The sequence below is a fragment of the Hydrogenophaga sp. genome (genome assembly GCF_030656115.1).
Classification (GTDB): Bacteria; Pseudomonadota; Gammaproteobacteria; order Burkholderiales; family Burkholderiaceae_C; genus Hydrogenophaga.
The window spans coordinates 1-56,672 of sequence record NZ_JAUSOO010000105.1; the positions used below are offsets into that span (position 1 = coordinate 1).

Genomic DNA, 56,672 nt, shown 5'->3' on the forward strand with positions numbered 1-56,672 from the left:
GCACTTCATGCAGCAGTGGTTCAGCCTGTCGGACCCGGCCATGAAAGAAGCCTTTTTCGACACACCGCTGTACCGCGAATTTGCCCAGTTGAGCGCCTTTGCTCGCCTGCCTGATGAGAGCACCATTCTTCGGTTCCGTCACAGGCTGGAGAAACACAAACTGGCCGACCAGATCCTGAGCACCGTCAATGAACTGCTGGAGCGGCGCGGCTTGCTGCTCAAAGTGGGCACCGCCGTGGATGCCACCCTCATCCCAGCACCCAGCTCCACCAAGAACAAGACACGAGCGAGAGACCCCCGAGATGCATTCGAGCCAAAAGGGCAACGAATGGCACTTTGGCATGAAGGCCCACATTGGCGTGGATGCCGATTCAGGCCTGGTGCACACCGTGCGAGGCACCTCGGGCAATGTCGCCGATGTCACCGAGGGCAACCGTTTGCTGCACGGACAGGAGACAGACGTGTTCGGTGACGCAGGCTACCAAGGCGCAGACAAGCGACCGGATGCCAAGGCCAGCCACCAATGGCATGTGGCCATGCGCCCAGGCAAGCGCAAGAAATTGGACAAAGAGAACAACCCGGCCGATGCGCTGATCGACCAAGTCGAGAAGATCAAGGCCGGTATTCGCGCCAAGGTGGAGCACCCGTTTCGGGTGATCAAGCGTCAGTTCGGATTTGCGAAGGTGCGCTACCGGGGGCTGAAGAAGAACACCTTGCAGCTCAAGACGCTGTTTGCGCTGTCCAATCTGTGGATGGTTCGTCACAAATTGATGGGCGCTCAGGCATGAGTGCGCCTGAAAGCCTGCAGAGGCTTCGCCAAAACGGGTCAAAAGCCCGCAAGCGGCCCCAAATGGGGCCAATCGAGTGTGAATTCAGGCTCGAACTGGGTCAGATCGAACGAAATATCACGAAGCGAAAAACCGGCAGGTGCGTATCACGCTTGGTGGTGGGTTTTTCTGAGCATCCTTAGATTTTTGAACGATGTTGTTTTCTGTGGTTTACAGGTTAGTGGCCGTTTTGATTCAGGAAATCCAGTGAACTCGCAAGGTGGCAGCATGACGCTGGAGCGAGGCATGAAAGTTCACGCCATTGTGGTGACGTTCAACCCCGAGAGGGATGTGTTGCGGCATGAGTTAGAGCTGCTAGCGCCACAGGTCAGCAAAATCTGGCTAGTAGACAACGCTTCGTCTCAATCTTTGGGTTCTTGGGTGGATGGTCTGGGTTTGCATGACAAGCTTCAATGGATCCAGATGCTGGGCAACCTGGGTCTGGGAGCTGCACAAAATGCTGGCATGGAACTGGCCCGGGCAGCAGGCGCAAGCCATGTGTTGCTCCTCGACCAAGACAGCCAGCCCTCGCCCGACATGGTGGACCGTTTGTTGGCCGCGTCCACCCAACTGCAGGCCGCAGGTGTGCCGGTTGCGGCTTTGGCGCCTGTATATGCCGATTCCGCCACAGGGCCTGCATCTGGTTTTGTGCGCCTGGGTTTGCTTGACTTTAAAAAACAAACGGTATTACCAGGCCAGGATGTAGTCGAGGCTGACTTTGTCATTTCCTCGGGCTCTTTGATTCCGGTAAACATGCTCGATGTTATTGGCCTAATGGATGAGAGTTTATTCATTGACCATGTAGATACCGAGTGGTGTATGCGTGCGCAATCCAAGGGCTACAAGTTGTTTGGCGTTTCTGCGGCGCGCATGGTTCATACGCTGGGCGACAAGCGCACTCGCATCTGGTTTTTACGCTGGCGCAATGTGCCGTACCACTCGCCTTTTCGTTATTACTACATATTTAGAAACGGCTTGCTTTTGCAGCGACGGCCTTACATTCCGACCAAGTGGCGGATTGGGGAAGCTTTCCGTGCAATAAGAATGCTAGTTTTTTATAGCATTTGGGGCGCAGGGCGCTTCGCTCGGCTGAAGATGATGATATTAGGGATAATTGATGGTATACGCGGAATTTCGGGTCGACTTTAAAGCGTTCAATTCCAATTTAGATTTGGCCAAAAAAAGCTGCGATTAACAGAGACAGGTTGGAAAATTTTGTTTGACGCCTGATAGCACTTTTCTTCAAAATTACCACCCTTTGTATTGAATACTTACCCAGCCGAATAGCCAACATCCTATCGATTGTTAATACAGCTGACTTATCAACAAATTGAAGAATATCTTGGAGTGCGTTCAAATTAATGGTGAGTCTTTTTTGGTAACGCCCAAAAATAGATTGCTTGTAGCCAATTATTAGCGATCGCAGTCCCGCATTAGAACCCAGCACGTTGTCTCTGTGCTGCCGGTAAAATTGATTAGGCATGCTATCAAACCACACTTGCCCTCCAGTCGCAGTAGTAACAAGGTAGGCAGTCCAGTCGTGCCACACACTGTGTTCCGGAGCCACTTTCTTCAACACCAAGAGTACTGAGCTGCTCATGACCATGGTGTTTCCGCTAGCAATGTTTTGCACCAATGCGTTCCCAAAACTGGGGGGACGCTTGATACTGGGACTAAGGCCGATGGGTTTAAGCTTCTCATTGACAAACTGGGTGCGACCGCAATACAGGCGCACAGGCTTGTCGATGTTATTGGCATGCCAAGCTACGGCCCGTTCCAATTTGTCTTCAAACCACACATCATCTTGATCACAAAAAGCAAACAGATCAGAAGGATCTTTGACCTGAGCATGTTGTATGAGGTGAAAGAAATTGCGCGTGGATGAACCTTGGCAGGGACCGGTCAACACAGTTACCTGTTGGCCAACTTGCTCGGCAAATTGAGCGACGATGTCGAGCGTGTTGTCGGTTGAGCCGTCATCGCTCACGGTAAGCGTCCAATTTGCGTGCGACTGGCGGGCTATGGAGTTTAACTGCTCAGCCAAAAAGCGACCGCCGTTATAGGTGGCAAGCAGTATGTGGACGATCGGTTGGGGCATAAAATAATTCGGTTAGTTTTCTACAGGGGTTTGCGTGCCTTCTTTTTTTTCGGTTTGTGTTGTAGTGCCTACGCGCAACCCTGGGGTGCGGTGGATTCAGTGGCTGGAAGCGTTGTGGATTCAACAGCCCGCTGTACCCAGTTTGGTGGTGGACTCCTGCTCCGACGACGGTACAAACTTTACCAGCATGCCCGCTGGCTCGCGCAGTATTCAAATACCTGTTGCCACGTTCAACCACGGTGGCACCCGAAACCTCTCGCTTCAACGTCTGCCGACAGCCACCGACGTGGTGGTATTCATGACGCAAGACGCTCTGCTGGCCGATGTAACCGCGCTGCAAAAGCTGGTGTCGGCGTTTGACGACCCCACGGTAGCCTGTGCGTTTGGGCGGCAACTGCCCCATGCAGATGCCTCTGCGCTGGCCGCACACGCCCGGCTGTTCAACTACCCTGAGGCGTCGCGGGTGGTCAGCCTCGCTGACAAAGATCGATTGGGGTTGAAGACCTGTTTCATGTCCAATTCGTTTGCGGCCTACCGTGTGACAGACCTGCTCGCGGTAGGCGGGTTTCCTTCGAATGTTATTTTGGGTGAGGACATGGCGGTTGCTGCGCGCTTGCTGCTCGCAGGCAAGCGGGTTGCCTACCAGGCTGGGGCCTGCGCCTACCACTCTCACAACTACACGCCCCTTGAGGACTTTCGCCGTTACTTCGACACCGGGGTTTTTCATGCCCGGGAACAATGGCTTTTGGATGCGTTTGGTGGTGCCAGTGGTGAAGGGCTGCGCTTCGTCAAGTCGGAACTGCGGTATCTGCTGAAGAATGCTCCCTGGCTGATTCCGAGCGCTTTGCTGCGCACGGTGCTGAAGCTGCTGGGCTACCGGCTGGGCCGGGCTGAGGTCAGGCTACCATTGGCACTTAAAAGGCGACTCAGCATGTTTAGGGGATTTTGGGGCTGACGAATCCAATCAAAAATACCGTATTCAGGGTGGATAGAGTGAATAAAGATAAAACATCGGCAACGTTACTTGACCGGTGGTTGGAGTTTCCACAGTCCGTGTTGTCAGTTCGACTAACGAAGCTGGCACTGCTGCTTTCCGATGCGTCGGCACTTGTACTCAGTGGTTTGCTGGCTACGTCTCTGTCCATGGCGTTTGATCCCAGTGCACCTGCCAACTACGCTGAATGGATGGCGACACAATCGCTGCCGCGTTACTTGGGCTGGGTGCTGGTTGTCGTAGTGGGTTTGGTGCTGTTCTTGGGACGGTACCAGCATTACAGCGAGCGCAAGCCTTTTTGGCGAGAGTTGGGGGAGGTGTTTCACAACATCTTCTGGCTGGCGGTGCTCGACATGGCGCTGATGTCCATGGCGCGGTGGAACGCGTCGCGATTGTGGTGGCTTTTGGTGTGGCTGCTCGCGATGGCGCTGGTTCCGCTGATGCGCTCAGCGGTCATCCGGTTGCTGCTTCGGCTGAACTTGTGGCAGCGTCCCACCGTACTCATTGGCGCAGGGCCCAACGCCGTTGAGGCTTTGTTGGCTCTGCGCAGTGAGCCCTTGATGGGTTTTGAAGTAGTGGGCTGTTTGGCGGTGCATTCTGACGAGTCCGCCACTGCCGTTGACGACGCAGATTTACCTCCTTTGCTGACAAAAGAACAGTTACAACGCCTCAGCTTGCACGCAGGATTGCAAGTAGTCATTGCACTGGAGCACCACGAGTCCGTCGAACGCGAAAAATGGATGCGTCAGTTGGCCCAATGGAAGGTGCAGGACGTGAGCGTGATTCCGGCTTTGCGCGGTATTCCGTTGTACGGGACCGATATTTCTTACTTTTTCTCGCATGAGGTTGCACTACTCAGCGTCAGCAACAACCTGCGACATTGGCCCGCACGGCTTTCAAAGCGCGCGTTTGACATCGTGGCTTCTTTGGTGTTGTTGGTGCTGCTGTCTACCCTGATGCTTTACTTCGTTTGGCGCATCCGCCAAGACGGGGGACCCGCTATTTTTTCGCACCAACGGGTGGGGCGCAACGGGAAAATGTTTCCCTGCTACAAATTCCGGTCCATGGTGGTTAACGCCCAAGAACAACTGAAGCTATTGCTGGCTGCGAATCCCCAACTCCGCGCTCAATGGGAGCAAGACCACAAGCTCAAGAATGACCCTCGCATCAGCGCTGTGGGACGTTACTTGCGTGAAACGAGTCTGGATGAGCTGCCCCAGTTGTTTAATGTATTGAGAGGAGAGATGAGCTTGGTGGGACCGCGCCCGATCGTCACGGCTGAGCTTGAAAGATACGGAGAAGACGTCGAGTACTTTTTGATGGTTCGCCCGGGCATTACCGGGCTTTGGCAGGTGAGCGGCCGCAACGACGTGGGCTACGACACCCGCGTGTACCTGGACACTTGGTACGTGAAGAACTGGTCGCTCTGGTACGACATTGCGATTTTGTGCAAAACGGTTCGTGTGGTGTTTAAGCGCGACGGCGCTTACTAACACGCCGACAAACTCGCAGCGGGACTTGCACCCGCAGGAGTGCGCCCATGCTGGGCGCACCAAAAAAAAGCCACCTTGCGGTGGCTTTGTAAAGTCCTTAGGAGGACGTCGTTGGGAGACCAGTTTCAAACGTTTTTAACAACGTATCTTGTTTGCAGATCCAGTTTTGGTGATGTTGTGACAGCAACAGTGCAGATTTTGCGCTGTCACATGCGTTTGAGCTATCCCCTGTTTGGGGGATTTTTTACCTATTTCTGATTAAAAAACCCAAACACAACGACCGGTGTCGTTGGGCTGACAAGCATGACAGAAGGCTGACGTCTGCGGCGTCGATCCACCGTGCACCGTCGGTGTTCAGAGCGGCAGTTCCACCACAAAACGGGCGCCGCCGCCGTCCCGGGCTTCGCAGCGAACGTGGCCACCGTGGCGTTGCGCGATGGTTTTGACCAGTGACAGGCCCAGACCCACACCGCCTTCGCGTTCGCTGGCGCCCGGCAGACGGTAAAACGGCTCAAAAATGCGCTCGCGCTGGTCGGGTGGCACACCCGGCCCACGGTCTTCGACGCAGATCAGCAGCACGCGTTGGACTTCGTTGCCTGCGGGCTTTTTCCCCTGAGCCACCGGACCGGGCGTTTGCAGGGCCATGGTCAGGCGCACGTCGGGGGCGGCGCCGGCTTCGGGGGCGTGGGGCTGCGTGGGTTTGCCGTAACGGCGGGCGTTCTCCAGCAGGTTGCGCAGCAGCCGGCGCAGCAGCCGCGCATGCCCTTGCAAAAGCACGGGCGAGACGCCGGGGGCGATGTCGAGGTCGGCGCCGGTGCGGGCGCACTCTTCGGCGGCCAGCCCCACCAGGTCCACCTCTTCGGTCGGCCCCAGGGCCGAGGCGTCGTTGGCATCGCGGGCATCGAGGCGGCTGGCGAGCAAGATTTCGTCGATCAGCTGGTCCAGTTCTTCGATGCTGCGCGCCATTTCCTGGCGCTGCGGTGCGCTGGCGCTGTCGCGGCCCAACAGCTCCAGGCCCATGCGGATGCGGGCCAGCGGCGAGCGCAGTTCGTGCGAGGCGTTGGCCAGCAGCGCCTTGTGCGATTGCAGCAGGGTTTGCACGCGCTCGGCGGCGGCGTTGAAGCGGGTGGCCAGAAAGGCGATTTCGTCTTGCCCTTGCACCGGCAGGCGGGTGGACAGGTCGCCATTGCCCCAGCGCTCCACGCCTTTTTGCAGGGCTTCGAGCCGCTTGGTGAGGCGCCGCACGATGGGGTAGGCGCCCAGCGCCACCGCCAGTGCCACCAGCCCCAGCAACCACGCAAAACCCGGCGCCGACTGCAACCAGGCCTGGGTGCGGCGCGCGGGCAGCGGGCCACCGGGCGGGCGGTTGGCGCGGGGCAGTTGCACGTACAACGTTTGCCCGTCTTTCATCGTGACCTGAAACTCAAGGCCTTCACCGGGCACGCGCACCGCGCGGGCAGGCGCCTGGCCGACGATGTCGCCCGCGCTGTTGCGCAGCACAATCTCGCGCTCGGCCCGGTTGGCGTTTTGTTCGCGCTCATGGTCCAGCGCCACCTGCCAGAGCCAGCCCACCACCAGGGTGAGCACGGCCACCGCCGCCACCACGGCGAGCCAGATGCGCAGGTAGAGTTTTTGGCCGATCAGGGAATCCATCGGAGTTCAGGCCGTGTGGCGACTCACGGCAAACAAAAGATAGGCGCCATCAGTCTTGCTGCTTGGCAAACACGTAGCCCACGCCGCGCACGGTGAGGATGCGTTTGGGGTCTTTGCTGTCGACCTCAATAGCGTTGCGGATGCGGCCAATGTGCACGTCGATGGAGCGGTCAAACGCCTCCAGCTCGCGCCCGCGCACGGCTTCCATGATCTGGTCGCGCGTGAGCACGCGCCCGGCGCGCTCTGCCAGGGCCACCAGCAGGTCGAACTGGTACGAAGTAAGCTCGCAGGCCAAGCCGCTGACCTGCACGGTGCGGGCGTCGCGGTCGATGTCGAGCGAGCCAAAGCGCAGCACCGGCGTGCTGCGCGTGGTGTTGACCTGGCTGGGCTCGCCCCGGCGGCGCAGCACCGCGCGGATGCGCGCCAGCAGCTCGCGCGGCTCAAAGGGTTTGGGCAGGTAATCGTCGGCGCCCATTTCCAGGCCAATGATGCGGTCCATGGGGTCGCCCTTGGCGGTGAGCATGATGATGGGCACGCGCGCCACATCGCCCGGCAAGGCACGGATGCGGCGGCACACCTCCAGCCCGTCCATGCCGGGCATCATCAGGTCCAGAATGACCAGCTCCGGCAGCACCAGCTGCAGGTGCTGCAGGCCTTGTTCGCCGTCGGGGGCGTGGGTCACATCAAACCCCGACTGGCCGAGGTAGTCCACCACCATCTGGGCCAGGCGGCCATCGTCTTCAATCATCAGCAAAGGGGATGTCATGGGGTGCAGTCTAACGACGTCTGTGCAAACAAACGATGTTGTCGCCCCGGGGTGAAGTGGGCTTGTGGCTCGCGTAAAGTTGCGCAAATGTGGACACCCCCGCCCGGGCCTAGCGCCCTACCTCCCCCCGCAGCATCCCAACCCATGCCCGCCCTGCCCGCCGCGTCGCTGGACGCCTTGCTGCGATGGCAGGCTTCGCAGCGGCCCAACGCCCTGGCGCTGCGTTGGCGCGACCCCGCCGGGCCGGTGAGCGACGGGCCCTGGGCGCAGCTGACCTACGCGGACCTGGCCCAGCGGGTGAACGCCATCGCGGCGCAGCTGGCTCCGCACTTGCAACCGGGCGAGCGCGTGGCCTGGCTCGGCCTGAACCACCCGGCGCAGCTGGCGCTGCTGTTTGCACTGGCCCGTCTGGGCGCGGTGCTGGTGCCGCTGAACCACCGACTCTCGCCCGCCGAGTGGTGCAGCGTGTTGCAAGACTGCACGCCCACCCTGCTGGTGCACGACGACACACTGGCCGCCGCCGCGCGCGATCTGGCGCAGCGCCACGGATCGCCCCTGGCGCTGTGGCCGGTGCAGGTGCTGGGTGGTGCGCCGGCCGACGCGCTCACGCAGCCCCCAGAAGCGGCCACCGATGCGCTGGACACCCCGCTGCTGCTGGTCTACACCTCGGGCACCACCGGGCTGCCCAAGGGCGCGGTGCACACCCAGGGCAACTTGCTGGCCAACATGGCCATTGCCGCGCAGGTGCAGGGCATGATGGCTGCCGACACGGTGCTGACCGTGCTGCCGCTGTTCCATGTGGGCGGGCTGGGCATTCAAACCCTGCCGGCGCTGTCGGTGGGGGCACAGGTGGTGCTGTTTTCGCGCTTTGACGCAGCGGCCACGCTGGCCTGCATCCAGCACGAGCGGCCCACGCTCACGCTGCAGGTACCCGCCACGCTGCAAGCGCTCACCAGCCACCCGCAGTGGGCGGGCACCGATGTCTCCAGCCTGCGCGCGGTGTGGGCCGGCTCCAGTCTGCTGCCACCCGAGCCGCTGCGGGCATTCATGGCGCGGGGCGTGCCGGTGTGCAACGTGTACGGCAGTACCGAAACCGGGCCCTTTTCCATCGCCCTGCCGCCCGAACACGCCAGCAGCCACGTGGGTTCGTGCGGCTGGGCCGCGCCGGGGGTGGATGTGGTGCTGTGCGACGCCCAAGGCCAGCCGGTGGCGCCCGGTGCCGTGGGCGAGCTGTGGGTGCGCGCGCCCAACGTGGTGCGCCACTACTGGCCCGACCGCCCGGCGCTCGACGGTGCGGGCTTCTTCCACACCGGCGACCTGGCGCAACAAGCTGCCGACGGCAGCCACACGGTGGTGGGCCGGGCCAAAGACATGATCATCTCGGGTGGCGAAAACATTTACCCCGCCGAGATTGAAAACCTGCTGGCGCAACACCCCAGCGTGGCCGACTGCGCGGTACTGGGCCAGGCCGATGCCCGCTGGGGCGAAACCGTGGTGGCCGTGGTGGTGCTGCGCGAAGGCACGCCGACCAGCGCCGACTGGGCGCAAGCCCTGCAGCAGTTTCTGGACGGGCGGCTGGCGCGCTACAAATGGCCCCGGCGCTGGCTGCGTGTGGACGCGCTGCCCAAAACCGCGCTGGGCAAGGTGCAAAAGGCGGTGCTTCAGCAGCGGCTCTCATCTTGAAAAGTTCGGGAGAGCCCCCGCCCCAACCCTCCCCCAGAGGGGGAGGGCGTCAGACATTTCGTGCTCAGGCCCCTCGCAGCGGGGAATGTCTTGCCCCTTCCCCCGCTGGGGGAAGGCTGGGATGGGGGCTGGCGTGGGCAAGCGGCTCCAAAATAAGCGCTGCTGGCGCTTCATAAGGTGTTGACTGAGTCAGTGGATTGAGGCTGTGCCGTGGTGGTGGGCTGCAACCGCGTGGCCAGCCACACCAGCACCAGCACTGGCAAGCCCAGGAACGCCGTGGCGGTGAAGAACGTGGCGTAGTCGTACGCGTCCACAAACGCGCCCGAATAGCCCGCCAGCCACTTGGGCGCCAGCAGCATCATGGAACTGAACAAGGCGTATTGCGTGGCCGAATAGGTCACGTTGGTCAGGCTCGACAGGTAGGCAATGAAGGCTGCCGACGCCACGCCCGCGCTGAGGTTGTCGGCAGAAATCACCGCAATCAGCGCCGTCACGTCGTGCCCGTGCCCGGCCAGCCAGGCAAACAGCAAGTTGCTGGCCGCCGACAACACCGCGCCCAGCATCAGCACCCGCATCACGCCAAACTTGAGCGACAGCGCACCGCCGATGAAGGCGCCCACCAGCGTCATGATGATGCCGTAGACCTTGGTCACCGCCGCCACCTCGTCCTTGGTATAGCCCATGTCCACATAAAACGGGTTGGCCATGATGCCCATCACCACATCGCTGATGCGGTAGACACCAATCAGCGCCAGGATCAGCAGCGCCTGTTTGCCGTAGCGCTTCAAAAAGTCGGCAAACGGCTCCACCAGCGCGCTGCGCAGCCACTCGGTGGCGTTTTTGGACGGGGCCAGCGCCAGGCGCACCGGCTCGCGGGTGAACAGCACCGTGAGCACGCCCACCAGCATGCTGGCCGACATGACGAGGTAGGCCGTTGTCCAGGCCGCTTGCTGGTAGAGCACACCCGGCCCGGCGGCCGTGGCCACGGCAGGCACCACCTCGGCACGGGCCGCAAGCCACAGCACGCCCGCACCGGCCCAGATCATGGCCAGTCGGTAACCGGTCTGGTAGGTGGCGGCCAGCGCACCCTGGTGGCGCGCGTCGGCCGACTCGATGCGGAACGCGTCCAGCGCAATGTCTTGCGTGGCCGAGGCAAACGCCACCGCCAGCGCGCACCACACCACGGTGGTGAGCGCGGTGCGCGGGTCGGCCAGCGCCATGCCCACCAGCGCGGCCATGATGGCCAGTTGCGACAGCAGCAACCAACTGCGCCGCCGCCCCATGAAACGCGTGAGCAGCGGAATGGGCATGCGGTCCACCAGCGGTGCCCAGCACCACTTGAAGCCGTAGGCCAGCCCCACCCAGCTCAGGTAACCGATGGTGGTGCGGTCCAACCCGGCTTCGCGCAGGCGAAAGCTCAGCGTGCCCAGCACCAGCAGCAACGGCAAACCCGCCGAAAAACCCAGCGCAAACATGCGCAGGCTCGCCGGCTCCAGGTACACGCGCAGGGTTTCGCCCCAGGTGGGTTTGGATTCGGCAGCCGGGGCGCCGGGTTCGGTGGCGGCGGAGGACGCGGCGGGCAAGGCAATGGGCGGTGGCAACGGCATCGGGTGGGTGCAGATCAACGGTGGCGGGCGAAAAGGCGCCGCTTTGTCTATTATTGACCCATGTGCATCTTCTGCGACCTTCGAACGGCCTCGTCCGCCACCCCCTCCGCCCCACCGGCCTCGCCCCGCGCGCAACCGGTGTGGTCGGCCCGCCGTGCTTTTGTGCTGGCAGGCGCTGCGGCGGCCGCGCTCCCGGCCGCCGCCCAGGTGAACGTGGGCCAGTCGTCGGCGCTGCGCAAGCTGGTGCCCGCAGGCGAACTCGAAGGCGCCGCGCAGCAGCAGTACGCCCAGATGATGGGCGAAGCCAGTGGACAGAAAGCCCTGCTGCCCGCCAGCCACCCGCAGGTGCAGCGCCTGCGCCGCATGGCGCAGCGCATCATTCCGCACACCCCGGCCTGGAACGCGCGCGCCACGCAATGGAAGTGGGAAGTGAACCTGATCCAGAGCCCGCAAATCAACGCCTTTTGCATGCCAGGCGGCAAGATCGCCTTCTACACCGGCATTCTGGACAAGCTCAAACTCAGCGACGACGAAGCCGCCATGATCATGGGCCACGAAATGGCCCACGCGCTGCGCGAACACGCCCGCGAGCGCATGGCCAAAAGCGGCGCCACCAACTTCGGCCTGCGTCTGGGCGCGCAATTGCTGGGCCTGGGCGATCTGGGCAACGTGGCCGCCAACCTGGGCACGCAGTTGCTGAGCCTGAAGTTCAGCCGCGAAGACGAGACCGAGGCCGACCTGGTGGGCCTGGAACTGGCGGCCCGCGCCGCCTACCAGCCGCAGGCCAGCGTCAGCCTGTGGGAAAAAATGACCGCCGCATCGGGCGGCGCCGGACCGGGCTTTTTGTCCACCCACCCCAGCGGGCCCAACCGCATCCGGGAACTGCAAACCAACGTGCCCAAGGTGCAAGGGCTGTACGAAGCGGCGCGGCGCGGATAAGCCACATCACGCGTGGACGGTCGCAGGCGATGGGTTCGCCTGCGTCAACGCTGTGTCAGCACACCCCCACGCCGTCACTGGCCGCGCACATACGGGTTGAACCGCCGCTCTTCGCCCAAAGTGCTTTCTGGGCCGTGGCCGGGTATGAACACCGTGTCGTCGCCCATGGGCCACAGGCGCTCGCGGATGCTGCTGAGCAGCTGCGCGTGGTTGCCCTGCGGAAAATCGGTGCGGCCGATGCTGCCGGCAAACAGCACGTCGCCCACAAAGACGCGCTGCGCCTGCGGGCTGTGAAACACCACGTGGCCGGGCGTGTGGCCGGGGCAGTGGCGCACGTTGAGCGTGCAGCGCCCGATCTGCACCGTGTCGCCGTCGGCCAGCCAGCGCGTGGGCGTGAAATGGCCCGCCGGTGGAAAACCAAACATCTGGCTCTGCTGGGGCAGGCCGTCGATCCAGAACTGGTCGCCCGGGTGCGGACCGATGATGGGCAGGTTCAGGCGCGCGGCCAATTCGGCGGTGCCGCCCGCGTGGTCGATGTGGGCGTGGGTGAGCCAGATGGCCTTGAGCTGCACACCCAGGCGCTGCACCTCGGCCAGCAGCCGGTCCAGATCGCCGCCGGGGTCGATGATGGCGGCGTCCCGCGTGTCGCCGCACCAGACAATGGAGCAGTTTTGCGCAAAGGCGGTGACGGGAACAGTGCGGTAGTGCAGACCAGACGGGGTCGGCGCGGCGGCTTGAAGGTCGGACATGGGCGTTCAGAAAGAAGGGGGCCGGAACAGAAAACAGACGTGCGGCGTTTGTACCCGACTTTCCAGCGCGCAGGCGGCGTGCACGCCCACGCAGCCGCGCGGCTGCGTGGGCCTCTGGCGCCTCAGCGGCCCGTGAACCGGGGTTGGCGCTTGTCCTGAAAGGCCTGGCGCCCCTCGGCAAAGTCCTCGCTGGAGGACGTGAGCGCCTCGCGTGCGCGCATGGCGGCCAGATCGGGCTGGCCGGCGGCGATTTCGTTGATCGACTGCTTGGTGGCCTGCACCGCCAGCGGCGCCAGAACAGCGATTTCGCTGACCAGCTGGCGCACGGTGGCGTCAAAGTCGTCCGGGCCCACCAGGGCTTCGAAGCACCCCATGCGCTGCAGCATCTCGGCGGTGAAGGGACGCGCCGTCAGAAACGCGCGTTTGGCGCCCGACAGGCCCAGCCGCGCCACATAACGCTGCAGGCCACCCGGGTAGTAATGCAGGCCCAGCGCGGTGGCGGGCATGCGGAATTCGATTCCGGTCAAGCCCACGCTGAGGTCGCAGGCCAGCATCAGGTCGGTGGCACCGCCGTACACGCTGCCGTTGAGCGCGCACACCGTGATGGGCCGCAGCGCTGCCAGGGCATTGGCCACACGTTCGAACAGTTGCGGGTCGCTGCTGTCGTCGCTGAAACTGCCCATGTGGTAGCCGGCGCAGAACACCGGGCGGGGTTGCCCCTGGGTGTTGGCCGTGAGCACCAGCACGCGGATGGCCGGGTCGGCGTTGATCCGTTCGAACTGCGCCAGCAGGCTGCGCAGATCGCCGGCTTCCAGGCGGTTGCGGTGGGCGGGCCGGTTCAGCGTGAGGGTGGCCACGCCACCGTCCACGGACAGGATGGGCGCAGAAGCGGCGCGGTTGGGCAGTTCGGTCACAGGGGCTCCTTGGCTCATGGCATCGGGCTGCGTCAGCGCCAGCCGTACACCGACAGGGTGGTTTCGCCGGCTTCCAGGCGGCGCAAAATGGCGGCCTCCTCGGCCTCGCGCCGCTCGCCAGCGGCCACCACTTCGGCGGCGCGGGCGTGGGGAATGGCCACCACGCCGTCGGCGTCGCCCACGATCAGGTCGCCCGCCTGCACCACCACATGGCCCATGGTGACCGGGTGGTTGATCCAGCCGATGGCACCGAAGTCTTTGCCGGTGCCCTGGATGCACAGGCCGCGTGAAAACACCGGGAAGCCGATCTCGCCCAGCAGCACACCGTCGCGCACGCAGCCGTCGATCACCAGGCCGGCCATGCCGCGCACCTTGGCCATGGTGGTCATGATCTCGCCCCAGTAGCCGTGCTCGTGGGCGCCGTTGGCAAACACCACCATCACGTCACCGGGCTGCGCGATGTCCAGCGCGCGGTGCAGCCACAGGTTGTCGCCCCCGGGCGAGTGCACGGTGAGGGCCGAGCCGGCGCAGCGGAACTGCGGCGACACCGGCTTGATGGCCGAGGGCAAAGCGCCGATCTTCTTCGCGGCTTCGTGCAGCGTGGCGGTGGGCAGCCGGGCGGCGGCGGCCACCAGCGCGGGGCTCAGGCGCGGGAAGTCCAGACGCGTGGTCAAGGCAGCGTCGTGATTTTTCATGTGGCCTCGCGGGTCTGAAGCTGGTGGTACTTGAACTGCTGGCGCGCTTCGTCCAGGCGCACGCCGCTGCGCGCGGTTTCGCGGATCTTGTTTTCAGCGGCCTCGATCTCTTCGGCAATCGCCAGCACGCGGTCTTCGTGTTCCTTGGGGATCACCACCACGCCGTCGGTGTCGCCTTTGAGGATGTCGCCCGGCGCCACGCGCGCACCGCCGATGTTGACCGGAATGCCGGTGGCTTCCACCTGCACGCGGTCTTTGCCGGTGCGCATCCAGTTGTCGATGGAGAACACCGGGTAGCCCAGCGACAGGCACAGGTGCGTGTCGCGGTTGATGCCGTTGATGACGGTGCCGGCGATGCCACGGCGGTGGGCGATCTCGGTCAGGATGTCGCCCCAGACGGTGGCGTCCTCACGGCCGTTGTTGTCCAGCACGATCACGCTGCCGGGCGCCACGTCGTCGATGTAGTCGCCCACGGTGCCGCAGGGTTTGGCGGCCGGGCCGTACTTGAGCGTCCAGGCGCGCCCGGCCATGCGGAAGTTCACGTCGCGTGGCTTGATCTTGTAGCACTGGCCCACGATGCCCAGCCGGTCCAGGGCGTCGGACAGGGTCGGCGTGTCTAGCCGGGCGGCGCGCGCCACGTTGTTGTCATCTATCGGTTTCATCGTCAGAGTTCCTTCATCAAAGGCACCACAAGGCGGTGCGCAAGGGTTTCAAACCGGTAACACCGCGGAACCGGCTCCGCCGGGCCACAGGTGTTGCCCTGGGGGTGGCGCCGCAGGCGGCGCGGGGGGTCACGTGTTCAGCATGTGCTCGTAGTTGCCGCCCATGACCTGGCCGATCGGCGTGCCCGTCAGAATCGCCTTGGCCATGGCGGCCTCTTTGGCCACGATCGTTTCAGCGGCTTCCAGCACGCGCTGAATGTCGGCGGCGGCGATGAAGATCACCGCGCTGCGGTCGGCCAGCACGTAGTCGCCCGGCTGCACCACCACCTCGCCGCCTTGCGCCGCACCGATGGTCACCGGCACCTGCACGCCCAGCTCCACCACCCGCCCGCGCGCGGTGCGCGAGGTCAGGCTGCGGCTGAACACGGGGAATTCGTAGGCGATGGCCTCGTCCACGTCGCGCAAGGGCCCGTCGGCCACCACACCGGCCACGCCGCGCACCTTGGCACCCAGGGTCAGCAGGCCACCCCAGCAACCGGCTTCCAGGCCCGAGCGCTGCTCGACCACGATCACGTTGTCGGCGTCCGACTGCTCAATGGCGGTGCAACCCAGGTGTTTGGCGGGTCCGGGCGGTGGCTGGCCAGGACCCACTTTCATGGTCACGGCACGCCCGGCAATACGACCGCCGCCGCTGCGCTGGGTGAGGCCGGTGACCACACCGGGCAGTTGCAGTTTGTCCATGGCATCGGACACGGCGCAGGCGTCGAGCCGGCGCAGGCGTTGAACTTCAGGGTCGGTCATGGTTGTCATTCCTGTGATGTGTTGTGTCAAAGCGCGTGAGGCGGTTCCAGCCCGGAAACACCGCGGAACCGGCTTTGCCGGGCCGCAGGTGTTGTCCCCCTTGCAGGGGGGTGGCGCCGAAGGCGACGCGGGGGGTCATGTCAATGTCTTCCAGGCGGCAAAGGCCAGCCCGGTGCCGGTCAGCGCCGGTGTGCGGTAGCCCGGCACGTAGTCGACCCACTCGACGTCGAGGTCGCGGGCCATCTCGCCCACCACCAGCCAGTTGCGGATTTCCGAGCTGCCGGCCTGCAGCAGTTTGGGGTCGAGCGCGGCCAGGGTGGCGCTGTCCTTGTTTCGAATCGCGGTGATCACCTGCTGGTCCAGCGCCTCGTCCACCACGAAGTGGCTCAGGCCGCCGGAGGCGATCACGCCCACGCGCAGGTCCTGCGGCCAGGCCGCGATCAGCTCGCGCAGCGCCGCGCCCAGCGCCACACAGCGGCGCGGTGTGGGCTGGTTGGGCGGGTCGAAGGTGTTGAGAATCACCGGAATGACCGGCAGCACCTGTTCTTTGAGCAGGCGGCGGTGGATGAACTGAAAGGCGTGGCCTTCGAACTGGCCGCGCTCCAGGCCGTCCATGGCGGCGATGTCGAAGTCGCGGTCGCACAGCTGGCGGATCAGCCACTCGGCCAGGTCGCTTTTCACCGGGTAGTCGCGGTCCGCCTCGGGCTCGTGGCGCCACATGCGCGCCGACTTGACCCAGCTGTCGCTGGGCGAGGCCGGTTCGCGCGCGGTGTTGCGGATGGTCTCGCCGTAGTAGATGGCAAAGGCGGGGTTGTTGGTGGTGCGAAACAGCTCGGTCTGGTCGTCGCCCACGATCAGCAGCACGTCGAGCCGGGCGTCGCGGATGCGCTGGCTCAGCTGGTCCATGGCGGCCTCGGCGGCATCAAAGCGTTCGCTCATTTTCTCGGGCGTGACCATGGCCTCGGTGCCCGCCGGTGCGGCGGCCAGCAGGGCGTCGTAGTCGGTCTTGTTGCCGTGCTTGTCGTGGTAGTGCACGTTTTTCGGGTCGATGGCGCGGAACCCGTGTTGCCAGTCTTCGCGCTGCGAGACCAGCATGATGCTGTGGGAAGAGCCAAAGGCGGCTACAAGTTGTGCCATGGGTCAGCCTTTACAAAAATGTCAGACAACAAACTGGGCGCGCAGCTCGGCGATGCGCTCGGGGCTGTAACCCAGGCCGCTCAGGATGGCCTCGGTCTGGTCGCCCTGGTGCGGCGCGGGCTGCAGCGGACCCTCATCGCGCGGGTAGCGCGAAAACTGCATGGGCAGGCCCACCACCTCGATGTCACCCAGCTCCGGGTGGTGCATGGGGCGGGCCATGCCCAGGTGCTTCACCTGCGGGTCCGCAAACATGCGGTCGACGGTGTAGATCGGGCCGCAGGGCACACCGGCCTTGAGCAGGCGCTCGGTCCAGTCGGACGTGGTGCGGGTCTTGAACGCGGCGCCGATGGCGGCGTTCACGCGGGCCCGGTTCTGCACGCGCTCGGGGTCGGAGCCAAAGCCGGGTTCGTCGATCAGCGGCGCCACATCGAGCGCCACACACAGGCGCTTCCACATGGTCTGGCCAATGGCGGCCAGGTTGATGAAGCCGTCGCTGGTGGCGAACACGCCGGTGGGCACGGTCAGCGGGTGCTCGTTGCCGGTGGACTTGGGCACCTTGCGGTCGATCAGCCACTGCGCGGCCTGGAAGTCGAGCATGGCGATCTGCGATTCGAGCAGCGAGGTCTGCACCCACTGGCCCTCGCCCGACACCTCGCGCTCCAGCAGCGCGGCCATGATGGCCTGGGCGCAGAAGTGGCCCGAGCACAGGTCGGCGATCGGAATGCCCACGCGCATGGGGCCGTCTTCGGGCCGGCCGGTCAGGCTCATCAGGCCCCCCATGCCCTGGGCGATGGAGTCGAAGCCGGGCCAGTTGGCGTAGGGGCCGTCCTGGCCGAAGCCCGAGATGCTGGCGTACACCAGCCGGGGGTTGATGGCGCGCAATTCGTCGGGGCCGATGCCCAGGCGGTACTTCACATCGGGCCGGTAGTTCTCGATGAACACGTCGGCCGTTTTCACCAGCTCGCGCAGGATGGCCAGCCCCTCGGGCTCCTTCATGTTGAGGGTCAGGCTTTCCTTGTTGCGGTGCAGGTTCTCGTAGTCGGCGCGGTTGTGGTCGCGCCCGCCGATCATGTCGTCCCCCCCGGGCGCACCGGGCGGAATCTCCAGCTTGATCACGCGCGCGCCCAGGTCGGCAAAGGTGCGGATGGCGGTGGGGCCGGCGCGCACGCGGGTCGCGTCCAGGATGGTGAAGCGCGACAGCGGGCCTGTTCTGGGTGAGTTCATTCGGGCTCCCATGGGGTCAGTGATGCATAGCGCCTGCAGCGGCGTAGCCGGGAGACACCGCCGGGCCGGCTTGGCCGGACGGCTGGTGTCGCCCCCTGGAGGGGGGGTGCGGCCACACGCAGTGGGCAAGCGACGGGGGTGGTTGTTTCATGCGGGGGTGAACATGGGCACGGCGTGGCCGCCTTCGCTGGGTTTGAAGACCACGCGCACGGCCTGCCCGATAGCCACCTGGGCCGGATCGCAGTCCACCAGGTTGGTCATCAGCGTCACGCCTTCGGCCAGCGTGACGAAAGCCAGCGTGTAGGCCGCTTCGCCCTTGCCCATGGTGCTGAAGGAATAGACGGTGCCGGTGCCGGCGGCCTGTTGCCATTCGGTGTCGGCGCTGAGGCAGTGCGGGCAGATGTCGCGCGGGTAGTGGTGCACTTCGCCGCAGGCCTTGCACCGTTTGACCAGCAGACGGCCTTCGTCGGCCGCCGTCCAGTACGGCAGCGATTCGGGCAGCACGCGCGGTGCCGGGATCTTGCGCGGGCCGGCGGCGGGCGCGGGCGGGCGGGCAGGTTTGTCTTGCGGGGTGTTGGGGGTGCTCATGGTGTTCAGATCCTCTCCAGAATCAGGGTGCCGGCGGTGTGGCGCGAGGCCAGTGCACCGCCAATGCCGTTGGCCAGGGCCAGCCCGCAGTTGGGCACCTGCACGGCAGGGTGGGCTTCGCCGCGCAGCTGGCGCACGGCCTCAATCACCTTGGTGATGCCGCCGCGGTTGGCCGGGTGGTTGTTGCACAGGCCACCGCCGTCGGTGTTGAAGGGCAGCTTGCCCACGCCCGAGATCAGGTTGCCGTCCATCACGAACCTGCCGCCCTCGCCTTTTTTGCAAAAGCCCAGGTCTTCGAGCTGCATCAGCACGGTGATGGTGAAGCTGTCGTAGAGCGAGGCGTACTGGATGTCGGCGGGCGTGAGGCCGGCCTCGGCAAACGCCATCGGGCCGGACCAGGCCGCAGCGGAATACGTGAGGTCCATGCGGCCACCCATGCCGTGCTTGGGCGCTTCCCCGGTGCCGCGCACCTTCACCAGTGGGCGGCCGCTCTTGCGCGCCAGTTCGCGGGCAATTTCGGGCCGGGCCACGATCAGGGCGCCGCCGCCGTCGCTCATGACGCAGCAGTCCAGCCGGTGCAGCGGGTCGCTCACCATCGGCGAGTTCACCACGTCCGCCACCGTGACCACATCGCGCAGCATGGCGTGGGGGTTGTGCTGGGCGTGGTGCGACGCCGCCACCTTGATCCAGGCCAGTTGCTCGGACGTGGTGCCGAACTCGAACATGTGGCGCTTGGCCACCGCCGCGTACAGGTTTTGCGTGGCCGGGCCGTAGGGCAGCTCAAAGGCCAGCTCCGGCGCGTCGGGGTCGGGCGGGCGCAAGGCCAGCGGCGACTTGCCGCCCTTGCCTTCTTTCGCCGCCGCCTGGGCCGCCGCCATCTGGGCGCGCGGGCGCCCTGCCAGGGTGATCAGCGCCACGTTGCAGCGGCCCGCCGCAATGGCCTCGGCGGCGTGCGCCACATGCAGGATGGGCGCGGAGCCGCCGCATTCGGTCGAGTCCACATGGCGCAGCTTCAGGCCCAGGTACTCGGCCACGGTGGTGGTGCCCAGGCCGGGTGCATCGCCGGCGCAGAAGTAGCCGTCGATGTCGCTTTTGGACAGGCCGGCGTCCTCCAGCGCGCCCTTGGCCACGTCGGCGTGCAGGCGCACCACGGACAGGTCGTCCGCCTTGCGCGTGGGGTGTTCGTAGGCGCCAACGATGTAGGCGGAACCGTTCAGACTCATGGTGACTTCCGTGGGAGTAGGTGGGCTGTGGCCGGTCACACCGTGACCGGCATGGGAGCGTTTACTGGGCGGGCGTGAAGCCGGTGGCCTTGATGACCGGGCCCCAATAGGCCAGCTCTTTGCGCTGCAGGCGGTCCATCTCTTCGGCCGGGCGGAAGTCCGGGTTCAGGGTGGCTTTGTTGGCCAGGATCTCGCGCACCTCGGGCAGCGCCAGCGCGTATTTCAGCGCGTTTTGCACCTGGACCAGCTTGGCCTTGGGCGTGTTGGCCGGGGCCCACATGCCGGTCCAGGCGTCACCGGTGTCGATGTTGATGCCCTGCTCCTTGAACGTGGGCACGTCGGGCAGCATGGGCGAACGCTGGGCACCAAACACACCCACCACGCGCACCTTGCCGCTCTTCTGGTGCGGAAGAATGTCGCCCGCCGTCATGACGCCGGCCGGCACCTGGCCACCCAGCAAATCGGTCACCAGCGGGCCATTGCCCCGGTAGGGAATGGCCAGCAGCTCCACGCCAATGGCCTTGCCCAGTTGAATGCCGCTGAAATGGGTGTGCCCGCCGGCACCGGCCGTGCCGAAGCTGCTGTCCTTGGCGTTGGCCTTGACCCAGGCCACGTACTCTTTGGCCGTTTTCACACCGGTGTGCTGGCCCACCGCCAGCGCCAGCGGGTAAGACACCACCACGCCCACCGGCGCGAAGTCTTTGAGCATGTTGTACTTCAGCACCTCGGGCGGGTACAGCAAGGTCTGAAACACCGGCGTGGCGTTGGGCGCAATCATGTAGGTCAGGCCATCGGGTGCGCTGGACTTGAGCGTCTGCGCGGCCAGCCGGCCACCCGCGCCCGCCTTGTTCTCAATGACGATGGCCTGCTTGAGCACCACCGCCATTTTTTCAGCCAGCACGCGCGCCACGGTGTCGGTGGAGCCCCCGGGCGGAAAACCCACCAGAAACTTGATGGGCTGGCTCGACTGGGCCGCGGCGCTCAGGCTGACGCCCAAGGCCACACAAGCGAGTGCTGAACGAAAGAAGGGGGCAATTTGCATGGTGTTTTGTCTCCAGAAAACAGATAACGCTAAGAAAAAAAGAACAAGAAAAAAGCAAGGTCGCAGCGGGGTTGGCCGTCAGTTCAGGTCGATGGCGACCGACTTGAGTTCGGTGTAGGCCTCCACGCCCTCGCGGCCGTTTTCACGGCCCCAGCCCGACTGCTTGTAGCCGCCAAAGGGCATGGCAAAGTCCAGCGCGGCGGCGGCGTTGACCCGCACGTTGCCGGCTTTGAGGCGCCGCACCATCTGGTGGGCGGTGCGCAGGTCGCGCGTCCAGATGCTGGACGAGAGACCAAAGTCGGTGTCATTGCCGCGCGCGGCGAGTTGCTCCAGGCTGTCGTCGTCGAACTGCTGCACGCACAGCACCGGGCCAAAAATCTCTTCGCGCACCACCCGCATGGCGGGCGTGGTGTTCACCAGCACGGTGGGCTGGATGAAATAACCGGCGCCGTCGAGGGCCTCGCCCCCGGCCACCACCTCGGCACCCTCGGCGCGGCCGCTGGCCACATAGGCCATGACGCGCTCGCGCTGGCGGGCCGAAATCACCGGGCCGATCTCGGCGTCGGCCACCAGGCCGGGCGCCACGCGCAGCTGGCGGGCGCGCTGGGCCACACCCTCGACCACACGCTCGGCCACGCTGCGGTGCACGAACAGCCGCGAGCCGGCGGCACACACCTGGCCGGTGTTGCTGAAGATGCCGCGCGCGGCGGCGTCGATGGCGCGGTCCAGATCGGCGTCGGGAAAGATGAACACCGGCGACTTGCCGCCCAGCTCCAGCGCCACGCGCTTGAGGTTGCCGGCCGCGCTGGCCAGAATGGCCTTGCCCACGGCGGTGGAGCCGGTGAACGAGACCTTGTCCACGCCCGGGTGCGCCACCAGCGCCTGCCCGGCTTCGGTGCCCAGGCCGGTGACGATGTTCACCACCCCGGGCGGGAAGCCCACCGCCACCATGAGCTCGCCCAGGCGCAGCGCGGTCAGCGGCGTGAGCTCGGCGGGCTTGAGCACCACCGTGCAACCGGCGGCCAGCGCGGGCGCGATCTTGCTCACCGCCATGGCCAGCGGCACGTTCCACGGCACGATCAGGCCCACCACGCCCACCGGCTCGCGCAGGGTGTAGGCGTGCCAGTCGCCGGGCAGCGAGACCGCGCGGGTTTCGCCGTTGAGCTTGGTGGCCCAGCCGGCGTTGTAGCGCAGGCATTCGGCGGCGTGGCCCACGTCGAACAGGCGGGCCACCTTGAGTGGCTTGCCCGTGTTCAGGGTTTCCAGCAGGGCGAGCTCGTCGCCGTGCTGCTCCAGCGCGTCGGCCAGCTTGAGCAGCAGGCGGGTGCGCTCGGCCGGGCGCACGCGGGCCCACGGGCCGGCTTCGAGCGCGCGGCGCGCGGCCTGCACCGCCTGGTCGATCTCGGCCGCGCCGCCCAGGGCTTCCTGCGCCAGCACCTCGCCGGTGGACGGGTTGATCACGTCCATGCTCGCGCCCGAGGCGCAGCCCACCCACTGCCCGTCGATCAACAGGCGCAGGGGTTGCTGGAGCAAGGGTGGCATCGCGGTGTGGGGGGTGTTCACGGGCGGGGCTTTCAGAGAGAGGGAGCAGGGGGAAGGCTGCGGCCGAGGATCATGTCGGCCGCCTTCTCGGCAATCATCACGGTGGCCGCGTTGGTGTTGCCGCCCGGAATGGTGGGCATGATGGACGCGTCCACCACGCGCAGACCCGCCACGCCGCGCACGCGCAGCTGCGGGTCCACCACGGCGTCGGGGCCCACGCCCATGGCACAGGTGCCCACCGGGTGGTGGGTGATGCCGCCGAACTCGCGGATCGCCTGCGCCAGTTCGGTGTCGCTGTTCAGGTGGGCACCCGGAATGGTTTCGGCGTCGATCAGTTCGGCCTGTGGGCTCTGGGCGTAAATCTGGCGCGCCGCGCGCAGGCCTGCGCGCATCGACTCGACATCTTCCGGCGCGGAAAACAGGTTCAACGCAATCTTCGGTGCGTCGCTGGGGTTGGCCGAACGCAGGCTCACGCGGCCCCGGCTTTTCGCGTGCAGCTGGCACACCGTGATGTAAAAGCTGTGTTCCTTGGGCTTGACCAGGCCCGGGAACCACAGACCGGCGTCAAAGCGCACCGGGTTGCACAGCAGCTGGATGTCGGGGCGGTCCAGCTCGGGGCGGGTCTTGAGCAGCACCGTGCCGCTGCAGATCTGGGTCGCAAACGCGCCTTTGCCAAACAACGCCCACTTCAGCACCGAAACAATGGCCTTGTCCAGGCGCAGCTGGTTCGTGAAGGTCACCGGGGCGCTGGCGCGGTACATCAGCATCATGCGCGGGTGCTCCACCAGGTTGCCACCCACGCCGGGCAGGTCAACCACCACGGAAATACCCAGGCTCTTGAGGTGCGCGGCCGGTCCGATGCCCGAGAGCATGAGCAGCTGCGGCGAGTTGTAGGCGCCCCCGCTGAGCACCACCTCGCAGCGCGCATGGGCCTGCACCAACTGGCCGTTGCGGGTGTATTCGACACCCACAGCCCGGCCGTTGTCCATCAGCACGCGGGTGGCCACCGCGCGGGTGTGCACCCGCAGGTTGGCGCGGTCGCGCACCGGGTGCAGGTAGGCGCGGGCGCTGCTGCTGCGCCGGCCCCGCGCGTCAATGGCCACGTCCCCGCGCGCAATGCCTTCGTTGTGCTCGCCGTCGTAGTCGTCGGTCACGGCGTGCCCGGCCCGCACGGCCGCCGCGCGCAGCGGCTCGTCGAGCAGCTCGCGGGTGTCGATGTGGCGGATCTGCAGCGGGCCCTGGCCACCATGGAAAGGGCCGGCGCCGCGCCAGTTGCTCTCGGAGCGCAGAAAGTAAGGCAACACGTCCTGGTAACCCCAGCCGGTGCAACCGAGGTCGCGCCACTCGTCAAAGTCGAGCCGGTGGCCCCGGATGTGGAACATGCCGTTGATGGAAGAAGAGCCGCCCAGCAGCCGCCCACGGGGGATGGGCAAGCGGCGTCCGTTCAGGTGCGGCTCGGGCTCGCTTTCGTAGCCCCAGGTGAGCGAGCGGCGTTGCAGCGCCTTCATGAAACCCACCGGCATGCGCACCAGCGGGTGGCGGTCTTCCCCGCCGGCTTCCAGCAGCAGCACCGTCTTCTGGCCGTCCGCACTGAGGCGGTTGGCCAGCACGCAGCCCGCCGAACCGGCGCCCACCACGATGTAATCCACTTCTTCCATACGTGTTGCCTGTTCGCGCTGCGCTCAGGGCGCGGGGGTGAAGCCCGAGGCCTTGATGACAGGGCCCCAATGCGCCAGCTCGGCCTGCAGCTGTTTGTCCACCTCGGTACCGGTGCGGTAGTCGGCCACCTGCAGGAACTTGGTCATCAGGGTGTCCTGGACCGCCGGGTCGGCCAGGGTTTTCTTGATGGCCGCCTGCATGCGCTCCAGCTCGGCCTTGGGCAGCTTGGCCGGGCCCCACACGGCCATCCAGCCGTCGCTGCCGCCGGTGTCAAAACCCTGCTCGGCCATGGTCGGCACATCGGGCAACAGGGGCGAACGCTTGCTGGCGTACACGCCCACGTAGTTCAGCTTGCCGGCCTTCACATGCTGCAGGGCGTCGCCGGCCAGCATGTTGCCGATCAGGATCTGACCGCCCAGCAGGTCGGTCGCCAGCGGGCCGTTGCCGCGGTAGGGCACCACCTGCATGGGAACGCCGGCGATCTTGGCGAACTGCAGGCCGTTGAAGTGCGTGTCGCCGCCCTGCCCGGCCGTGCCGAAGTTGCCCTTGGCGGGGTTGGCCTTGAGCCAGGCCGCAAATTCCTTGGCGTTTTTCACGCCCAGGCTGTTGTGCACCACCATCGCCATGGGGTAGGAGGTGAGCTGGGCCACCGAGGTGAAGTCGGTGGTCATGTCGTAACCCAGCGTGGACACCGGGTAGGTCAGGTGCTGGAAGGTCAGGGTGGCGTTGGGCGCCACCATGTAGGTCAATCCGTTGGGGGCAGCGGCTTTCACCGCCTGCGCCGCGATGCGGCCACCCACGCCAGGGCGGTTTTCCACGATGACGGGCTGCTGCAGCTCCTCGCGCAGCTTGTCCGCCATCAGGCGGGCCAAGCTGTCAGAGGCACCGCCGGGCGGGAAACCCACCAGAATTCGGATGGTGGGTTTGTCTTGCGCCTGCGCGCCCAGGCCCAGGCTCAACAGGGCTGCGGCCATCGCGGCCGTGAAAGTCTTGCGGTTCATCATGCTTGTCTCCTTGTGGTTGAAATAACGGCTGAAAAGAACTCACCTTGCACGGCCAGCGACCACCCCCTCACACCCGTTGCAGGTGCCAGGCGGCGTCGCCGAACAGTTGCCCCATGACCATCAGGCGCTTGGCGCAGTGGCTGACGCGGCATTCGTCGGTCATGCCCATGGCGCCGTGCATCTGAATGGCCGACAAACCCAGCTGGCGGCCTTGCTGGCTCACCAGCACCTTGGCCGCCGAGACCAGGCGCCGGCGCTGCACCGGCTCGCCCATCTCCACGGCCATGGCGGCGACGCAGGCCATCGACTTGAGCTGCTCCAGCGCAATGGCCATGTCGGCCACGCGGTGCTGCAGCACCTGAAACTTCGCCAGCGGCGCACCGAACTGCTTGCGGGTGCGCAGGTGCTCGGCGGTGTGCACCAGCAGCGCGTCCACCACACCCACCGCCTCGGCGCACAGGGCGGCAATGGCCGCGTCCAGCGCGGCTTCCACCGCATCGGCCGCCGCGCCGGGCGTGCCCAGCAGGCCGTCGGGCGCCACCACCACATCGGTCAGCGTGACGTGGGCCGCGCGGCGCCCGTCCAGCGTGTCGTGGCCGCGCACCTGCACGCCGGGCGCGCTGGCGTCCACCGCGAACACCGTCAGGCCCTGGCGCTCGTCACCCTGGCCAGCGGTGCGTGCCACCACCAGCAGCAGGCCGGCGCTGTCGCCGTGCAGCACACCGGTCTTGCGGCCGTTGAGCACATGGCCTTGCGGGGTGGCGCGGGCCTGCAGCTGCACACGCTGCCAGTCGTAGCGGGCACCGTCTTCGTACAGGGCCACGCCGGCCTGCAGCGCGCCGCTGGCCAGGGCCGGCAGCCAGCGCTGCTGTTGCTCGGGCGAACCCAGGCGCACGAGCAACTCGCCGGCCATGACGGTGCTGGCCACAAAGGCGCCCCCACCCAGGGCGCGGCCCAGTTCCTGGGCCACCAGCATCACCTCCACCGGGCCTTGCTCGCTGCCACCGGCGTCGGCCGGGAAGGGCAGGCCCAGCAGGCCCAGCTCGGCCATGCCCGACCAGCGGGCCCGGGCTTGCTCGGGGGTTTCGGCGTTGCCCCGGTGTTCCACCGGGTATTCGCCATCGCAAAAGCGTTGCACCGCAGCGCGCAGCGCCAGGTGGTCGTCGTTCAGAGAGAAATCCATTGCGTGTCCTTGGGTATCCAGCCGGGAGGGGGGCTCAGCCGCTCAGAAGGCGTCGAGCGTGGCCCGGGCGATCAGGTTGCGCTGCACCTCGTTGGTCCCGCCGTAAATCGTGAGCTTGCGGGCGTCGAGGCAGTTCGCGGCCAGGGCCACCAGGGTGGGGTCGGTGACCGCTTCGTCCAGGTGTTCCAGGCTTTGTGCTTCGAGCGAAAACGGCACCGCATCCGGCCCGGCAATGTCCACCAGCGCCTCGAAGATGGCCTGGCGCAGCTCGGTGCCGCGCACCTTGAGCATGGAGGCTTCCACGCCGGGCGTGCGGCTTTGCTGGTGGTCGCTGAGCAGGCGCAGGGCGGTGAATTCCAGCGCCATGAGTTCCACGTCGAACTGGGCCAGCCGCGCCTGCAGCACCGGGTCGTCGCCCAGGCCCTGCTGCTGCGCCAGCTGGCGGGCGCGGGCCAGCTGCTGCTTGCACGAACCGATGCCGGCGATGCCGGTGCGCTCGTGGCCCAGCAGGTACTTGCCGTACGACCAGCCCTTGTGCAGCTCGCCCACCAGGTTGTCCACCGGCACGCGCACGTTGTCGAGGTAGCACTCGTTGAGGTCGGTGCCGCCTTCGAGCATGCGGATCGGGCGCACGGTGAGGCCGGGCGAGGCCATGTCGATCAGCAAGAAGGAAATGCCTTCCTGCGGCTTGCTGGCGTGGGGGTCGGTGCGCACCAGCGCAAACATCATCGAGCACCAGTGGGCGTAGGAGGTCCAGACCTTGTGGCCGTTGACCACGAAGTGCTTGCCGTCGGGCTCCAGCACGGCGGTGGTGCGCACGGTGGCCAGGTCGGAGCCGGCGCCTGGCTCCGAGAAGCCTTGCGCCCACCAGGTGTTGCTCTGGCGGATGTCGGGCAGGTATTGGCGCTTCTGTTCCTCGGTGCCAAAGGCGTGCAGCACCGGCCCCAGCATCTGGATGCCGCTGGCGATGATGCGCGGCGCGCCACCCAGCAGGGTCTCTTCGTCGAAGATGTAGCGCTGCACATGGTTCCAGCCGGGGCCACCGTGCTCCACCGGCCAGCCCGGCGTGAGCCAGCCCCGGGCTTCCAAAATGCGGAACCAGGTCACGTAGTCGGCGTGTTCCAGGCGCAGGCCCAGCTCCACCTTGCGGCGGATGTCGGCGGGCAGGTGCTCTTTGACGAAGGCGCGCACTTCCAGGCGGAAGGCCTCGTCGGCGGCGGAAAACTGAAGTTTCATGGTCGGGTCTCTCTCACCTGGTCAGGCGGCTGTGGCCACCACCAGCGCGTCCAGCGCCAGCACGGGCTGGGCGGAGCCGGCGGGGTACGCCACCAGGGGGTTGATGTCGATTTCGGTGATGGCCGGGTTGGCCCGCATTTGCGCGCCCACCTGCGCGACCACCTGGGCAATGGCGTGCAGGTCCACCGCGGCCGCGCCGCGAACGCCTTGCAGCACCACCGCGGCCTTGAGGCGGCCCAGCTCGACCACGATGTCGTCCACGGCCATGTCGGCCGGGATCAGGCGCACGTCCTTGAGCGCCTCGATCCAGATGCCGCCCAGGCCGACCAGCACCACCGGGCCCCAGTCGGCGTCGCGCTTGGCGCCCACCACCAGCTCCAGGCCGCGCGGTCCCATGGCTTCGACCAAGGCGCCGTCCAGCACCAGATCGGGCCGGTGGCTGGCCACGCTGGCGTGCAGGCGCGTCCAGCCGGCGCGCAGGGCGGCCTCGTCGGCCAGGCCCACCAGCACACCGCCCACGTCGCTCTTGTGCGGCAATTCGCTGGCCTGCGCCTTGAGCACCACCGGGTAACCGATGGTGGCGGCGATGCGCACCGCCTCGTCGGCGCTGGTGGCCAGCGCACCCTGGGGCACCGCCAGACCGGCCTGGGCCAGCCAGGCCTTGCCCTGGTATTCCGCAAAAATGCCGTTGGGCGGCACCGCGCCCGTCAAGGGCAGCGCCGGCGGCAGGCTGCGGGTGGCGCGGTCGGCGCGCTGCAGGGCCTCGCCGTAGGCGGCCACCTGGCGCAGGGCGCGCAGGGCGCGGTCGGCCGAGCGGAACAGCGGCACCCCGCTGGCGGTGATGGCGTCGGTGAAGAACGGCTCCACGGCACTGCCGTCGCCGGTGAGCACCAGCACGGCGGGTTTGGTGGCGCGGGCCATCGCCGGCACGATGTGATCGGCCTTGTCGCGCTGCGCCATCACCGGCCCGACCGGAATGGCCAGCACCAGGTTGCCGATGCGCTCATCGTCCAGCAGGGTCAGCAGCAGCTCGCCGATCAGGCCCGGCTGGCGCACACCGATAGTGGTGTAGTCGAGCGGGTTTTCTGGCACCGCGTAGGCCGGCAGCAGCTCGGTGAGCTTGGCCACGGTGGGTGCGGTGAGCTCGGGCAGGTCCAGCCCCAGGTCGTCGGCAAAGTCCAGCGCGATGTTCTTCATGGCACCGGAACCGGTCATGAAGGCGGTGCCACCGGCCGGGGGCTGCGGGTAGCGCAGCAGCACCGCGCTGGTGTCGAGCAGCTCGTCCAGCGACCCGACCACCACCACCGCCTCGCGCTGGAGCAGCGCGCTGGCGGTGGCGTGGTCGCCGGCCAGGGCGCCGGTGTGCGACTGCGCGGCCTCGCGGGCCCGGGCGCTGCGCCCCGGCATCAGCAAGACCAGCGGCTTGCCCGCCGTGCGGGCCTGCGCCGCCAGCTGCAAAAACAGCTGCGGGCGGCGAATCTGTTCCACATACACCGTGATGACGCGGGTCTGCGCATCGCCGATGTAGTGCGCCAGCACGTCCTCGACCGACACCGAGACTTCGTTGCCGGTGGAGAACACCGACGTGACCGGCACGCCGCGCCCCAGGAAGGCATCGCGCAGGTTGGCGGCCATGAAGCCGCTTTGCGCCACCACGCCCACGCCGGGGCGCTGCTCGCGCTCGCGCGCCGCCAGCGGCTCAAACGTGACCGGCACGCCCGCGGCCAGGTTGGTGAAGCCCATGCAGTTCGGCCCCACCAGCAAGATGCCCGCGGCCCGGGCGGCCTCGGCCAGCGCCTGCTGCCTGGCCTGGCCTTCCTCGCCCGCTTCCGCATAGCCCGACGCAAACAGCACCGCCGCGTGGCAGCGGCGCGCGGCCAGCGCCTTCACCGCGTCCATCACGCCGGACTCGGGAATCGCCAGCACCGCCAGGTCGATGCCCTCGGGCAGCGCGTCGATGGTCTTCACACAGGGACGGCCCTGAATTTCATCGCTGCTGCGGCTGACCAGGTGCAGGGCGCCGTCGTAGCCAAAGCGGTCCAGGTTGCCTTGCACAAAGCCGCCGAACGAGCGGGGGTCGGCCGAGGCACCCACGATCACGATGGAGCGCGGACGAAGGATCCGGTCCACCGGCAAAACCGCCGAAGAAGACGCTGAAGCGAGCTGGGACATGCAAAAAGACCTTTCTGGTATGTCAAACGCGGCGCATCGGTGCGCCGCAGGAATCCGATGGCTGCGAATTCTGGCATACACAACAAGCATTCTCAATACACCACGCCAATCTATTTGGACATCATAGGGTTTACACCGAGACGCCAACCACCCCGTCAAGCACCCACCAAGCAAGGGTCAAAACCCAGACAACAGCCGCGACAAGCACCCGCATTGCCGGGAAAAAACCACGCTTCACCCCAGAAAAACCGCCCCTATCTCACGGAATGTCCCCGAACAGGCGGCCTTGGATAGGATAGAAACTGCTCGATCGAACACCACCTCGTGGCATCCATTTAAATTTTTCTTGCATGCCACAACAACTTGAAGGTATATTTGCCATGCCTATGGAACACCTTGTCAATCTGGAACCCCTGACCGACCCCGATTCCGTGGGGGCGAACGAGGATGTGCGTCCGCGGGGTGGCCGCGCCAACGAGATCCGCAACGCGCTGCAAGAGGAAATTGAAAGCGGCAAGCTGCCGCCGGGCAGCCCGCTGGACGAGCGGGCGCTGGCCGCGCGCTTCCTGGTGTCCCGCACCCCCGTGCGCGAGGCACTGCAGCAGCTCGCCGCCCGCGATCTGGTGCGCATCGCACCGCGCCAGGGCATGACGGTGGCGCGCCTGTCCATCAGCCAGGTGCGCTCGATCATGGAAACCATCGGCGAACTCGAAGGGGTGTGCGCCAAGCTGGCCGCCCGCCGGGTGGACGACGAACTGCGCACCCGCCTGGATGAGGCCTTGCAGCACTGCCAGGACGCCGCGATCCAGGGCGGCACCGAGGAATACGCGCAGGCCAACACCGCGTTCCACGAGGTGATCTATGTGGGCAGCCGCAACCCCTACCTGGCCGACCTGATCCGCACCGCCCGGCGCCAGATCTACCGCTACAGCCTGCGCAATTTCGTGACCAAGGCGCAGATCAACAAGTCGATGCAAGACCACCTGAAAGTGGCGCGCGCCATTCAGGACGGCGACGAAGCCACCGCCGCCCACCAGATGATTCTGCATGTGCCCTCGGGCTCCACCGGGTTCTCCGAGTTCCTGGCCCGCATGCCCATGAGCCTGTTCGACACCGAAGCCAGCGAGCCCTGACACGCCCGGCTGCACCCGCCCACCCGACCCCCACCGATCCATCCATGCCACGCACCCCCCGCTCCATCGACGTTCCCGGCGCCTCGCACAACGCGCCCATTCCCGCCGCCGCCCGCGTGGGCAACCTGCTGTGCACCTCGGCGGTGTCGGGCAAAGACCCGGTCACGGGCCAGCTGCCCGCCGACGCGGCCACCCAGGTCGGCAACACCTTCGCCAACCTGCGCGCGGTGCTGCAAGCGGGCGGGGCCTCGCTGGACGACGTGGTGAAGTTCAGCGTGGCGATCAAAGACAACGCGGTGCGCGAGCACCTCAACGCCGCGTGGCTGGCCTGCTTTCCAGACCCGCACGACCGCCCGGCGCGCCACATCGTGGTGCAAGACCTTCAGCACGGCATGTGGCTGCAGATCGAGGTCATGGCATTCGTTCAGTAAACCCCTCACAACTTCCACAGGAGACGCCGTTTCATGATCATCGATTCCCACGCCCACATTCACATGCCGCCGGAGAGCTTTCGCTTCATGGCCGAACTCGTCGGCGGTCGTGCGAACCCGTACACCTTGCCCAAGATTCCCGAAGCGTCGATCCGCAAGGTGGCTGAGGATCAGATCCGCATCATGGATTCGGTCGGCACCGACATCCAGTTCATCTCGCCGCGTCCCTACCTGCAGATGCACTCGGTCAAGCCCGGCAAGGTCACCGAACTCTGGTCACAACATTGCAACGGCCTGATCGCCGAGTTCGTCAAGCTGTTCCCGGACCGTTTCCGCGGCGTGGCCGGCCTGCCGCAGTTCATGGACGAGGCGCTGGAGCTGCGCGCCATCCCCGAGCTGCGCCGCTGCGTCAACGAGCTCGGCTTTGTCGGCTGCCTGATCAACCCCGACGCCACCGAAGGCCTGGGCGACCCACCCGGCATGGGCGACCCGTACTGGCACCCGCTGTACCAGGCCATGGTCGAACTCGACGTGCCCGGCCTGATCCACTCCGCCAGCAGCTGCAGCGAACGCGAGTCGTACACACTGAAGTTCCTGAACGAGGAAACCATCTCCATCGTGTCGCTGCTGGGCGCCAAGACGTTCGACACCTTCCCCGATCTCAAGATCGTGGTGGCCCACGGCGGCGGCGCCATTCCTTACCAGATGGGCCGTTTCCGCTCGTGGAACGTGCGCAAGGGTGAAAAAGAGACCTTCGACGAACAGCTCAAAAAGCTCTATTTCGACACCTGCAACTACAGCACCGAAGCCATGGAGCTGCTGCTCAAGGTGGCCGGCACCGACAACGTGATGTTCGGCACCGAGAAGCCGGGCACCGGCAGCGCGCGCGACCCCCTGACCGGGCGCGACTACGACGACATGAAACCCGTCATCGAAGCCATCGGCTGGCTGACCGAAGAACAGAAGAAAAACATCTTTGAGTGCAACTGCCGGCGCGTGTACCCGCGCGCCTTCCGCAAAGACGAAGACTGCTGAGGAGAACCACCATGCCGTTGAGCAAAGAAGAGAACGATCTGCTGACCCGCGTCGAAAACGGCGCGCCCATGGGTGAAATGATCCGCCAGCACTACTGGATGCCCGCCGTGCCGTCCTTCAAGCTGGAGGCCGACGGCGCGCCGGTGCGGGTGCGTCTGCTGGGCAAGAACTACGTGGCGTTTCGCGCCACCAACGGCGACGTGGGTGTGCTCGATGAGCAGTGCCCACACCGCAAGGCCTCGCTGGCGCTGGGCCGCAACGAAGACAACGGCATCCGCTGCATCTACCACGGCTGGAAATTCAACGTCAAAGGCGAGGTGGTGGAAGCCCCCAACCATGCCGGCAACCAGGAACAGTTCTGCAAGCACGTGCGGGTGAACCGCTACACCGCGGTGGACCGTGGCGGCCTGATCTGGGTCTGGCTGGGCACGGGCGACACGCCGCCGCCCTTCCCCGACCTGCCGTTCATGGACCTGCCCGTGGACCAGCGCTCGGTGACCAGCGTGGAAGTGCCCACCAACTGGGTGCAAGGCGTGGAAGCGTCCATGGACTCGTCGCACGTGGGCGTGCTGCACGAGTCCACCACCCAGCTCACCGCCGGTGGCGGCAACCAGCGCATGCTGATGACCAAGTCGCTCGCGCCCAAGCTGGAATTTGAAGAGCGCCCCTACGGCTACCGCTACGCCGCGCTGCGTGCCCTGCCGGACGGCAACACCTACGCGCGGGTCAACAACTTCGTCATGCCGTGGTACGGCATCATCTGCCCGCCCGACGACCAGGGCCCGACCACGGTGTTTTTCTCAACCCCGGTGGACGACGTGACGCACCGCGCCTGGTTTGTGCACTACAACCCGCACCGCCCGCTGGGCATGACCATCATGTCGGCCACGCCCGACGTGTGGAACTTCCCGCCCCTGCCGCCCGGCGACCCGAAAGACAACTGGGGCCAGAACCGCGACATCATGAAGCGCGGCCACAAAACCGGTTTTCCGCAGCACCTGGGCACCGAAGACTTCGCCATGTTCCTGAGCCAGGGCCCGATTGCCGACCGCACCGACGAGCAGCTCTGCTCGGCCGACGGCGCTGTGATCCGCGTGCGCCAGGCGCTGCTGAAAGCCGCGCGCGAATTCATGGCGGGCCAGGCGCCCACCATGGCCCACCACCCCGAGCTGGACTACCGAAAGATCCGCTCGGTGGGCGGTGTGCTGCCTTCAGGGGAAGACTGGCGCAAGCTGGCCGAAGCCTGACCCCGGCCTCAACCGCCACCCCCACGGGTCCGACAAGGTGCACCAGACACCTCGGACCCACCCCGGACGCCTGGCGTCCGCGCATGTCCTTATCCAGGAGACAAACATGAAACCCAACCGCCGTCAGATCCTTCTGTCCTGTGGCGCCCTGCTGGCGCTGCCCCACGCCGCCTGGGCCCAGAGCAAACCCGCCATCCGCATCCTGGTGGGCTTTCCACCGGGTGGCGCCACCGACGCCATCACCCGGGTGGTGGCCGACCGCCTGCCCAACCTGCTGGGTCAGCCGGTGATCATCGACAACAAACCCGGGGTGGGCGGGCGCATGGCGGCCGACGCGGTGCTGTCGGCACCGGCCGACGGCCTGACCTTCATGGTGGCCCCCAACGCCACCCCCACCTTCCAGATGCTGGTGTTCGGTCACCAGATCCGCTGGAACATTCTGAAAGATTTCACGCCCGTGGCCGCCGTGGCCTCGTACCCGCTGGGCATGGGCGTGGCCCTGAACACCGGCGCCACCAACGCCCGCGAATTCATCGAGTGGGTCAACAAAAACCCCGGCAAAGGCAGCTTCGGCACGCCCGGCCTGGGGGGGCAAAACGCGTTCCTGGGCGTGCAGCTGGCCAAGACCGCCGGCATCGACCTGCCCGTGACGCCCTACAAAGGCTCGCCGCCCATGGTGAACGACCTGCTGGGCGGCCATGTGCCCTCGGCCATCAGCCTCATGGACGGCATGATGGCGCACCACCGCGCCGGCAAGATCCGCGTGATCGGCATCTTCACCAAGGCCCGCTCGCCGCTGATGCCCGACATCCCGACCTTTGCCGAGCAGGGCATTGACGTGACCTCGGGCGAAGGCTGGACCGGCATGTGGGCCCGCGCGGGCACACCGGCCGCCGACATCGAGCGCATGCAAAAGGCGGTGCAACAGGTGCTGCAGATGCCCGAAGTCAAGGAGCAGATGAGCCAGCGCCTGTGGGTGCAACCGCACTTCCGCAACGGCGCCGAAATGGACGCCCTGCAGCGCGCCGAGCTGGCCCACTGGGAACCGATCATCAAGGCGTCCGGCTTCAAAGCCGAGTGATGCCGTGCTGAGCGAAGACAAAAACCGGCAACTGACCCAGGTGGGGCCGGGCACCCCCATGGGCGAGGTGCTGCGCCGCCACTGGCACCCGATTGCCGGCATCGACGAACTGGAGCGCAACGCCATCAAACCGGTGCGCCTGATGGGCGAAGACCTGGTGCTGTTCAAAGACCTCTCGGGCCAGTACGGCCTGGTGGACCGGCAGTGCGCCCACCGGCGCGCCGATCTGTCGTACGGCTTCGTGGAAGCCCACGGCATCCGCTGCCATTACCACGGCTGGCAGTTCGACCCGCAAGGCCAGTGCGTCTCCCAGCCCTACGAAGAGCAGGTGGACCCGGCGGCGCGGCTCAAGTGCAAGCTGCGCCTGAAGGCCTACCCGGTGCAACCCAAGGCCGGCCTGCTGTGGGCTTACCTGGGCCCGCTGCCCGCGCCCGAGCTGCCCGACTGGGAGCCCTTTCACTGGCCCAACGGCTTCGTGCAGGCGGTGTTTGCCGAGGTGCCCTGCAACTGGCTGCAGACCCAGGAAAACTCCATCGACCCGGTGCACTTTGAATGGATGCACGCCAACTGGAGCCGCCACCTGCGCGGCACCCTGCGCGACGCCGCCGGCCAGGAGGGCGGCTACGCGCCCACGCACCTGAAGCTGGCGTTTGAGGAATTCGAGCACGGCTTTCTGTACAAGCGCATCACCGCCGACACCGACGAGCGCCACCCGCTCTGGACCATTGGGCGCGTCTGCCTGTGGCCCAACGGCTTCTTTCTGGGCGACCACTTTGAATGGCGCGTGCCGGTGGACGATCAGAACACGCTGAGCGTCACCTGGTCGTTCATCCGCGTGCCGCGCGAGGCCGAGCCCTACCAGCAAGCCAGCATCCCCACCTGGGTCAGCCCGATCCGCGACGCCGATGGCCGCTGGATCAGCAGCCACGTGATCAACCAGGACATCGTGGCCTGGGTCGGCCAGGGCCGCATCGCCGACCGCACCCGCGAAAACCTGGGCGCCAGCGACCGGGGCATTGCGATGCTGCGCCGCCAGCTGTTCGAGGACATCGACGCGGTGCAGGCCGGGCGCGACCCCAAGGGCGTGCTGCGCGACCCTGCGTGCAACCAGCGCGTGGTGCTGCCCAGCGACTCGCGCGACTTCTTCCTGCACGGTCTGCCCCTGGCGGACTACCAGCGCCACCCCAAGTGGGCCCGGCTGCTGAACCATTTCATCTTCCACGCCGGCCAGCCGGCCTGGGTGCAGCAGGCCCACGCCGAGGCCACCGGCGTGGCCATCCAGCCCATGCAGGTGCTCGACCTCTGAACCCACCCCACAGACCGCCTCTGCGCCAGAAAGACCGCTTTGTGACCCTCTCCTCCACCCTCCAGGTTCGCTTGCGTTCCATCACCTACGAGGCCGAGCACATCCTCGGTTTCGAGCTGGTGGCGCTGACCCCGGGCAACAGCCTACCGGCGTTCACCGCCGGTGCCCACATCGACCTGCACCTGTCCACCCCCGGCGGTGCGCTGGTGCGCAGCTACTCGCTGCTGAACGACCCGCGGGAAACGCACCGCTACCGCATCGGCGTGAACCGCGACCCGAAATCGCGCGGCGGTTCGCGCCATGTGCACGAAGCGCTGCGCGTGGGCGATGTGCTCACCATCAGCGCGCCGCGCAACAACTTCCCGCTCGATGAAACCGCGCCCTTCAACGTGTTCGTTGCGGGCGGCATCGGCATCACGCCCATGCTGGGCATGATCGCCCGCTCGCAGGCGCTGGGCACGCCCTGGCGGCTGCACTACGCCGCCCGCACGCGCCAGCACGCCGGCTTTCTGGACCTGCTGGCCACCCACCAAGACCAGCCCGGCGCCGAGGTGGTGCTGAACTTTGACCAGGAGCCCGGCGGTCAGATGCTGAACCTGAACCGCGTGGTGGACGCCTTGCCCGCCGGCGCCCATGTGTACTGCTGCGGCCCGCTGCCCATGCTGGAGGCCTACGAGCAGGCCACCGCCGGTCTGCCGCCCGAGCGCGTGCACCGCGAATACTTCGCCGCCAAAGAGGCCGCCGCCACCGCTGGCGGCTTCACGGTGGAGCTGGCCCGCAGCCACAAAACGCTGACCGTGCCCGAGGGCAAAACCATTCTGGACTGCCTGATCGAGATCCAGGTGGAGCCGCCGTTTTCGTGCCGCGAAGGCGTGTGCGGCACCTGCGAGGTGCGCGTGCTCGAAGGCACGCCCGACCACCGCGACCTGGTGCTGACCGACGCCGAACGCGCCGCCGGCGACCGCATGATGGTCTGCTGCTCCGGCGCCAAAAGCGCCCGTCTGGTGCTCGATCTCTGAACACCGGCCCGGCACCCAGCCCCCCATTTCAAACCGAAAGCATCCTTATGAGCGAACCCCTGATCACCTATCAACTCGACGGCAACATCGCCCGGATCGGCCTGAACCGCCCGGACAAACGCAACGCCATCAACGACCCGCTGATCGACGAGCTGCGCGCGGCGGTGCTGCGCGCCCACGAAGAGGCCGACGTGGCCGTGCTGTTCGGCCACGGCAGCAACTTCTGCGCCGGGCTCGACCTGGCCGAGGCGCTGGCCCGCGCCACCGGCCAGATCAAGGCCGCGCGCAAACGCAAGCGCCACAACTGGCACGAGGTGTTCGACCTGATCGCCCGCGGCCCGATTCCCTTTGTGGCTGCGCTGCACGGCGCGGTGGTGGGCGGCGGCCTGGAGCTGGCCATGGCGGCCCACGTGCGCGTGTGCGACGACACCGCGCTCTTCGGACTGCCCGAAGGCCAGCGCGGCATTTTTGTGGGCGGTGGCGGCACGGTGCGCATCCAGCGCGTGGTGGGCACCACGGTGATGATGGACATGATGCTCACCGGGCGCCTGCTCACGCCCGCCGAAGGCCTGCAGGAACACGTGGTGCGCTACGTCACCCCGGCGGGCGAAGCCCTGGCCAAGGCCAACGACCTGGCGGCGCGCATCGCCAAGAACAGCATCGACACCAACTGGATGATCATCAACGTGCTGCCGCGCATCCACGACATGTCGCACGACGACGGTCTGTTCGTGGAACAGCTCAACTCGGCCCGCGCCCGCCCGCCCGAGGCCGAAGCCCGCCTGCGCGAGTTCGTGGACGGCAAAGCCAAGAAACTGCAAGACAACCAGGCCTGAGACACCGCCATGAGCACCTTTGATTTGTTCCACGTCAGCGACGAAGAACGCGCCCGCGCTGCGGCGCACGCCCGCATGGCCGCCACCCAGGCCGCCCACATTCCCGACATTCCCGCCGACACACCGCTGCGCCCGGTGCAGCGGGTCGCCGTCATCGGCGCCGGCACCATGGGCGGTGGCATCGCCATGTCGCTGGCCAACATCGGCATTCCCGTCACCCTGATCGACAGCAGCGCACAAGGGCTGGAGCGCGGCCTGGCCCGCGTGAAAGACAACTACGCCACCACCGTCAAGCGCGGCAAGCTCAGCCCGGCCGACATGGAGCAGCGCCTGGCGCTGATCACCGGCACGCTGCAGATGGCCGACGTGAAAGACGCCGACATGGTGATCGAAGCCGTGTTTGAAGACATGGGCCTGAAGCAGGACATCTTCCGCCAGCTCGACACCCTGGCCAAACCCGGCGCCATCCTGGCCACCAACACCTCGGGCCTGGACGTGGACGCCATCGCTGCCGTCACCGCGCGCCCGCAAGACGTGGTGGGCGCGCACTTCTTCAGCCCGGCCCACGTCATGAAGCTGCTGGAGGTGGTGCGGGGCGCCCAGACCGCGCCCGACGTGATCGCCACGCTGATGGACCTGGGCCGGCGCATGGGCAAGATCGCCGTGCTGGCGCGCATCTACCCCGGCTTCATCGGCAACGCGCTGTTTCGCAACTACACCCGCGAAGCGCACTTTCTGGTGGAAGACGGCGCCCTGCCCCACGAGGTGGACGCGGCGCTGAAAAAGTTCGGCTACGCCATGGGCATCTTCGCGGTGCACGACATGGCCGGCAACGACGTGGGCTACCAGACCCGCAAGGCCCAGATGGCCACACGCCCGACCGACCGGCGCTGGAACGACCTGATCCTCAAACTCTGCGACCTGGGCCGCCTGGGCCAGAAAAGCGGCAAGGGCTGGTACCGCTACGAAGCCGGCGACCGCACCCCGCAGCGCGACCCCGAGCTGGAGCAGTTCATCGTCGAAGAGTCGGCGCGCATGGGCATTCAGCGCCAGCCGATGGACGAGAACGACATCCTCAAGCGCTGCCTCTACGGCATGGTCAACGAAGGCGCCAAGCTGCTGGAGCAAGGCATTGCGCTGCGCCCCAGCGACATCGACATCACCTACCTCACGGGCTACGGTTTTCCGGCCCACCACGGCGGCCCGATGTACCTGGCCGACCGCATCGGCCTGGACCAGGTGCTGGCCGACATCCAGCGCTTCCATGCGCAAGACGGCTACTGGTGGCAACCGGCGCCACTGCTGGAGCGCCTGGTGCGCGAAGGCAAGCGCTTCGCCGACCTGCAACCCGCCGCCTGAAACGCCACCGGAGGCACCCCATGGATCTCGGCCTTCAAGGCAAACAAGCCATCGTCTGCGCCTCGTCGCAAGGTCTCGGGCTGGCCTGCGCGCAGGCGCTGGCGCAAGAGGGCTGCGACATCGTGCTCAACGGGCGCCACGCCGAAAAGCTGCGCCAGGCCGCACAGCGGCTGCAACAGGCCACGGGCGTGCGGGTGACGCCGGTGCAGGCCGACATCAACACCGACGCCGGCCGCGCCACGCTGATCGCCGCCTGTCCCGCGCCCGACATCCTGGTCAACAACAACGCCGGCCCGCCCCCCGGGCAGCTCGCCGAATGGGACCACGCGGCCTGGATGGGGGCGCTGGAGAGCAACCTGATCGCCGCCGCGTTGCTCATGCGCGAGGTGATTCCGGGCATGCGCGCGCGCCGGTTTGGCCGCATCGTCAACATCACCTCGGCCATGGTGAAGTCACCGCACCCGGTGATGGGCCTGTCCACCGCCGCGCGCGCCGGCCTGACGGCGCTGTCCAAGGCTTTGGCACGCGAGGCCATCATCGACAACGTGACCATCAACAACCTGCTGCCCGAGCGCTTTGACACGCCGCGCCAGGAGTTCATGGCGCAGCGGCTGATGCGCGAGCACCACATCGACCGCGACGAAGCCCGCCGACAGATCGCCGACACCCTGCCCGCCAAACGCCTGGGCGACCCGGCCGAATTCGGCAGCGCCTGCGCCTACCTGTGCAGCCGCCAGGCCGGCTTCATGACCGGGCAGAACCTGCAGTTGGATGGGGGTGCGTACAGCGGGCTGGTTTAAACCTAAATTCGGCAGTTGAAATCGAAAAGTCACGCAAGTCGTTGTCTGTCCAACTTCGCGTTTTTCTAAAGTTGACGATTCCGGTTGATCGTGCCTGTCAGTCAACCATTTGGCGAACTCGCTATCCACGCTGCGGTTCCTGACGCAGCCACGGGTGGCGGTCGCGCTTTTCACGGCCCCGATCCACCCTGGCATGCGGCGTCAACGCCGGTTGTGCCCTGGGTTCGGCTTGCGCATCAGCCGATAGACCACCGGCACCACCAGCATGGACAGCAACGGTGCACTGAGCATGCCGCCCACCATGGGCGCGGCGATGCGCTGCATCACCTCGCTGCCCGCGCCCGCGCCCCAGAACAGCGGCAACAGGCCGGCCACGATCACCGCCACCGTCATCGCCTTCGGGCGCACGCGCAGGACCGCGCCTTCGCGGATCGCGTCGAGCAGGTCGGTGTCGGTGTCCAGCCCCTGGTCCAGCCGCGCGGCCCAGGCCTGCTTCAGGTACAGCAGCATGATCACGCCGAACTCGGCCGCCACGCCGGCCAGCGCGATGAAGCCGACCACGCTGGCCACCGACAGGTTGTGCCCCAGCGCCCAGAGCAGCCAAATGCCGCCGATGAGGGCAAAGGGCAGCGTGGCCATGATGAGCAGGGCCTCGTCGAGGCGGCGAAAGGTCAGGTACAGCAGCAGGAAAATCACCAGCAGCGTGAACGGCACCACCAGCTGGAGCTGCGCGCTGGCGCGCTCCAGAAACTCGAACTGGCCCGACCACGACACCGAATAGCCGGCCGGCAGCACCACCTTTTCGGTGACGGCCTTTTGCATGTCCAGCACGGCGCCGCGCAGGTCGCGGTCGCGGATGTCCACATAGACGAAGCCGGCCAGGCGCGCGTTTTCGCTGCGCAGCATGGGCGGACCGTCGGCGATGCTCAGGCGCGCCACGTCGGCGAGCACCAGGCGCTGGCCGCGCGGTGTGACGATGGGCAGCTCGCGCAGGGCGGGGAGCGAGTCGCGCGCGTCGCGCGGGTAACGCAGATTGATTGGATAACGCTGCAGCCCTTCCACGGTCTCGCCGATGTTCATGCCGCCCACCGCACCCGAGATCACGTCCTGCACGTCGGCGATGTTCAGGCCGTAACGCGCCGCTTCGTCGCGGCGGATGTCGACGTCGATGTAGCGCCCGCCGCTCAGGCGCTCGGCCAGCGCGCTGGTGACACCGGGCACGCCCTTGACCACCGTTTCAATCTGCTGCGTGAGGCGGTTGATGGTGGCCAGGTCGGCGCCAGCCACCTTCACCCCCACCGGGCTTTTGATGCCAGTGGCGAGCATGTCGATGCGGTTGCGGATCGGTGGCACCCAGATGTTGGCCAGGCCGGGCACGCGCACCGTGCGGTCCAGCTCGTCCACCAGTTTGTCTGGCGTCATGCCCGCGCGCCATTGCTCGCGCGGCTTGAACTGGATGGTGGTTTCGAACATCTCCAGCGGTGCCGGGTCGGTGGCGCTGTCGGCGCGGCCGGCCTTGCCGTACACGCTGTGCACCTCGGGCACGGTCTTGATCAGGCGGTCGGTCAGCTGCAGCAGTTCGGCGGCCTTGGCGGCCGACAGGCCGGGCAGCGCGGTCGGCATGTAGAGCAGGTCGCCCTCGTCCATCGGCGGCATGAACTCGGCGCCGATGTGCTGCAGCGGCCAGACGCTCACACCCAGCAGCACGGCGGCCACCAGCAGAGTGCGCTTCGGCCCCTTGAGAACGGCGTTCAGCACCGGCCGGTACAGCGCGATCAGGCCGCGGTTGAGCGGGTTGGCGGTCTCCTCGGGAATGCGGCCGCGCACCAGGTAGCCCATCAGCACCGGGATCAGGGTGACCGCCAGACCGGCGGCCGCCGCCATGGCGTAGGTCTTGGTGTAGGCCAGTGGCGCGAACAGCCGCCCCTCCTGCGCCTGCAGGGTGAACACCGGGATGAAGCTCAGGGTGATGATCAGCAGCGAGAAGAACAAGGCGGGGCCGACCTCCGCCGCCGCGTGGCCGATCACTTGCCAGCGTGGCTCGCCATCGAGCGTCTCGCCCGGGTGTTCGTGCGCCCAGCGTTCCAGGTGTTTGTGGGCGTTTTCGATCATCACCACCGCGGCGTCCACCATGGCGCCGATGGCAATCGCAATGCCGCCAAGCGACATGATGTTGGCGTTCACGCCCTGCTGCTGCATCACGATGAAGGCCGCCAGAATGCCCAGCGGCAGCGAGACGATGGCCACCAGGGCGCTGCGCAGGTGAAACAGGAACAGCGCGCACACCAGGGCGACCACACCAAACTCCTCCAGCAGCTTTAGCCCCAAGTTGCTGGCTGCGCGTTTGATCAGGCCGGAGCGGTCGTACACGGGCACGATCTCCACCCCCTCGGGCAGGCCACGCTGCAGCTCCGCCAGCCGTGCCTTGACCGCTTCAATGGTCTGCAAGGCGTTCTTGCCCGAGCGCATGATCACCACCCCGCCGACCGCTTCGCCTTCGCCGTTGAGTTCACCGATGCCGCGCCGCATCTCGGGCCCGACCTGCACGCGCGCCACGTCGCCCAGCCGCACCGACACACCCGCATCGGTGGTCTTCAGCGGCAGCGCGCGGAAGTCGTCCAGGGTTTTCAGGTAACCGTTGGCACGCACCGCGTATTCGGCTTCACCGAGTTCCAGCACCGAGCCACCGGCCTCCTGGTTGCCGCGCGCCACGGCCTCGCTCACCATCAGCTGCGTGATGCCGTAGGCCGCCAGTTTGTCTGGGTCGAGCACGATCTGGTGCTGACGGACCATGCCGCCGATGCTGGCGACCTCGGCCACGTCGGGCACCGTCTTGAGCTCGAAGCGAAGGAACCAGTCTTGCAGCGAGCGCAGCTGGGCCAGGTCCTGCCGCCCGCTGCGGTCGATCAGCGCGTACTGGTAGATCCAGCCCACGCCCGTGGCGTCGGGGCCGAGCGATGATTTGGCCGTGGCCGGCAGCCGGGACTGCACCTGGTTCAGGTATTCGAGCACCCGCGAGCGCGCCCAGTACAGGTCCACGCCGTCGTCGAACAGCACGTAGACAAAGCTGTCGCCAAACATGGAGAACCCGCGCACGGCCTTGGCGCCGGGCACCGAGAGCATGGTGGTGGTCAGTGGGTAGGTGACCTGGTTTTCCACCAGCTGCGGCGCCTGCCCGGGCCAGCTGGTGCGGATGATGACCTGGGTGTCCGACAGGTCGGGCAGCGCATCCAGCGGTGTGCGAAGCATCGACACCACGCCCCAGGCGGTGATCATCACCGTGGCCATCAGGACCAGGAAGCGGTTGGCGATGCTCCAGTGGATCAGGCGCGCGATCATCGTTGCGCTCCCGTGACTGCGGTGCGGGGTTCGATGCGCGTGATCTGCGGTACGTCACCGTCGCGCATCTCAAATTCGATGTGCACCGCGCTGCCCGCAGACAGGTTCTTGGGCCGCTGGTCGGCCGGCGGCAACCGGAAATCCATGCTCATGGCCGGCCATCGGAGCGCCGGTATGGCCGGGTGTTGCAAGGTCACGGTGTCGCCGTCCACCGCTTCGACCAGGGCCTCCGTCTGGTGGGTCGTAGGCTGGCTGGCCGCTGGTTTTTCTGAAGCAGCCTCTGGCGCCGGGCTCAGCCGTGCCAGAAAGCCGTTGAGGCTGGCCTCGGAGTCGATCAGGAACTGGCCCGAACGCACGACCTTTTGCCCGGCTTGCAGGCCTTGCAGAATCTCGGTCTGGTCGCCCGCTTCGCGACCGGTGCGCACCTCGACCGGGGTGAAGCGGCCCTCGCCCTCGGCCAGCATCACCACGCTGCGCTGGCCGGTGTGGATCACCGCGTCGCTGGGCAGCAGCAACACGTTCCTGGCGCTGGGGTTGGCGAAGCGCATCTGCACAAACATGCCCGGCACCAGCCGGCCCTGGGGATTGGCGAGTTCGAGCCGTGCCTTGATCGTGCGGGTGGCCGGATCGACCGAGGGCAGCAGCGCCTGCAGGCGACCCGTGAAGGTCTGGCCCGGCGCGGCCGGGCTGGTGGCGCTGACCTCGGCACCGGGTTGGAGTTGGGCGGCCTGGCTCTCGGGCACCTGGCCTTCGGCCCACACGGTGCCCGTGCCCTGCAGCCGCAGCAAGGCCATGCCCGGCATCACGGTCGCGCCTTCGCTCACCATCAGTTCCGTCACCACACCACCCAATGGTGCGGTCAGCGTGAATCGAGGCTGCAGACTGCCGCTGTTCACCACACGACCAATCTGCACCGGGCTCATGCCCGCCTGGCGCATGCGCTGCGCGGCGGCGTCGCGCAGGGGCACCAACTGCAGGTCCTGTTCGGCCATGCGGGCCACCGCCAGGTATTCTTCCTGCGCCGCCACCCAGCTGGGCACGTAGATGTCGGCCAGAGGCGCACCTGCGGACACGCGGTCCTGCGTGGCGCGCACATGCAGGCGTTCGACGAAGCCCAGCGATCGCGCGCTGACCAGCACCTGGTCGCGTTCGTTCCAGGCCACGTTGCCGGCCACCGACACCGCGCTGTCCAGCCGGCCTTCGGTCACTTCCACCGTGCGCAGTCCGAGGTTTTGCTGCGTGCGGGCGCTCACGGTGACGCCGCTGGCATCGGCCGCTTGGCCACCGGCGTAGCGGGGCACCAGCAGCATGTCCATGAACGGCGATTTGCCGGGCGCGTCGAAGTTCTTGCCCGGCACCATCGGGTCGTGGTAGTTGAGGATCTTCAGGCCCGTCACCGGGTCCAGATCCCCGGCCTTGAGGCCCTCGCGCATGTGGCGCTCGGTGGCTTCGAAACCTTGCGTGATGGTCCAGGTGCTGGGGTCCTGTGGCGAAGCGCTGGCCGCACCGGTTCCGGTGGGTGCCACCTGGGGCGTTCCCATGGTCATGCCGGCGTTCATGCCAGCTGTCCAGGCGCCATAGCCCACAGCAGCCAATGTGCCCAGGGCGGCCGTTGCCAACCAGAGAGAAGTGGATGTTTTCATGGGGTCGGTCCGCTAAAAGCCGGTGTCGGGGCGGTAGCGGCGGCCACCTGGGGCGCGCTGCCGGGGATGAGGTATTCGAGTTGGGACCACAGGCGCGCGGTGGACAGCTGCAGGTCGATGCGCTCCATCGCCAGGGCCAGCGCCGCGCGCCGCTCGGCGAGCACATCGGCCAGCCGGGCGCTGCCGCCCCGGTAGGCGGCCAGCGTCAGCTGCACGCGCTGGCGGGCCAGCGGCAGGCGTTCCCTGTCGAGCAGCGCAAGCTGGGCCAGGCCGGCGTGCCAGGCGACCTGCCAGCGTTCGGTTTCAGCGAGCGTTTCGCGGGCGCGCTCTTCGCGCTCGGCGCGCAGTTCATCGACACGCGCCAGGCGCGCGGCCAGTTCCCGGTCCTGGCGTTGCGCGCGGTCCCACGCCAGCGGGACCGACACGGCCAGCGACACCATGTTGGCGTAGCGCGGGCGGCGCTGGCTGAGCATCAGCTCGACGCTCCAGTCGGGCTGGCGCTCCTGCCGCGCCAGCTCGGCGTCGGCCTCGGCGGCGCTCTCGCTGGCCCGCAGCACCGCCAGGTCCGGGTGCTGTTGCTGCCGCACCGCCATGTCGGCGTTCGTCAGCGCCTGCAGGGTCCCTGCGGGCGCGGCAGCGAGCGGCTGGTCAGCGGGGGTTCCGGTCCAGCGGGACAGCGTCTGGCGGGTGTTCTGCAGCTCGGCCTCGGCGCCCAGCAAAGCCTGCTGAACCTGAGCGACCGCGTCGCGCGCGCTCAGCGTGTCTGCGGGCGGCGTGCCCGTGCCATCGGGCTGGCCACTGCGCACCGAGGCTTCAGCGGCCTGGACCTGCAGTCGGCTCTCGGTCAGTTGCGCGCGCAACAGCGCCACGCGCTGTTCCTGCGCCTGCCGCTCCAACCAGGCCAGGGCGGTGTCGCGCTGCACGCTGGCCGCACGCTGGGCGCGTGTGGCCAGTGCCACGTGGGCTTCGGCTTCAAAGCGCTGGGTGCGGCTTTGGCGCTTGGCCTGGCTGGGCAGTGTCTGCATCAGCGACACCGATTTGCTGGTCATGAAATCGCGCGTGGTGCTGAAGCGGTCTTCGCCCTCAATGGGCACATTTTCCAGCGACAGGCGAAGCACCGGGTCGGGCCGCTGACCCGCTGCCACCGCGGCCTCATGTGCCGAGCGGACTGCGGCATCCTGGGCGCTCAGGGCCTGCGAACGCGCCAGCGCTGCTTGAACGGCCACCGAGAGAGCCAGCGGCTCGTGGTCTGTTGCCCGGACGGGCGATGTGCCGCCCAGCCACAGGGCGATCAGCAGGGCTGTGGTGTTGACGATGTGGTTGGGCGCAAGGGCGCCAACCACCGACCTGGTGGGCCGGCTCTTGGCCGTTTGAAGGGCTTGCATATCTCTGCTCCATGAAGATGAACATGGGCTGCGCGCGCCGCAGGCGGGCAGCCACGTCACGGAAGGCGCGCCAGCCTCAGCAGCGGCGCGCAGACCGGATCAACGGAGTCAGAGAGCGGGGGGACGCCAGACGCTGGCGGGAGCACCGCGTGGCGGTGTGGGCGTGTCGGTCACGAGCGAGACGCTCATCGGGATGGCCTGAACGACAGGCTGAGCGTGCGGTACGAGCCAGCCGGTGGGCACCTGGCATTCCTGGCCGGTTTTGCAGAGTTTGCCGGTGAGCGCTGCGGTCGCCGCGTCATTGCAGCAGTCAGCGAGGTCGGCCATCTCACCGGGGTCTGCCAACGCTTCGCTGGCGGTGTCGGCTTGCATCGCCATCATGTCGCCCATGGGGCAAGGCGCCTGCGCAACTGCGCCCGCAGCCCAACCCTGGAGCGGGATGGCCAGGCACAGCAGCAGGGCGATGAGCAGACGCATGGGTGAATTTTAGGTTGACGTGAAGGACGCGCAACGCTTTTATGCGGTTGATCTCGATCAACGGCTGTCGCAATGGCTGCTGCTGCCGGTCTGCCTGGGGGGCAAGGCACCGAGCCGTAGGAGCAGAACACGCAGCAGTCGCCGGTTTGGGGCTTGAGTACCTCGTGGCACTGTTCACATTCGTAAAACCATTGGCAGGCATCGGTGGGCATGGTTTCGGTTTTGCGGTGCCCGCAATGGGGGCAAGTCAGCGTGGAGATCAGGTTAACCGTGCTCATGGTGCTCAGCGACGGCGCCAGACAAGCACCGCAACGATCAACATAGCCAGGTAGTTGGCGACCATGAACCACGGCGTGTTCCAGGCGATGCCATCAAAACCCCAATAGGTCACAGGATAGAAAACCGGGGAGGGATAGAACTCAGCGGAGTGCGTGAACACGTCGATCACGATGTGCGACCACCAGCCCAACAAGGGTATCCAGAACCGGCCCAGCCACACCCAGCTGATGGCGGTAACCACACCCGCCACCAGGGCGCTGTGCATCACACAGTGCAGGTGGTGGGTGAGTGCCGTGACGATCGGAGGCAGCGCGGGCTCATATCCCGGCAGAGCGTTGGCGTAGGCCAGCAGGACTGACCACCCGTCGGGCGTGACCAGCGCCAGATACACCAATGGCAGCAACTGCGCAAGGTCGGGCACCACCGCCATGCCGACCGCCAGCACCGTGGTGCGGCGGTCCAGGCGCCGGTGCCGATGCAGCCAGGCGGCACCGACACCCACCCACAGTCCATGCGCCAGGATGTCCATGGTCAATGGCGCCCTGGGGGCTCCACCGGCTGAATTCGGACCGCCCGCAGGCGCAGAGCATTGCCAATGACCGAGACCGAGCTCAGGCTCATGGCCAGCGCGGCAATCAACGGCGAGAGCAACCAGCCTGTCAATGGATACAGCACGCCGGCCGCAATCGGGATGCCCAGCGCGTTGTACAAGAAGGCAAACACCAGGTTCTGCTTCATGTTGCCCACGGTCGCTTCCGACAGCGCCCGCGCGATCGCGATCCCGCGCAGATCGCCCTTGACCAGCGTGATCTGCGCGCTGTTCATCGCCACATCGGTCCCGGTGCCCATGGCCACGCCGACATCGGCCTTGGCCAGCGCTGGCGCGTCGTTGATGCCGTCGCCGGCCATGGCCACCACGCGCCCTTCTTTCTGCAGCCGTTCCACCAGCAGCAGCTTGTCGGCCGGCTTGACCTCGCCATGCACCTCGTCGATGCCCAGCCGGGCCGCGACCGCCCGGGCCGTGGTCAGGCCGTCGCCGGTGGCCATCACGATGCGCAGCCCGGAGGCCGTGAGCGTGGCCAGAGCTTCCGGCGTGCTGGCCTTGACGGGGTCGGACACCGCCAGCAGGCCCGCCAGCTGGCCATCGACCGCCAGGTGCATCACGCTGGCTCCTTCGGCGCGCAGGGCCTCGGCCTGCGGCACCAGGGCGGCCACCGAGACGCCGGCCTGTTCCATCAGCGTGGTGTTGCCCAGCGCCAGCTGGCGCCCGGCCACCTGTCCCCGCACGCCGATACCCGAGCCGGATTCGAAGTTCTCGGGCTTGTCCAGCGCCATGCCGCGCTCGCGCGCGGCGCGCACGATGGTCTCGGCCAGCGGGTGTTCGCTGCCCTGGTCCAGGCTGGCGGCCAGGCGCAGCACCTCGTCGGCGTCAAAACCGGGCGCGGGAACGGCGCGCTCGAAGGTCGGACGGCCTTCGGTGAGCGTGCCGGTCTTGTCGATGATGAGGGTGTCGATCTTGCGCATGTTCTCGATGGCCGCCGCGTCCCGGAACAGCACACCTTGCGTGGCGCCGCGGCCGGTGGCGACCATGATGGACATGGGTGTGGCCAGGCCCAGCGCGCAGGGGCAGGCAATGATCAGCACCGCCACCGCGTTGATCAGGCCGAACACCCAGCGCGGTTCGGGGCCGAACAGGCCCCAGCCGAAAAAGGTCAGAAGGGCAATGCCCACCACCGTGACGACGAAGTAGCCCGCCACCACGTCGGCCATGCGCTGCATGGGCGCGCGGGAGCGCTGTGCCTGCGCCACCATCTGCACGATCTGCGACAGCACGGTGGACGCGCCGACGCGCTCCGAACGCATCACGAGTGCCCCGCTGGTGTTGAGCGTGGCACCGATCACCTTGTCGCCCACGCGTTTGGCCACCGGCATCGGCTCGCCCGTGAGCATGGATTCATCGACCGAACTGCCGCCTTCGGTGACCTCGCCGTCCACCGGGACTTTTTCGCCGGGGCGCACGCGCAGCAGGTCGCCCACATGCACATGGGTCAGCGGCACGTCCTCTTCGGTGCCGTCTGCCCGGATGCGCCGGGCGGTCTTGGGCGCCAGGCCCAGCAACGACTTGATGGCCGCCGAGGTCTGCGAGCGGGCTTTGAGTTCGAGCACCTGTCCCAGCAGCGTCAGCGAGATGATGACGGCGGCGGCCTCGAAGTACACGGCAACGCGGCCCATGGAGATGAAAGAGTCCGGGAAGACCTGGGGTGCGACCGTGGCGACCACGCTGTAGACGAAGGCCGCGCCCGTGCCCAGACCGATCAAGGTCCACATGTTGGGGCTGCGGTTCACCACGGACTGCCAGCCGCGCGAGAAGAACGGCCAGCCGGCCCACAGCACGATGGGGATCGACAGCAGAAGCTCGATCCAGGTCTGGGTCGTGGACTCAAACCACTGCAGCTGGTGGCCGAACATGGCCAGCACGGTGACGACCACGGTGAGCGGCAAGGTCCACCAGAAGCGGTGCTGGAAATCGCGCAACTCGGGGTTGTCGTCGTCGTCGAGTTCGGGCAGCAGGGGCTCCAGCGTCATGCCGCACTTGGGACAGTTGCCGGGATGGTCCTGGCGAATCTCCGGATGCATCGGGCAGGTGTAGACCGTGGCGGCGGCCGCTGGAGCCGCCTCTACCGGGGGCTCGGGCGCGAGGTATTGCAGCGGGTCTGCCGCGAACTTGCCCTGGCACCTGGCGCTGCAGAAGTAATAGGGCCGACCTTCGTGCGTCAAGGTGTGAGCGGACTGCGCCGTGACGGTCATGCCGCACACGGGGTCCTTCAGATCCGTTGGCTCGGCCGCATGGGACGGTGCACCGCTGCCGTGATGGAGGTGTTCATTCATGTTCGTTGGCCTATTCCCTGTTGTTGTCGGTGCGCGCCGTTGGCTGCCGGTGCCCGCCATGACTTCCATGGCCGCCATGGCCATGCCCGTGCATCAGGTGCATCAGCGGGCAGGCGAGCAACAGCAGATAGGGCCAGTAACCCAGGACGTGGCCCCAGTGCTCACGCAGCAGGAAAAAGCCGGCGATCAAGGCCACCGTTGCCAGCGCCATGCCGGTCGGGCGGCGCCAGAACGATGGCGTCTGGGCGTCGTTGTGAGGCTGATTCATGGAACCCCCTTTTCAGAAACAAAAGACCATTTCTCCTGGATCCGATCCCTGAGCAAACGAAACGCCTGCTGCCCGCAAGAGCCCAGGTCACTTCTTTGGCTCAGCGTCGGCTGTCAACCGAGCCTTGCCCAAGCGCGGGATGAACCGGGGTATGGACTGAGCGTATGCATCGTACGTCTCCCCGAACTGCTTGTGCATGTTCTTCTCTTCGGTGATGGCGAGGCGCCTGTACATCACCAGCAAGACAGGGAACATGAGCAGGGTCAGCAACGTGGGCCACTGCAGCAGGAAACCCAGCAGGATCAGCACGAAGGCCAGGTACTGCGGGTGCCGGACGCGGGCGTATGGCCCGGTGGTGGCCAGCGAGTGCTGGCGCTGTGCGTGGTACAGCACATGCCACGCGCTCGACAGCAGGTAGAAGCCGTACCCCAGAAAGACGTAGCTGGCAATGTGCAGCACACCGAAATGGGGATCGCCTGTCTCGCCCAGCAAGGTGGACCACAGGTGACCGCTGTCATGGGTCAGCAGGTCAAGACCGGGAAACCGTGTCGCCAGCCAACCCGACATCAGGTAGATCGTGAGCGGGAATCCATACATCTCGACAAACAAGGCCACGATGAACGCGGAGAAGGCGCCAAAGCTGCGCCAATCGCGCGCGGTGGCCGGCTTGAAGAAGCTGAAGGCGAACAGGATGAAGACGGTCGAGTTGAGGGCCACCAGGGACCACAGGCCATAGGCCGTTTCACCGTGATTCATGGCCGTTCTCCTGCTTTGTCTGCTGTGGCTCTTGTTCCCCGGTCCGCGGTTGATCAGCCCCTGTGTGATGACCATGAGCCCCATGGCCGCGGTGCATGAACAGATGCATCAACGGACAGATCAGGATCAGCAGATACGGCCAGGCACCAAAGATGTGTGCCCGGTGCTCGACGAACAGAAAGAACGCCGCGACCGCACCCATCACCATCAGGCCGACGCCATAGTGTGTGCGCCACAGGTTTCTGGGTGGGTCCGCTTGGGGGGATGTTGGGTGCTTCATCCTAGGCTTTCACCGTGTAGCGCAGCATCATTCCGGCCTCTGCGTGTTCCAGCGAGTGGCAATGAAAGACATAGTCCTGGTCGCCGGCGTGTGGGTGGGCAAAGTCGATGGCTATGCGCACCGACTCGCCGGGCCAGACGTGCACGGTGTCAACGACGCCCTGGTCCTGCGGCAGCAGGCCCCTGGCGCCGGCCAGCCCGCGCACCAGTGCGGGGCTGCCCAGGCGCTCGATCACGCGGAACGAGAAGCCGTGAAGGTGCATGGGATGCGGCATGCTGCGCTCGGCGTTTTCGATCAGCCAGGTCTCGCGGGCACCGCGCCGCACGCTCAGCGCCGCCACCTTTGGATCAAAGAGGCCGCCATTGATCGTCCAGTTGCCCTGGCCGTTGTGCCCGAGCTGCATGCGCCGCGCCGAGTTCGCAGAAGTGGTGGCCGCGGGCAGGCTGGACAGCACCGTGGGTAGGCGGCGCTCGTACGGGGCCGAGGGCAGCTTCAGGTCGATGCGCATCAGCGCACGCGCGTCCCCTTCCATGGCCATCGGCGCAGACGAAGCGGCCGCTGGCGCCGAGCCGTGCTGGCTGTGGTCCATGCCAGCCATGGCAGGCGAGGCGGGGCTGGCCTGACCCATGTCGTGGCCGCCTTCGGCGTGCATGGGGTCGAAAGCGAGCGAGGCCAGCGTCACAGGCTGGCCGGGATCGGCTTCTCGCAGATCCACCAGCACGTCCAGCCGCTGGCCGGGGGATATGAAGGTTTGGTCGATGCGCAGCGGCTGGGCCAGCAACCCACCGTCGGTGCCCGCAAGAAAGAATTCCAGCCGACGCCCGCCTTGCACGAACGCGAGCCGGTAGGTTCGTGCGTTGCAGCCGTTGAGGATGCGGAAGCGGACGATGCGACGCCCAGCCTGGATGAACGGTCGCTCGGTCAGGTTGACCAGCAAACGGTCGCCCACCCAGCCCCCGAAGGACTGGGCCGCGGTCGGCGCGTAGCGCAGATGGCCTTGCGCGTCGAACTCGCGGTCCTGCAGCACCAGGGGGATTTCGCTGTCGCCCAGGGCCAGGTCCAGTTCCTTGCGCAGCGCGGCTTCTTCGTCGTCTTCGACGAACAGCAGGCTGGCCAGCCCGTGGTAGGCCTGCTGCGGGATGTAACCGTGCGCGTGGGGGTGGTACCAGTACATGGAAGCGCGGTCGCGCAGGGCAAAGGCGTAGTCCATGCGGCCCCCGGGGGGCACCACGTTGAGACCGTTGCCGTCGTTGCGCGAATCCACGCTCAGGCCGTGCCAGTGGATGACGGTGGGTTGATCGATGTCGTTGATCAGCCGAACACGCATCTCGTCGCCCCGGCGCGCCAGGAGTGCCGGGTTCAGAAACTTCTTGCCCCCCGATTCGACGGCATAGGCCAGGATGGGCGTGCGCCGACCCGGCAGCACTTCGATGGCGCTGCGCACCACATGCACCTCGCGGAATTCGGAAGCGGGCAGCACGCCGTAGAGGCCGCTGCTGCCGGGCAGTCGTAGCGGGTTGGCGAAGCCAGCCGCTTCTTTTTCAATGCCGGTGATTTCTTCGGCCATGGCGCCAGACGCGCTGGGGATTGCAGCCAGAACACCCGGGACAGCACTGGCCGCGCTCAACGCGCCCATGCTGCCGAGAAAGTGCCGTCGCGTGAACGTAGACATCTCAAAATTCCTGTTGTTGTTTGGAGATAGGGTTTGGCCGCAACCACCGAGGACGCGGCCATCACCTGTCACTTGCTCGTGGATGGGGTGGCTGCGGCCGGCATGCGCTGCATCATCATGTCCATCATGGTTTGCATCATGTCCATGCGCATTTCCATCATGGGTTGATGCTGCGCGGGGTCCGCTGGTGCGGCGCCCATAGCCCCCATGCCCGGCATACGGCCCATCGCCTGCATGCCTTTCATCATGTCCATGCCCTCGTGCATGGCCTTCGTGTGATCGGCCATCAGGGTTTGGCGCTCGGCCGCCGTTGGGGCAGCGGCCATCCTGGCGTGCAGCGTTTGCATGGTGGCCATGTGCTGCTGCATGTGTTGTTGCATCTGCGGCATCGACATACCCATGGACATGCCGGCCTGTGGCGTGACCGGCTGGGTGGAAGCCGTTGCGGGCGATGTGGCCGATGCGGCAGCCGGGTGGTGCTGGGTGTGTTCAGCGGCCTGCTGCGCCGAGGCGGAGAACGCAACGCCCGTGACCGCCACCGCCAGAAGGGTCTGGATCCACTTAGACATATCAATTTCCTTTCAAGAATTAACCCTGGCAAAGACACCAGAAAACGGCACGACGATCCGAGGGACCATTTGTGGTGCGTCAGCACCGTCGAGCCATGCGGTCACTGTAGAAAAGGGATCGGGTCGGCGAGATGACGCCGAGATGACAAAAATGTCAGATTCAGCGCTGGGATTCCCGTGCCTGCCGGTTGATGCCATCGTGGTGGGCTTGCGTTTCAGCGGGCCACTGCGACTTGATCCAGGACAACACCGCCACGATGTCGGCGTCGCTGAGCATCGCGCCGTAGGTCGGCATGTTGGATTCGTAGTCCTGCAGGCCGGCGGCCTGCGCCACGCCTTCCTTGGTGATCCGGAACAGCAGTTCGTCCGGGTGGTGCCAGGTGTGCCCGGTCTCGTCGTGGGGCGGTGCGGGCAGGCGGCCGTCGGCGCCGCGCTCGCGCCAGTTGGCCTGTCCTTCCCGGTTGACGCCGTGACAGCTGGCGCACTGGGCCACATAGACTTTTCGCCCTTGCTCCAGCACCTGCGCATCGTCCGTGCGCAACAGGGCCGTGGGTGAAGCCGCAAGGCCCCGCCACAGCACCCACGCCGCCACCAACCCCGCGAGCGCGAGGCCAGTTGCGGCAAGGAGAATCCAACGAAATCTGGAGTTCACTTCGCAGGTTGGATGTCGGTCACCATCATCTGACCGTTCTCGTTGGTGGCCATGAACTGGATCTTGGCGCCGACCGGCACCGCATCCAGCAAGGCCTTGTCTTTGACCACAAAAACCATGGTCATGCCGGGCATGTCCATGTGTTTGATCTCACCGTGCTTGATGGTGATCTTGCCCGCGTCCTTGTCAATTTTTTTGACCTCCCCGTCGGTCATAGCGGGCATTCCCGCCATGCCCGCCATGCCCGCCATGCCCGCCATGCCCATTTTGCTGTGGTCCATGGGCATCTGGGCGGACGCAGGCATCACCGTCCAGGACGACAGGGCAATGGCAGCAGCTGCCAATGTGGCGTGAAATTTGTTCATGAAATGCTCCTTGTGTGGATCAAACCCCGCAAAGGCGGGATGAAATATGTGCGTTTCTATTTCGCCGCCACCTTGACTTGGCCCTTCATGCCGGCGTCAAAGTGACCCACGTGCAGACAGGCGAAGTCAACGGCGCCAGCTTTGGTGAACTGCCAGATCACCTCACCCTGTTTGCCGGGGGCAAGTGAAATCTTGTTGGGTTCATCGTGTTCCATGTCAGGGAATTTCTTCATCACCTCGTAGTGCTCCAGCAGCTCTTGTGGCGTACCCAGGCTGAACTCGTGTTTGACGCTGTCGGTGTTCTTGAGCACGAAGCGGATCGTTTCGCCTTGCTTGACACGGATGTCCGATGGTTTGAAGCGCATGCCGCTGGCCATGTCGACTTCAATGGTGCGGGTGACTTTGGCTGCAACGCCGGGCGTCCCGATCGGGGACTCGTGGTGCCCTCCAGCGTGTTTGCCCGCCGCCGATGCAGCGGATGCAGCACCGAGGGCGACGGCAAGAACGATGGCTGAACGCTTGGAGAAAACGGTGCGTGAGAGTTTCATATGAGCCTTTGACGGGGGTGGGTTGAGAAAACAGGGGGTCGGGAAATCAACTGTCTGCGTGCGGGCCTCAATGCGCCATGCCTTTGCCAGTCGGCTTGACGGCTTTCGCCACCGCAGGAGTGGCGTCGGCACTCGCCTTGGGCCTGACCGCTGGCAAGGGAGCGCCTGTCCATTCCTGGGCGACCGTGCCTTCGGGAAATTTATACGGCCCAGGATCTTTATAGTCACCCGGCTTCTGATCCTTGCGCACTTTGAACACCGTGAACATGCCGCCCATCTCCAGAGGGCCGAACTGCCCCGTGCCGGTCATCATGGGCGCGGTGTTGTCCGGAATGGGCATCTGCATCTCGCCCATGTCGGCCATGCCGCGCTCGCCCATCATCATGTAGTCGGGCGCCACCTTCTGGATCTTGTTGACCAGGCCTCGGTGGTCCACACCGATCATGGTGGGCACGGCGTGGCCCATGGCGTTCATGGTGTGGTGGCTCTTGTGGCAGTGCATGGCCCAGTCGCCTTCTTCGTCGGCAATCAGCTCGATCTGCCGCATCTGACCCACGGCTACATCGGTGGTCACCTCGTACCAGCGCGTGCTCGGTGGCGTGGGGCCGCCGTCGGTGCCGGTCACCAAAAACTCGTGTCCGTGCAGGTGAATCGGGTGGTTGGTCATGGTGAGATTGCCCACACGAATCCTGACGCGGTCGTTCAGACGCACGTTCAGTGTGTCAATAGCGGGGAACACCCTGCTATTCCAGCACCATATGTTGAAGTCCAGCATCGTATTGATTTTGGGTGTTTTACTGCCAGGCTCCACATCGAACGCATTGAGCAGGAAGCAGAAGTCGCGGTCAACCTCGCTGATGTGCGGGTGCTTGGCTTTGGGGTGGGTGATCCACATACCCATCATTCCCATGGCCATCTGGACCATTTCGTCTGCATGGGGGTGGTACATGAAGGTACCCGGGCGGCGTGCTTCGAACTCGTACACGAAGGTCTTGCCCACAGGGATGGCAGGCTGGTTGAGGCCACCCACACCGTCCATGCCGCTGGGCAGGCGCTGGCCGTGCCAGTGAATGGTGGTGTGCTCGGGCAGCTTGTTGGTGACGAAGATGCGCACGCGGTCGCCCTCGACCACTTCGATGGTCGGGCCCGGGCTCTGGCCGTTGTAGCCCCACATGTTGACCTTGAAGCCTGGCGAGACTTCGCGCACTACCGGCTCGGCCACCAGGTGGAATTCCTTGACGCCGTTGTTCATCTTCCACGGCAGGGTCCAGCCGTTGAGCGTGACCACCGGGTTGTAGGGCCGGCCGGAGGTGGGCACCAGGGGTGGTGCCGTGTCCACCGAGGTTTGGTACACCGGCTCGGGAAGGGCGGCCATGGCTGACCGGGCGACGGCTAGGCCAGCCACCGAGGCA

Annotated in this window: 50 protein-coding genes and 2 pseudogenes (1 of these 52 running past the window's edge); 16 read left to right on the forward strand and 36 right to left on the reverse strand. The window is 66.2% G+C overall.

The features are described 5' to 3' along the window. Positions 1–788, forward strand: a pseudogene (locus tag Q7J58_RS13080) (IS5 family transposase); the annotation flags it as partial. Positions 789–974: 186 nt separating this feature from the next. Further along, entirely contained in the window at positions 975–1,976 is a 1,002-nt protein-coding gene (locus tag Q7J58_RS13085) for a glycosyltransferase family 2 protein (protein ID WP_304828638.1), read from the forward strand. Positions 1,977–1,992: 16 nt separating this feature from the next. Here the strand turns inward: Q7J58_RS13085 and Q7J58_RS13090 are convergent, their stop codons facing one another. After that, positions 1,993–2,925 (reverse strand): glycosyltransferase family 2 protein, encoded by a 933-nt coding sequence (locus Q7J58_RS13090; protein ID WP_304828641.1) that lies wholly within the window; start codon positions 2,923–2,925, stop codon positions 1,993–1,995. A 34-nt stretch (positions 2,926–2,959) separates the two neighbouring features. Between Q7J58_RS13090 and Q7J58_RS13095 the strand changes: the two genes are divergently transcribed. Both Q7J58_RS13095 and wbaP read left to right on the forward strand, forming a co-directional pair. Further along, positions 2,960–3,880, forward strand: a complete 921-nt coding sequence (locus tag Q7J58_RS13095; RefSeq protein ID WP_304828644.1) for a glycosyltransferase family 2 protein — start codon at positions 2,960–2,962, stop codon at positions 3,878–3,880. Positions 3,881–3,978: 98 nt separating this feature from the next. Further along, positions 3,979–5,412, forward strand: coding sequence for an undecaprenyl-phosphate galactose phosphotransferase WbaP (gene wbaP / locus Q7J58_RS13100; RefSeq protein ID WP_304828647.1), 1,434 nt, complete (start codon positions 3,979–3,981; stop codon positions 5,410–5,412). Between the two features lie 354 nt (positions 5,413–5,766). Here the strand turns inward: wbaP and Q7J58_RS13105 are convergent, their stop codons facing one another. Both Q7J58_RS13105 and Q7J58_RS13110 read right to left on the reverse strand, forming a co-directional pair. After that, a complete protein-coding gene (locus Q7J58_RS13105; RefSeq protein ID WP_304828650.1) occupies positions 5,767–7,065 on the reverse strand; it encodes an ATP-binding protein in 1,299 nt (432 codons plus the stop codon). A 49-nt stretch (positions 7,066–7,114) separates the two neighbouring features. Beyond that, positions 7,115–7,831, reverse strand: coding sequence for a response regulator transcription factor (locus Q7J58_RS13110; protein ID WP_304828653.1), 717 nt, complete (start codon positions 7,829–7,831; stop codon positions 7,115–7,117). Between the two features lie 144 nt (positions 7,832–7,975). On the opposite strand from Q7J58_RS13110, the gene Q7J58_RS13115 reads away from it, so the two are divergent. Next, a complete protein-coding gene (locus Q7J58_RS13115) occupies positions 7,976–9,514 on the forward strand; it encodes an AMP-binding protein (RefSeq protein WP_304828656.1) in 1,539 nt (512 codons plus the stop codon). Between the two features lie 170 nt (positions 9,515–9,684). Here the strand turns inward: Q7J58_RS13115 and Q7J58_RS13120 are convergent, their stop codons facing one another. Continuing rightward, positions 9,685–11,121 (reverse strand): MFS transporter, encoded by a 1,437-nt coding sequence (locus Q7J58_RS13120; RefSeq protein WP_304828659.1) that lies wholly within the window; start codon positions 11,119–11,121, stop codon positions 9,685–9,687. A 60-nt stretch (positions 11,122–11,181) separates the two neighbouring features. On the opposite strand from Q7J58_RS13120, the gene Q7J58_RS13125 reads away from it, so the two are divergent. Continuing rightward, positions 11,182–12,060, forward strand: a complete 879-nt coding sequence (locus tag Q7J58_RS13125) for a M48 family metallopeptidase (RefSeq protein ID WP_304828662.1) — start codon at positions 11,182–11,184, stop codon at positions 12,058–12,060. Between the two features lie 74 nt (positions 12,061–12,134). Here Q7J58_RS13125 and Q7J58_RS13130 read toward each other — a convergent pair whose 3' ends face one another. The 16 genes from Q7J58_RS13130 to Q7J58_RS13205 all read right to left on the reverse strand — a co-directional run bounded on the left by Q7J58_RS13130 (position 12,135) and on the right by Q7J58_RS13205 (position 29,891). Next, positions 12,135–12,809, reverse strand: a complete 675-nt coding sequence (locus tag Q7J58_RS13130; protein ID WP_304828664.1) for an MBL fold metallo-hydrolase — start codon at positions 12,807–12,809, stop codon at positions 12,135–12,137. A gap of 122 nt (positions 12,810–12,931) precedes the next feature. Further along, positions 12,932–13,741 carry an enoyl-CoA hydratase/isomerase family protein gene (locus Q7J58_RS13135; RefSeq protein WP_304828667.1) on the reverse strand — a complete coding sequence of 270 codons (810 nt, stop codon included), beginning with the start codon at positions 13,739–13,741 and terminating at the stop codon, positions 12,932–12,934. Positions 13,742–13,755: 14 nt separating this feature from the next. Further along, entirely contained in the window at positions 13,756–14,418 is a 663-nt protein-coding gene (locus tag Q7J58_RS13140) for a 4-carboxy-4-hydroxy-2-oxoadipate aldolase/oxaloacetate decarboxylase (protein ID WP_304828670.1), read from the reverse strand. After that, complete coding sequence (locus Q7J58_RS13145) at positions 14,415–15,080, reverse strand: RraA family protein (protein WP_304828672.1); 666 nt, start codon at positions 15,078–15,080, stop codon at positions 14,415–14,417. Before Q7J58_RS13145 ends, Q7J58_RS13140 begins: the two co-directional genes overlap by 4 nt. Positions 15,081–15,209: 129 nt before the next feature. Further along, positions 15,210–15,890, reverse strand: coding sequence for an RraA family protein (locus Q7J58_RS13150; RefSeq protein ID WP_304828675.1), 681 nt, complete (start codon positions 15,888–15,890; stop codon positions 15,210–15,212). Between the two features lie 126 nt (positions 15,891–16,016). Further along, the gene (locus tag Q7J58_RS13155; protein WP_304828678.1) at positions 16,017–17,018 is read right to left on the reverse strand and encodes a protocatechuate 3,4-dioxygenase; all 1,002 of its coding nucleotides are present in this window, start codon (positions 17,016–17,018) and stop codon (positions 16,017–16,019) included. 21 nt (positions 17,019–17,039) lie between these two features. Beyond that, positions 17,040–18,242, reverse strand: a complete 1,203-nt coding sequence (locus Q7J58_RS13160; RefSeq protein WP_304828681.1) for a CaiB/BaiF CoA-transferase family protein — start codon at positions 18,240–18,242, stop codon at positions 17,040–17,042. A gap of 147 nt (positions 18,243–18,389) precedes the next feature. Continuing rightward, the gene (locus tag Q7J58_RS13165) at positions 18,390–18,830 is read right to left on the reverse strand and encodes a Zn-ribbon domain-containing OB-fold protein (RefSeq protein ID WP_304828683.1); all 441 of its coding nucleotides are present in this window, start codon (positions 18,828–18,830) and stop codon (positions 18,390–18,392) included. Positions 18,831–18,835: 5 nt separating this feature from the next. Then, complete coding sequence (locus tag Q7J58_RS13170; RefSeq protein ID WP_304828686.1) at positions 18,836–20,053, reverse strand: thiolase domain-containing protein; 1,218 nt, start codon at positions 20,051–20,053, stop codon at positions 18,836–18,838. A gap of 61 nt (positions 20,054–20,114) precedes the next feature. Next, complete coding sequence (locus Q7J58_RS13175) at positions 20,115–21,095, reverse strand: Bug family tripartite tricarboxylate transporter substrate binding protein (RefSeq protein ID WP_304828689.1); 981 nt, start codon at positions 21,093–21,095, stop codon at positions 20,115–20,117. 78 nt (positions 21,096–21,173) lie between these two features. Continuing rightward, a complete protein-coding gene (locus Q7J58_RS13180) occupies positions 21,174–22,658 on the reverse strand; it encodes an aldehyde dehydrogenase family protein (protein ID WP_304828692.1) in 1,485 nt (494 codons plus the stop codon). 11 nt (positions 22,659–22,669) lie between these two features. Beyond that, entirely contained in the window at positions 22,670–24,295 is a 1,626-nt protein-coding gene (locus Q7J58_RS13185) for a GMC family oxidoreductase N-terminal domain-containing protein (RefSeq protein ID WP_304828695.1), read from the reverse strand. Positions 24,296–24,319: 24 nt separating this feature from the next. Continuing rightward, a complete protein-coding gene (locus Q7J58_RS13190) occupies positions 24,320–25,300 on the reverse strand; it encodes a tripartite tricarboxylate transporter substrate-binding protein (RefSeq protein ID WP_304828698.1) in 981 nt (326 codons plus the stop codon). Between the two features lie 67 nt (positions 25,301–25,367). Next, on the reverse strand, positions 25,368–26,483 hold the full coding sequence (locus Q7J58_RS13195; RefSeq protein WP_304828701.1) for an acyl-CoA dehydrogenase: 1,116 nt from the start codon (positions 26,481–26,483) through the stop codon (positions 25,368–25,370). 42 nt (positions 26,484–26,525) lie between these two features. Further along, positions 26,526–27,719, reverse strand: coding sequence for an acyl-CoA dehydrogenase family protein (locus Q7J58_RS13200; protein ID WP_304828703.1), 1,194 nt, complete (start codon positions 27,717–27,719; stop codon positions 26,526–26,528). A gap of 21 nt (positions 27,720–27,740) precedes the next feature. Beyond that, positions 27,741–29,891, reverse strand: a complete 2,151-nt coding sequence (locus Q7J58_RS13205) for an acetate--CoA ligase family protein (RefSeq protein WP_304828705.1) — start codon at positions 29,889–29,891, stop codon at positions 27,741–27,743. 380 nt (positions 29,892–30,271) lie between these two features. On the opposite strand from Q7J58_RS13205, the gene Q7J58_RS13210 reads away from it, so the two are divergent. The 10 genes from Q7J58_RS13210 (at position 30,272) to Q7J58_RS13255 (ending at position 40,138) form a co-directional block, all read left to right on the forward strand. After that, on the forward strand, positions 30,272–31,024 hold the full coding sequence (locus tag Q7J58_RS13210; protein ID WP_304828708.1) for a GntR family transcriptional regulator: 753 nt from the start codon (positions 30,272–30,274) through the stop codon (positions 31,022–31,024). A gap of 44 nt (positions 31,025–31,068) precedes the next feature. Beyond that, positions 31,069–31,455 (forward strand): Rid family hydrolase, encoded by a 387-nt coding sequence (locus tag Q7J58_RS13215; RefSeq protein WP_304828711.1) that lies wholly within the window; start codon positions 31,069–31,071, stop codon positions 31,453–31,455. A 33-nt stretch (positions 31,456–31,488) separates the two neighbouring features. Continuing rightward, entirely contained in the window at positions 31,489–32,490 is a 1,002-nt protein-coding gene (locus Q7J58_RS13220) for an amidohydrolase family protein (RefSeq protein WP_304828714.1), read from the forward strand. An 11-nt stretch (positions 32,491–32,501) separates the two neighbouring features. Beyond that, a complete protein-coding gene (locus Q7J58_RS13225; protein WP_304828717.1) occupies positions 32,502–33,737 on the forward strand; it encodes a Rieske 2Fe-2S domain-containing protein in 1,236 nt (411 codons plus the stop codon). 106 nt (positions 33,738–33,843) lie between these two features. Continuing rightward, positions 33,844–34,818: a tripartite tricarboxylate transporter substrate-binding protein gene (locus Q7J58_RS13230; protein WP_304828720.1), complete on the forward strand. Its 975-nt coding sequence runs from the start codon at positions 33,844–33,846 to the stop codon at positions 34,816–34,818. Positions 34,819–34,822: 4 nt separating this feature from the next. Continuing rightward, the gene (locus Q7J58_RS13235) at positions 34,823–36,124 is read left to right on the forward strand and encodes an aromatic ring-hydroxylating dioxygenase subunit alpha (RefSeq protein ID WP_304828723.1); all 1,302 of its coding nucleotides are present in this window, start codon (positions 34,823–34,825) and stop codon (positions 36,122–36,124) included. A gap of 41 nt (positions 36,125–36,165) precedes the next feature. Beyond that, the gene (locus tag Q7J58_RS13240) at positions 36,166–37,143 is read left to right on the forward strand and encodes a PDR/VanB family oxidoreductase (RefSeq protein ID WP_304828726.1); all 978 of its coding nucleotides are present in this window, start codon (positions 36,166–36,168) and stop codon (positions 37,141–37,143) included. A 47-nt stretch (positions 37,144–37,190) separates the two neighbouring features. After that, positions 37,191–37,979 (forward strand): crotonase/enoyl-CoA hydratase family protein, encoded by a 789-nt coding sequence (locus Q7J58_RS13245; RefSeq protein ID WP_304828729.1) that lies wholly within the window; start codon positions 37,191–37,193, stop codon positions 37,977–37,979. A gap of 9 nt (positions 37,980–37,988) precedes the next feature. Then, positions 37,989–39,338 carry a 3-hydroxyacyl-CoA dehydrogenase gene (locus tag Q7J58_RS13250; RefSeq protein WP_304828732.1) on the forward strand — a complete coding sequence of 450 codons (1,350 nt, stop codon included), beginning with the start codon at positions 37,989–37,991 and terminating at the stop codon, positions 39,336–39,338. 20 nt (positions 39,339–39,358) lie between these two features. After that, positions 39,359–40,138 (forward strand): SDR family oxidoreductase, encoded by a 780-nt coding sequence (locus Q7J58_RS13255; protein ID WP_304828735.1) that lies wholly within the window; start codon positions 39,359–39,361, stop codon positions 40,136–40,138. 201 nt (positions 40,139–40,339) lie between these two features. Here the strand turns inward: Q7J58_RS13255 and Q7J58_RS13260 are convergent, their stop codons facing one another. From Q7J58_RS13260 to Q7J58_RS13335, 16 genes and pseudogenes are all read right to left on the reverse strand, one after another. Next, positions 40,340–43,477 (reverse strand): efflux RND transporter permease subunit, encoded by a 3,138-nt coding sequence (locus Q7J58_RS13260; protein ID WP_304828738.1) that lies wholly within the window; start codon positions 43,475–43,477, stop codon positions 40,340–40,342. Then, positions 43,474–45,120 (reverse strand): efflux RND transporter periplasmic adaptor subunit, encoded by a 1,647-nt coding sequence (locus tag Q7J58_RS13265; protein WP_304828741.1) that lies wholly within the window; start codon positions 45,118–45,120, stop codon positions 43,474–43,476. The genes Q7J58_RS13260 and Q7J58_RS13265 overlap by 4 nt, the downstream gene beginning before the upstream one ends. Next, positions 45,117–46,505, reverse strand: coding sequence for a TolC family protein (locus tag Q7J58_RS13270; RefSeq protein WP_304828744.1), 1,389 nt, complete (start codon positions 46,503–46,505; stop codon positions 45,117–45,119). Before Q7J58_RS13270 ends, Q7J58_RS13265 begins: the two co-directional genes overlap by 4 nt. Positions 46,506–46,613: 108 nt before the next feature. Next, positions 46,614–46,982, reverse strand: coding sequence for a hypothetical protein (locus tag Q7J58_RS13275; protein WP_304828820.1), 369 nt, complete (start codon positions 46,980–46,982; stop codon positions 46,614–46,616). A 95-nt stretch (positions 46,983–47,077) separates the two neighbouring features. Beyond that, positions 47,078–47,260 (reverse strand): annotated as a pseudogene (locus Q7J58_RS13280) (GDCCVxC domain-containing (seleno)protein); the annotation flags it as partial. Between the two features lie 5 nt (positions 47,261–47,265). Continuing rightward, complete coding sequence (locus Q7J58_RS13285) at positions 47,266–47,790, reverse strand: metal-dependent hydrolase (protein ID WP_304828747.1); 525 nt, start codon at positions 47,788–47,790, stop codon at positions 47,266–47,268. A gap of 2 nt (positions 47,791–47,792) precedes the next feature. Beyond that, positions 47,793–50,150: a heavy metal translocating P-type ATPase gene (locus Q7J58_RS13290; protein WP_304828750.1), complete on the reverse strand. Its 2,358-nt coding sequence runs from the start codon at positions 50,148–50,150 to the stop codon at positions 47,793–47,795. Positions 50,151–50,160: 10 nt separating this feature from the next. Next, entirely contained in the window at positions 50,161–50,418 is a 258-nt protein-coding gene (locus Q7J58_RS13295; RefSeq protein ID WP_304828753.1) for a DUF2933 domain-containing protein, read from the reverse strand. Between the two features lie 87 nt (positions 50,419–50,505). Then, positions 50,506–51,174: an isoprenylcysteine carboxylmethyltransferase family protein gene (locus Q7J58_RS13300; RefSeq protein WP_304828756.1), complete on the reverse strand. Its 669-nt coding sequence runs from the start codon at positions 51,172–51,174 to the stop codon at positions 50,506–50,508. Then, entirely contained in the window at positions 51,161–51,454 is a 294-nt protein-coding gene (locus Q7J58_RS13305; protein ID WP_304828759.1) for a DUF2933 domain-containing protein, read from the reverse strand. Before Q7J58_RS13305 ends, Q7J58_RS13300 begins: the two co-directional genes overlap by 14 nt. A 1-nt stretch (position 51,455) precedes the next feature. Continuing rightward, complete coding sequence (locus Q7J58_RS13310; protein ID WP_304828762.1) at positions 51,456–53,126, reverse strand: multicopper oxidase domain-containing protein; 1,671 nt, start codon at positions 53,124–53,126, stop codon at positions 51,456–51,458. 68 nt (positions 53,127–53,194) lie between these two features. Continuing rightward, on the reverse strand, positions 53,195–53,695 hold the full coding sequence (locus Q7J58_RS13315; RefSeq protein ID WP_304828765.1) for a hypothetical protein: 501 nt from the start codon (positions 53,693–53,695) through the stop codon (positions 53,195–53,197). 160 nt (positions 53,696–53,855) lie between these two features. Continuing rightward, complete coding sequence (locus Q7J58_RS13320; protein WP_304828767.1) at positions 53,856–54,347, reverse strand: cytochrome c; 492 nt, start codon at positions 54,345–54,347, stop codon at positions 53,856–53,858. After that, on the reverse strand, positions 54,344–54,712 hold the full coding sequence (locus Q7J58_RS13325) for a copper-binding protein (RefSeq protein WP_304828769.1): 369 nt from the start codon (positions 54,710–54,712) through the stop codon (positions 54,344–54,346). The genes Q7J58_RS13320 and Q7J58_RS13325 overlap by 4 nt, the downstream gene beginning before the upstream one ends. Positions 54,713–54,768: 56 nt before the next feature. Beyond that, positions 54,769–55,260: a cupredoxin family protein gene (locus Q7J58_RS13330; RefSeq protein ID WP_304828772.1), complete on the reverse strand. Its 492-nt coding sequence runs from the start codon at positions 55,258–55,260 to the stop codon at positions 54,769–54,771. A 67-nt stretch (positions 55,261–55,327) separates the two neighbouring features. Next, on the reverse strand, positions 55,328–56,672 hold the 3' portion of the coding sequence (locus Q7J58_RS13335) for a copper oxidase (RefSeq protein ID WP_304828775.1). 41 nt of this gene lie beyond the right edge of the window; only the last 1,345 of its 1,386 coding nucleotides appear in the window; its start codon lies off the right edge, out of view; the stop codon is at positions 55,328–55,330.

What these genes read in the sequence shown, in the direction of transcription:
- Q7J58_RS13090 (WP_304828641.1), bottom strand. Translation starts at nt 2,925, where the DNA reads ATGCCCCAACCGATCGTCCACATACTGCTTGCCACCTATAACGGCGGT.
- Q7J58_RS13105 (WP_304828650.1), bottom strand. Translation starts at nt 7,065, where the DNA reads ATGGATTCCCTGATCGGCCAAAAACTCTACCTGCGCATCTGGCTCGCC.
- Q7J58_RS13110 (WP_304828653.1), bottom strand. Translation starts at nt 7,831, where the DNA reads ATGACATCCCCTTTGCTGATGATTGAAGACGATGGCCGCCTGGCCCAG.
- Q7J58_RS13115 (WP_304828656.1), top strand. Translation starts at nt 7,976, where the DNA reads ATGCCCGCCCTGCCCGCCGCGTCGCTGGACGCCTTGCTGCGATGGCAG.
- Q7J58_RS13120 (WP_304828659.1), bottom strand. Translation starts at nt 11,121, where the DNA reads ATGCCGTTGCCACCGCCCATTGCCTTGCCCGCCGCGTCCTCCGCCGCC.
- Q7J58_RS13125 (WP_304828662.1), top strand. Translation starts at nt 11,182, where the DNA reads ATGTGCATCTTCTGCGACCTTCGAACGGCCTCGTCCGCCACCCCCTCC.
- Q7J58_RS13130 (WP_304828664.1), bottom strand. Translation starts at nt 12,809, where the DNA reads ATGTCCGACCTTCAAGCCGCCGCGCCGACCCCGTCTGGTCTGCACTAC.
- Q7J58_RS13135 (WP_304828667.1), bottom strand. Translation starts at nt 13,741, where the DNA reads ATGAGCCAAGGAGCCCCTGTGACCGAACTGCCCAACCGCGCCGCTTCT.
- Q7J58_RS13140 (WP_304828670.1), bottom strand. Translation starts at nt 14,418, where the DNA reads ATGAAAAATCACGACGCTGCCTTGACCACGCGTCTGGACTTCCCGCGC.
- Q7J58_RS13145 (WP_304828672.1), bottom strand. Translation starts at nt 15,080, where the DNA reads ATGAAACCGATAGATGACAACAACGTGGCGCGCGCCGCCCGGCTAGAC.
- Q7J58_RS13150 (WP_304828675.1), bottom strand. Translation starts at nt 15,890, where the DNA reads ATGACAACCATGACCGACCCTGAAGTTCAACGCCTGCGCCGGCTCGAC.
- Q7J58_RS13155 (WP_304828678.1), bottom strand. Translation starts at nt 17,018, where the DNA reads ATGGCACAACTTGTAGCCGCCTTTGGCTCTTCCCACAGCATCATGCTG.
- Q7J58_RS13160 (WP_304828681.1), bottom strand. Translation starts at nt 18,242, where the DNA reads ATGAACTCACCCAGAACAGGCCCGCTGTCGCGCTTCACCATCCTGGAC.
- Q7J58_RS13165 (WP_304828683.1), bottom strand. Translation starts at nt 18,830, where the DNA reads ATGAGCACCCCCAACACCCCGCAAGACAAACCTGCCCGCCCGCCCGCG.
- Q7J58_RS13170 (WP_304828686.1), bottom strand. Translation starts at nt 20,053, where the DNA reads ATGAGTCTGAACGGTTCCGCCTACATCGTTGGCGCCTACGAACACCCC.
- Q7J58_RS13175 (WP_304828689.1), bottom strand. Translation starts at nt 21,095, where the DNA reads ATGCAAATTGCCCCCTTCTTTCGTTCAGCACTCGCTTGTGTGGCCTTG.
- Q7J58_RS13185 (WP_304828695.1), bottom strand. Translation starts at nt 24,295, where the DNA reads ATGGAAGAAGTGGATTACATCGTGGTGGGCGCCGGTTCGGCGGGCTGC.
- Q7J58_RS13190 (WP_304828698.1), bottom strand. Translation starts at nt 25,300, where the DNA reads ATGATGAACCGCAAGACTTTCACGGCCGCGATGGCCGCAGCCCTGTTG.
- Q7J58_RS13195 (WP_304828701.1), bottom strand. Translation starts at nt 26,483, where the DNA reads ATGGATTTCTCTCTGAACGACGACCACCTGGCGCTGCGCGCTGCGGTG.
- Q7J58_RS13200 (WP_304828703.1), bottom strand. Translation starts at nt 27,719, where the DNA reads ATGAAACTTCAGTTTTCCGCCGCCGACGAGGCCTTCCGCCTGGAAGTG.
- Q7J58_RS13205 (WP_304828705.1), bottom strand. Translation starts at nt 29,891, where the DNA reads ATGTCCCAGCTCGCTTCAGCGTCTTCTTCGGCGGTTTTGCCGGTGGAC.
- Q7J58_RS13210 (WP_304828708.1), top strand. Translation starts at nt 30,272, where the DNA reads ATGCCTATGGAACACCTTGTCAATCTGGAACCCCTGACCGACCCCGAT.
- Q7J58_RS13215 (WP_304828711.1), top strand. Translation starts at nt 31,069, where the DNA reads ATGCCACGCACCCCCCGCTCCATCGACGTTCCCGGCGCCTCGCACAAC.
- Q7J58_RS13220 (WP_304828714.1), top strand. Translation starts at nt 31,489, where the DNA reads ATGATCATCGATTCCCACGCCCACATTCACATGCCGCCGGAGAGCTTT.
- Q7J58_RS13225 (WP_304828717.1), top strand. Translation starts at nt 32,502, where the DNA reads ATGCCGTTGAGCAAAGAAGAGAACGATCTGCTGACCCGCGTCGAAAAC.
- Q7J58_RS13230 (WP_304828720.1), top strand. Translation starts at nt 33,844, where the DNA reads ATGAAACCCAACCGCCGTCAGATCCTTCTGTCCTGTGGCGCCCTGCTG.
- Q7J58_RS13245 (WP_304828729.1), top strand. Translation starts at nt 37,191, where the DNA reads ATGAGCGAACCCCTGATCACCTATCAACTCGACGGCAACATCGCCCGG.
- Q7J58_RS13250 (WP_304828732.1), top strand. Translation starts at nt 37,989, where the DNA reads ATGAGCACCTTTGATTTGTTCCACGTCAGCGACGAAGAACGCGCCCGC.
- Q7J58_RS13255 (WP_304828735.1), top strand. Translation starts at nt 39,359, where the DNA reads ATGGATCTCGGCCTTCAAGGCAAACAAGCCATCGTCTGCGCCTCGTCG.
- Q7J58_RS13260 (WP_304828738.1), bottom strand. Translation starts at nt 43,477, where the DNA reads ATGATCGCGCGCCTGATCCACTGGAGCATCGCCAACCGCTTCCTGGTC.
- Q7J58_RS13265 (WP_304828741.1), bottom strand. Translation starts at nt 45,120, where the DNA reads ATGAAAACATCCACTTCTCTCTGGTTGGCAACGGCCGCCCTGGGCACA.
- Q7J58_RS13270 (WP_304828744.1), bottom strand. Translation starts at nt 46,505, where the DNA reads ATGCAAGCCCTTCAAACGGCCAAGAGCCGGCCCACCAGGTCGGTGGTT.
- Q7J58_RS13275 (WP_304828820.1), bottom strand. Translation starts at nt 46,982, where the DNA reads ATGCGTCTGCTCATCGCCCTGCTGCTGTGCCTGGCCATCCCGCTCCAG.
- Q7J58_RS13285 (WP_304828747.1), bottom strand. Translation starts at nt 47,790, where the DNA reads ATGGACATCCTGGCGCATGGACTGTGGGTGGGTGTCGGTGCCGCCTGG.
- Q7J58_RS13290 (WP_304828750.1), bottom strand. Translation starts at nt 50,150, where the DNA reads ATGAATGAACACCTCCATCACGGCAGCGGTGCACCGTCCCATGCGGCC.
- Q7J58_RS13295 (WP_304828753.1), bottom strand. Translation starts at nt 50,418, where the DNA reads ATGAATCAGCCTCACAACGACGCCCAGACGCCATCGTTCTGGCGCCGC.
- Q7J58_RS13300 (WP_304828756.1), bottom strand. Translation starts at nt 51,174, where the DNA reads ATGAATCACGGTGAAACGGCCTATGGCCTGTGGTCCCTGGTGGCCCTC.
- Q7J58_RS13305 (WP_304828759.1), bottom strand. Translation starts at nt 51,454, where the DNA reads ATGAAGCACCCAACATCCCCCCAAGCGGACCCACCCAGAAACCTGTGG.
- Q7J58_RS13310 (WP_304828762.1), bottom strand. Translation starts at nt 53,126, where the DNA reads ATGTCTACGTTCACGCGACGGCACTTTCTCGGCAGCATGGGCGCGTTG.
- Q7J58_RS13315 (WP_304828765.1), bottom strand. Translation starts at nt 53,695, where the DNA reads ATGTCTAAGTGGATCCAGACCCTTCTGGCGGTGGCGGTCACGGGCGTT.
- Q7J58_RS13325 (WP_304828769.1), bottom strand. Translation starts at nt 54,712, where the DNA reads ATGAACAAATTTCACGCCACATTGGCAGCTGCTGCCATTGCCCTGTCG.
- Q7J58_RS13330 (WP_304828772.1), bottom strand. Translation starts at nt 55,260, where the DNA reads ATGAAACTCTCACGCACCGTTTTCTCCAAGCGTTCAGCCATCGTTCTT.